54 protein-coding genes and 1 pseudogene (2 of these 55 running past the window's edge) are annotated in these 56,679 nt (G+C 58.8%); 30 read left to right on the top strand and 25 right to left on the bottom strand.

All coding sequences use genetic code 11. From position 1 onward, the window contains the following. From BLV67_RS08315 to BLV67_RS08290, 6 genes are all read left to right on the top strand, one after another. Positions 1-1,087: the 3' end of a bifunctional prephenate dehydrogenase/3-phosphoshikimate 1-carboxyvinyltransferase gene (locus BLV67_RS08315; RefSeq protein WP_065929273.1), read on the top strand. It extends 1,124 nt beyond the left edge of the window; the window shows 1,087 of its 2,211 coding nt (coding positions 1,125-2,211); the start codon falls outside the window, past its left edge; its stop codon occupies positions 1,085-1,087. After that, positions 1,084-1,773 carry a (d)CMP kinase gene (gene cmk / locus BLV67_RS08310; RefSeq protein ID WP_003172653.1) on the top strand — a complete coding sequence of 230 codons (690 nt, stop codon included), beginning with the start codon at positions 1,084-1,086 and terminating at the stop codon, positions 1,771-1,773. The genes BLV67_RS08315 and cmk overlap by 4 nt, the downstream gene beginning before the upstream one ends. A gap of 120 nt (positions 1,774-1,893) precedes the next feature. Continuing rightward, positions 1,894-3,588, top strand: coding sequence for a 30S ribosomal protein S1 (gene rpsA, locus BLV67_RS08305; protein WP_017136102.1), 1,695 nt, complete (start codon positions 1,894-1,896; stop codon positions 3,586-3,588). A gap of 161 nt (positions 3,589-3,749) precedes the next feature. Then, entirely contained in the window at positions 3,750-4,034 is a 285-nt protein-coding gene (locus BLV67_RS08300; protein WP_065911975.1) for a hypothetical protein, read from the top strand. Positions 4,035-4,166: 132 nt separating this feature from the next. After that, entirely contained in the window at positions 4,167-4,460 is a 294-nt protein-coding gene (gene ihfB / locus BLV67_RS08295; RefSeq protein ID WP_003172657.1) for an integration host factor subunit beta, read from the top strand. 19 nt (positions 4,461-4,479) lie between these two features. Further along, positions 4,480-4,707, top strand: a complete 228-nt coding sequence (locus BLV67_RS08290; protein ID WP_065911987.1) for a LapA family protein — start codon at positions 4,480-4,482, stop codon at positions 4,705-4,707. A 59-nt stretch (positions 4,708-4,766) separates the two neighbouring features. Here the strand turns inward: BLV67_RS08290 and BLV67_RS08285 are convergent, their stop codons facing one another. From BLV67_RS08285 to wecB, 10 genes are all read right to left on the bottom strand, one after another. Then, entirely contained in the window at positions 4,767-5,783 is a 1,017-nt protein-coding gene (locus BLV67_RS08285; RefSeq protein WP_065911974.1) for an MraY family glycosyltransferase, read from the bottom strand. Further along, positions 5,780-6,739 (bottom strand): UDP-glucose 4-epimerase family protein, encoded by a 960-nt coding sequence (locus BLV67_RS08280; RefSeq protein WP_069788677.1) that lies wholly within the window; start codon positions 6,737-6,739, stop codon positions 5,780-5,782. The genes BLV67_RS08285 and BLV67_RS08280 overlap by 4 nt, the downstream gene beginning before the upstream one ends. Positions 6,740-6,741: 2 nt before the next feature. Further along, positions 6,742-7,920 (bottom strand): glycosyltransferase family 4 protein, encoded by a 1,179-nt coding sequence (locus BLV67_RS08275; RefSeq protein WP_065911971.1) that lies wholly within the window; start codon positions 7,918-7,920, stop codon positions 6,742-6,744. A 7-nt stretch (positions 7,921-7,927) separates the two neighbouring features. Beyond that, positions 7,928-9,556, bottom strand: coding sequence for a heparinase II/III family protein (locus tag BLV67_RS08270; protein ID WP_069788678.1), 1,629 nt, complete (start codon positions 9,554-9,556; stop codon positions 7,928-7,930). Between the two features lie 60 nt (positions 9,557-9,616). After that, a complete protein-coding gene (gene asnB, locus BLV67_RS08265) occupies positions 9,617-11,458 on the bottom strand; it encodes an asparagine synthase (glutamine-hydrolyzing) (RefSeq protein WP_069788679.1) in 1,842 nt (613 codons plus the stop codon). Further along, a complete protein-coding gene (locus BLV67_RS08260) occupies positions 11,458-13,080 on the bottom strand; it encodes an O-antigen ligase family protein (RefSeq protein ID WP_069788680.1) in 1,623 nt (540 codons plus the stop codon). Before BLV67_RS08260 ends, asnB begins: the two co-directional genes overlap by 1 nt. Before the next feature lie 16 nt (positions 13,081-13,096). After that, on the bottom strand, positions 13,097-13,558 hold the full coding sequence (locus BLV67_RS08255; protein WP_069788681.1) for a serine O-acetyltransferase: 462 nt from the start codon (positions 13,556-13,558) through the stop codon (positions 13,097-13,099). A gap of 2 nt (positions 13,559-13,560) precedes the next feature. Beyond that, positions 13,561-14,805, bottom strand: a complete 1,245-nt coding sequence (locus BLV67_RS08250) for a hypothetical protein (protein WP_069788682.1) — start codon at positions 14,803-14,805, stop codon at positions 13,561-13,563. 135 nt (positions 14,806-14,940) lie between these two features. Further along, positions 14,941-16,206: a UDP-N-acetyl-D-mannosamine dehydrogenase gene (gene wecC / locus BLV67_RS08245; RefSeq protein ID WP_069788683.1), complete on the bottom strand. Its 1,266-nt coding sequence runs from the start codon at positions 16,204-16,206 to the stop codon at positions 14,941-14,943. Next, positions 16,203-17,342 (bottom strand): non-hydrolyzing UDP-N-acetylglucosamine 2-epimerase, encoded by a 1,140-nt coding sequence (gene wecB / locus BLV67_RS08240; protein ID WP_065911949.1) that lies wholly within the window; start codon positions 17,340-17,342, stop codon positions 16,203-16,205. Before wecB ends, wecC begins: the two co-directional genes overlap by 4 nt. A 1,186-nt stretch (positions 17,343-18,528) precedes the next feature. On the opposite strand from wecB, the gene BLV67_RS08235 reads away from it, so the two are divergent. Further along, entirely contained in the window at positions 18,529-20,523 is a 1,995-nt protein-coding gene (locus BLV67_RS08235; RefSeq protein WP_065911985.1) for a polysaccharide biosynthesis protein, read from the top strand. 111 nt (positions 20,524-20,634) lie between these two features. Next, on the top strand, positions 20,635-20,967 hold the full coding sequence (locus BLV67_RS08230) for a ComEA family DNA-binding protein (protein WP_058422818.1): 333 nt from the start codon (positions 20,635-20,637) through the stop codon (positions 20,965-20,967). 27 nt (positions 20,968-20,994) lie between these two features. Here the strand turns inward: BLV67_RS08230 and BLV67_RS08225 are convergent, their stop codons facing one another. After that, on the bottom strand, positions 20,995-21,573 hold the full coding sequence (locus BLV67_RS08225) for a TetR/AcrR family transcriptional regulator (RefSeq protein WP_069788684.1): 579 nt from the start codon (positions 21,571-21,573) through the stop codon (positions 20,995-20,997). 134 nt (positions 21,574-21,707) lie between these two features. Here BLV67_RS08225 and BLV67_RS08220 point away from each other — a divergent pair, with 134 nt between their 5' ends. Then, positions 21,708-22,352 carry a GntR family transcriptional regulator gene (locus BLV67_RS08220; protein ID WP_065911948.1) on the top strand — a complete coding sequence of 215 codons (645 nt, stop codon included), beginning with the start codon at positions 21,708-21,710 and terminating at the stop codon, positions 22,350-22,352. 15 nt (positions 22,353-22,367) lie between these two features. Then, the gene (locus BLV67_RS08215) at positions 22,368-23,216 is read left to right on the top strand and encodes an urea carboxylase-associated family protein (protein ID WP_065911947.1); all 849 of its coding nucleotides are present in this window, start codon (positions 22,368-22,370) and stop codon (positions 23,214-23,216) included. A gap of 6 nt (positions 23,217-23,222) precedes the next feature. Here the strand turns inward: BLV67_RS08215 and BLV67_RS08210 are convergent, their stop codons facing one another. Together BLV67_RS08210 and eat are read right to left on the bottom strand one after the other, a co-directional pair. Further along, on the bottom strand, positions 23,223-23,390 hold the full coding sequence (locus BLV67_RS08210; RefSeq protein ID WP_065911946.1) for a DUF2897 family protein: 168 nt from the start codon (positions 23,388-23,390) through the stop codon (positions 23,223-23,225). A gap of 111 nt (positions 23,391-23,501) precedes the next feature. Further along, positions 23,502-24,866 (bottom strand): ethanolamine permease, encoded by a 1,365-nt coding sequence (gene eat, locus BLV67_RS08205; protein WP_069788685.1) that lies wholly within the window; start codon positions 24,864-24,866, stop codon positions 23,502-23,504. A 413-nt stretch (positions 24,867-25,279) separates the two neighbouring features. On the opposite strand from eat, the gene kdpF reads away from it, so the two are divergent. From kdpF to BLV67_RS08175, 6 genes are all read left to right on the top strand, one after another. Continuing rightward, entirely contained in the window at positions 25,280-25,369 is a 90-nt protein-coding gene (gene kdpF / locus BLV67_RS08200; RefSeq protein WP_003218754.1) for a K(+)-transporting ATPase subunit F, read from the top strand. Between the two features lie 9 nt (positions 25,370-25,378). Further along, positions 25,379-27,079 (top strand): potassium-transporting ATPase subunit KdpA, encoded by a 1,701-nt coding sequence (gene kdpA / locus BLV67_RS08195; RefSeq protein WP_069788686.1) that lies wholly within the window; start codon positions 25,379-25,381, stop codon positions 27,077-27,079. A 21-nt stretch (positions 27,080-27,100) separates the two neighbouring features. Continuing rightward, positions 27,101-29,158, top strand: coding sequence for a potassium-transporting ATPase subunit KdpB (gene kdpB, locus BLV67_RS08190; protein WP_371919100.1), 2,058 nt, complete (start codon positions 27,101-27,103; stop codon positions 29,156-29,158). 96 nt (positions 29,159-29,254) lie between these two features. After that, positions 29,255-29,800, top strand: a complete 546-nt coding sequence (gene kdpC, locus BLV67_RS08185) for a potassium-transporting ATPase subunit KdpC (protein WP_065911940.1) — start codon at positions 29,255-29,257, stop codon at positions 29,798-29,800. Between the two features lie 137 nt (positions 29,801-29,937). Next, complete coding sequence (locus BLV67_RS08180; RefSeq protein ID WP_065911939.1) at positions 29,938-32,589, top strand: sensor histidine kinase; 2,652 nt, start codon at positions 29,938-29,940, stop codon at positions 32,587-32,589. A gap of 37 nt (positions 32,590-32,626) precedes the next feature. Then, positions 32,627-33,316 (top strand): response regulator, encoded by a 690-nt coding sequence (locus tag BLV67_RS08175; protein WP_053255124.1) that lies wholly within the window; start codon positions 32,627-32,629, stop codon positions 33,314-33,316. Positions 33,317-33,438: 122 nt separating this feature from the next. Here BLV67_RS08175 and BLV67_RS08170 read toward each other — a convergent pair whose 3' ends face one another. After that, the gene (locus BLV67_RS08170; protein WP_026013612.1) at positions 33,439-34,476 is read right to left on the bottom strand and encodes a patatin-like phospholipase family protein; all 1,038 of its coding nucleotides are present in this window, start codon (positions 34,474-34,476) and stop codon (positions 33,439-33,441) included. 237 nt (positions 34,477-34,713) lie between these two features. On the opposite strand from BLV67_RS08170, the gene BLV67_RS08165 reads away from it, so the two are divergent. The 3 genes from BLV67_RS08165 (at position 34,714) to BLV67_RS08155 (ending at position 36,684) form a co-directional block, all read left to right on the top strand. Then, a complete protein-coding gene (locus BLV67_RS08165) occupies positions 34,714-34,992 on the top strand; it encodes a hypothetical protein (RefSeq protein ID WP_010176194.1) in 279 nt (92 codons plus the stop codon). A 42-nt stretch (positions 34,993-35,034) separates the two neighbouring features. Next, a complete protein-coding gene (locus BLV67_RS08160; RefSeq protein ID WP_069788687.1) occupies positions 35,035-35,796 on the top strand; it encodes a CHAD domain-containing protein in 762 nt (253 codons plus the stop codon). A gap of 90 nt (positions 35,797-35,886) precedes the next feature. After that, complete coding sequence (locus BLV67_RS08155; protein ID WP_069788688.1) at positions 35,887-36,684, top strand: acyl-CoA thioesterase; 798 nt, start codon at positions 35,887-35,889, stop codon at positions 36,682-36,684. Positions 36,685-36,690: 6 nt separating this feature from the next. Here BLV67_RS08155 and BLV67_RS08150 read toward each other — a convergent pair. From BLV67_RS08150 to BLV67_RS08140, 3 genes and pseudogenes are all read right to left on the bottom strand, one after another. Then, positions 36,691-36,939 (bottom strand): annotated as a pseudogene (locus BLV67_RS08150) (terminase); the annotation flags it as partial. A 109-nt stretch (positions 36,940-37,048) separates the two neighbouring features. After that, positions 37,049-38,530, bottom strand: a complete 1,482-nt coding sequence (locus tag BLV67_RS08145; RefSeq protein WP_069788689.1) for a methyl-accepting chemotaxis protein — start codon at positions 38,528-38,530, stop codon at positions 37,049-37,051. A gap of 96 nt (positions 38,531-38,626) precedes the next feature. Then, complete coding sequence (locus tag BLV67_RS08140; RefSeq protein WP_065911935.1) at positions 38,627-39,433, bottom strand: TatD family hydrolase; 807 nt, start codon at positions 39,431-39,433, stop codon at positions 38,627-38,629. Positions 39,434-39,669: 236 nt separating this feature from the next. On the opposite strand from BLV67_RS08140, the gene BLV67_RS08135 reads away from it, so the two are divergent. From BLV67_RS08135 to BLV67_RS08125, 3 genes are all read left to right on the top strand, one after another. Then, positions 39,670-41,091, top strand: a complete 1,422-nt coding sequence (locus tag BLV67_RS08135) for an MltF family protein (RefSeq protein WP_065911932.1) — start codon at positions 39,670-39,672, stop codon at positions 41,089-41,091. A gap of 103 nt (positions 41,092-41,194) precedes the next feature. Continuing rightward, entirely contained in the window at positions 41,195-41,629 is a 435-nt protein-coding gene (locus tag BLV67_RS08130; protein ID WP_056857202.1) for a DoxX family protein, read from the top strand. Between the two features lie 260 nt (positions 41,630-41,889). Then, positions 41,890-42,198, top strand: coding sequence for a hypothetical protein (locus BLV67_RS08125; RefSeq protein ID WP_065911930.1), 309 nt, complete (start codon positions 41,890-41,892; stop codon positions 42,196-42,198). A gap of 7 nt (positions 42,199-42,205) precedes the next feature. Here the strand turns inward: BLV67_RS08125 and BLV67_RS08120 are convergent, their stop codons facing one another. Genes BLV67_RS08120 through BLV67_RS08110 form a run of 3 tightly spaced genes read right to left on the bottom strand, consistent with a single transcriptional unit; the run spans position 42,206 to position 45,591 of the window. Next, complete coding sequence (locus tag BLV67_RS08120; RefSeq protein ID WP_069788690.1) at positions 42,206-43,927, bottom strand: GldG family protein; 1,722 nt, start codon at positions 43,925-43,927, stop codon at positions 42,206-42,208. Between the two features lie 15 nt (positions 43,928-43,942). Further along, positions 43,943-44,668 carry an ABC-2 transporter permease gene (locus BLV67_RS08115; protein ID WP_065911928.1) on the bottom strand — a complete coding sequence of 242 codons (726 nt, stop codon included), beginning with the start codon at positions 44,666-44,668 and terminating at the stop codon, positions 43,943-43,945. Continuing rightward, a complete protein-coding gene (locus BLV67_RS08110; RefSeq protein WP_065911983.1) occupies positions 44,665-45,591 on the bottom strand; it encodes an ABC transporter ATP-binding protein in 927 nt (308 codons plus the stop codon). Before BLV67_RS08110 ends, BLV67_RS08115 begins: the two co-directional genes overlap by 4 nt. A gap of 238 nt (positions 45,592-45,829) precedes the next feature. On the opposite strand from BLV67_RS08110, the gene BLV67_RS08105 reads away from it, so the two are divergent. Then, on the top strand, positions 45,830-46,900 hold the full coding sequence (locus BLV67_RS08105) for a hypothetical protein (protein WP_069788691.1): 1,071 nt from the start codon (positions 45,830-45,832) through the stop codon (positions 46,898-46,900). A 124-nt stretch (positions 46,901-47,024) separates the two neighbouring features. Further along, the gene (gene greB, locus BLV67_RS08100) at positions 47,025-47,498 is read left to right on the top strand and encodes a transcription elongation factor GreB (RefSeq protein ID WP_056857197.1); all 474 of its coding nucleotides are present in this window, start codon (positions 47,025-47,027) and stop codon (positions 47,496-47,498) included. Positions 47,499-47,541: 43 nt separating this feature from the next. Here greB and BLV67_RS08095 read toward each other — a convergent pair whose 3' ends face one another. Together BLV67_RS08095 and BLV67_RS08090 are read right to left on the bottom strand one after the other, a co-directional pair. Next, positions 47,542-50,052, bottom strand: a complete 2,511-nt coding sequence (locus tag BLV67_RS08095; protein ID WP_069788692.1) for an ABC transporter permease — start codon at positions 50,050-50,052, stop codon at positions 47,542-47,544. Continuing rightward, complete coding sequence (locus BLV67_RS08090; protein ID WP_017136140.1) at positions 50,052-50,735, bottom strand: ABC transporter ATP-binding protein; 684 nt, start codon at positions 50,733-50,735, stop codon at positions 50,052-50,054. The genes BLV67_RS08095 and BLV67_RS08090 overlap by 1 nt, the downstream gene beginning before the upstream one ends. A 10-nt stretch (positions 50,736-50,745) precedes the next feature. Between BLV67_RS08090 and BLV67_RS08085 the strand changes: the two genes are divergently transcribed. The 3 genes from BLV67_RS08085 to BLV67_RS08075 all read left to right on the top strand — a co-directional run bounded on the left by BLV67_RS08085 (position 50,746) and on the right by BLV67_RS08075 (position 52,756). After that, complete coding sequence (locus BLV67_RS08085; protein WP_065929720.1) at positions 50,746-51,351, top strand: arylesterase; 606 nt, start codon at positions 50,746-50,748, stop codon at positions 51,349-51,351. A 58-nt stretch (positions 51,352-51,409) separates the two neighbouring features. Continuing rightward, positions 51,410-51,700 (top strand): hypothetical protein, encoded by a 291-nt coding sequence (locus BLV67_RS08080; protein ID WP_017136142.1) that lies wholly within the window; start codon positions 51,410-51,412, stop codon positions 51,698-51,700. Between the two features lie 84 nt (positions 51,701-51,784). After that, entirely contained in the window at positions 51,785-52,756 is a 972-nt protein-coding gene (locus tag BLV67_RS08075; protein ID WP_065929721.1) for a L,D-transpeptidase family protein, read from the top strand. A gap of 135 nt (positions 52,757-52,891) precedes the next feature. Here BLV67_RS08075 and oprI read toward each other — a convergent pair whose 3' ends face one another. Beyond that, entirely contained in the window at positions 52,892-53,143 is a 252-nt protein-coding gene (gene oprI / locus BLV67_RS08070) for an outer membrane lipoprotei OprI (protein WP_003172710.1), read from the bottom strand. A gap of 622 nt (positions 53,144-53,765) precedes the next feature. On the opposite strand from oprI, the gene BLV67_RS08065 reads away from it, so the two are divergent. Next, positions 53,766-54,047: a GNAT family N-acetyltransferase gene (locus BLV67_RS08065; RefSeq protein WP_003189869.1), complete on the top strand. Its 282-nt coding sequence runs from the start codon at positions 53,766-53,768 to the stop codon at positions 54,045-54,047. 111 nt (positions 54,048-54,158) lie between these two features. Here the strand turns inward: BLV67_RS08065 and BLV67_RS08060 are convergent, their stop codons facing one another. After that, positions 54,159-55,235, bottom strand: coding sequence for a 3-deoxy-7-phosphoheptulonate synthase (locus BLV67_RS08060; protein WP_017136144.1), 1,077 nt, complete (start codon positions 55,233-55,235; stop codon positions 54,159-54,161). A gap of 130 nt (positions 55,236-55,365) precedes the next feature. Next, on the bottom strand, positions 55,366-55,800 hold the full coding sequence (locus BLV67_RS08055) for a PilZ domain-containing protein (protein ID WP_065929722.1): 435 nt from the start codon (positions 55,798-55,800) through the stop codon (positions 55,366-55,368). Between BLV67_RS08055 and BLV67_RS08050 the strand changes: the two genes are divergently transcribed. Together BLV67_RS08050 and BLV67_RS08045 are read left to right on the top strand one after the other, a co-directional pair. Further along, positions 55,799-56,185 (top strand): thioredoxin family protein, encoded by a 387-nt coding sequence (locus tag BLV67_RS08050; protein WP_058422835.1) that lies wholly within the window; start codon positions 55,799-55,801, stop codon positions 56,183-56,185. The genes BLV67_RS08055 and BLV67_RS08050 overlap by 2 nt on opposite strands. Then, on the top strand, positions 56,182-56,679 hold the 5' portion of the coding sequence (locus BLV67_RS08045) for a putative 2-dehydropantoate 2-reductase (RefSeq protein WP_069788693.1). Its footprint extends 456 nt past the window's final position; only the first 498 of its 954 coding nucleotides appear in the window; the start codon lies at positions 56,182-56,184; its stop codon lies off the right edge, out of view. Before BLV67_RS08050 ends, BLV67_RS08045 begins: the two co-directional genes overlap by 4 nt.

The raw sequence follows: 56,679 nt of genomic DNA, 5'->3' as shown, positions 1-56,679 counted from the left end.
TGGTGTGGGTTTGCACGGTTTGCAGCCGGCGCCGGGGCCGATCTACCTGGGGAATTCCGGCACGTCGATGCGGCTGCTGTCCGGGTTGCTCGCGGCGCAGCGCTTTGACAGTGTGTTGACCGGTGATGCGTCGCTGTCCAGGCGCCCAATGAGCCGCGTGGCCAAGCCGCTGCGGGAAATGGGGGCGGTGATCGAGACCGGGCCGGACGGGCATCCGCCGCTGACGATTCGCGGTGGCCAGGCGCTCAAAGGCCTGGACTACTCGATGCCGATGGCCAGTGCGCAGGTGAAGTCCTGCCTGTTGCTGGCCGGGTTGTATGCCGAGGGCAAAACCTCGGTGACCGAGCCTGCGCCGACCCGTGACCATACCGAGCGGATGTTGCGTGGGTTTGGTTACCCGGTGGCGGTGGAGGGCGCTACAGCCTCGGTCGAACCGGGCCATGCATTGACCGCTACACAGATAGAAGTGCCGGGGGATATTTCCTCTTCGGCGTTCTTCCTGGTGGCGGCTTCGATTGCCGAAGGCTCCGAGTTGTTGCTGGAGCACGTTGGTGTCAACCCGACCCGCACCGGCGTGATCGATATCCTGCGCCTGATGGGCGCGGATATCACCCTGGAAAACCCGCGTGAAGTGGGTGGCGAACCGGTTGCCGACCTGCGCGTGCGCGCCGCTGCATTAAAAGGCATCGAGATTCCCGAAGCCCTGGTGCCGCTGGCGATCGACGAATTCCCGGTGTTGTTCGTGGCGGCGGCCTGCGCCGAAGGGCGCACCGTGCTGCGTGGCGCCGAAGAACTGCGGGTCAAGGAGTCCGACCGCATCCAGGTCATGGCCGATGGTCTGTTGGCCCTTGGCGTGAAGTGTGAACCGACACCTGATGGGATTATCATTGACGGTGGCCCAATGGGCGGTGGCGAAGTGCAATCCCATGGTGATCACCGCATTGCCATGGCGTTCAGTGTGGCTTCCCTGCGGGCGGCGGCGCCGATTCGTATCCGTGACTGCGCCAATGTAGCTACGTCTTTTCCGAACTTTCTTACACTGTGTGCCCATGTCGGCATCCGTGTTGCCCAAGAGGCTCAATTGTGAATATCAAAGCACCGGTGATTACCATCGACGGGCCAAGCGGCTCGGGCAAAGGCACGATCGCCGGCATTCTGGCCAAGCGCCTGGGCTGGTGCCTGCTGGATTCCGGCGCGCTGTACCGCCTGCTGGCCTTTGCCGCACGCAACCATGGCGTCGACCTGACCAACGAAGAATCCCTGAAGCTGCTGGCGGCGCACCTTGATGTGCAGTTCGTCGGCGCGACGGAAGGTCATCCGCAACGCATCATCCTCGAAGGTGATGACGTGACCGATGATCTGCGCAACGAACAAGTCGGCTCCTGGGCCTCCCAGGTTGCCGCGCTGCCGGCCGTGCGCGACGCATTGCTGCAGCGCCAGCGGGCGTTTCAGGAGCCGCCGGGCCTGGTGGCTGATGGCCGTGACATGGGCACCGTGGTGTTTCCCGAGGCGCCGCTGAAGATTTTCCTGACCGCCAGCGCCGAGGAGCGTGCTCGCCGCCGTTACTTGCAGTTGAAGGGCAAAGTCGATGGTGTTAGTCTGTCGAGTCTGCTAGATGAGATCCGTGCACGCGATGAGCGTGATACCCAGCGTGCGGTAGCCCCGCTAAAGCCGGCGGCTGACGCCATACAGCTGGATTCCACGGAGTTGTCCATCGAGCAGGTGCTGGAACGCATCTTGAGTGAAATCGCCATTCGCGATATCGCCGGGTGATCAAGAAGGCCGCAGGGGACCAGTCATAGTCCTGCGGTGGCTTCTTTTAACTGAAACTGACCCACACCGTCTGGGGTGTGGAGATGGGCGTATTCTTCGCCCTTATCAACAGGAATTAAAATGAGCGAAAGCTTTGCGGAACTCTTTGAAGAAAGCCTAAAAACCCTGAACCTTCAGGCAGGCTCCATCATCACCGGTGTTATCGTTGATATCGATTACCAAGCTCGCTGGGTAACCGTTCACGCTGGTCTGAAGTCTGAAGCTCTGATCCCGCTGGAACAGTTCTACAACGATGCTGGCGATCTGACTATCAATGTCGGTGACGAAGTTCACGTTGCTCTGGACTCGGTTGAAGACGGTTTCGGTGAAACCAAGCTGTCCCGTGAAAAAGCCAAGCGCGCTGAATGCTGGATTGTTCTCGAAGCAGCCTTCGCAGCTGAAGAAGTGGTCAAGGGCGTTATCAACGGTAAGGTTAAAGGCGGCTTCACTGTCGACGTTAACGGCATCCGTGCGTTCCTGCCAGGTTCTTTGGTCGACGTTCGTCCTGTGCGCGACACCACGCACCTGGAAGGCAAAGAACTCGAATTCAAGGTCATCAAACTCGACCAGAAGCGCAACAACGTTGTCGTTTCCCGTCGCAGCGTCCTGGAAGCAGAGAACTCCGCCGAGCGTGAAGCTCTGCTGGAATCCCTGCAGGAAGGCCAACAAGTCAAAGGTATCGTCAAGAACCTCACCGATTACGGCGCATTCGTCGATCTGGGTGGCGTCGATGGCCTGCTGCACATTACCGACATGGCCTGGAAGCGTATCAAGCATCCTTCCGAAATCGTCAACGTTGGCGACGAGATCGATGTCAAGGTTCTGAAGTACGATCGTGAGCGTAACCGCGTTTCCCTGGGCTTGAAGCAGCTGGGCGAAGATCCATGGGTTGCTATCAAAGCTCGTTACCCGGAAAGCACTCGCGTAACCGCGCGTGTTACCAACCTGACCGACTACGGCTGCTTCGCAGAGCTGGAAGAAGGCGTGGAAGGCCTGGTACACGTTTCCGAAATGGACTGGACCAACAAGAACATCCACCCTTCGAAAGTCGTACAAGTCGGCGACGAAGTGGAAGTTATGGTTCTGGACATCGACGAAGAGCGTCGTCGTATCTCCCTGGGCATCAAGCAGTGCAAATCTAACCCATGGGAAGATTTCTCTGGCCAGTTCAACAAGGGCGATAAAATCTCCGGCACCATCAAGTCGATCACCGATTTCGGTATCTTCATTGGTCTGGACGGCGGCATCGACGGCCTGGTTCACCTGTCCGACATCTCCTGGAACGAAGTGGGCGAAGAAGCTGTTCGTCGTTTCAAGAAGGGCGACGAGCTGGACACCGTTATCCTGTCGGTTGACCCAGAGCGCGAGCGCATCTCCCTGGGTATCAAGCAACTGGAAAGCGATCCGTTCTCCGAGTACGTTCAAGAGAACGACAAAGGCGCAATCGTTAAAGGCACTGTGAAAGAAGTTGACGCCAAAGGCGCCATCATCGTTCTGGCCGACGATATCGAAGCGACTCTGAAAGCCTCCGAAATCAGCCGTGACCGCGTTGAAGACGCGCGCAACGTTCTGAAAGAAGGCCAGGAAGTAGAAGCCAAGATCATCAGCGTTGACCGCAAGAGCCGCGTGATCCAACTCTCCATCAAGTCCAAGGACGAGATCGAAGAGAAAGAAGCAATCCAGAGCCTGCGCGACAAGCCAGCTACCTCTGACATCGCTTCGGGTCCGACCACTCTGGGCGACCTGCTGCGTGCACAAATGGAAAAACAGAACTAAGTTCTGTCAGACCATAGAAAAAGGGCGACTTCGGTCGCCCTTTTTTGTGCCTGAAATTCGTTGAATCAACAAGTTAGAACCAAGGCGTGCAGCCCAGTGTCAGAGCTGACTATAGTTCTTAACAAATGCTCCGCCGTGTTGTTGTTTCAATAAGGATTTGAATGAACAGGCTTATCGTTTTATTCGCAGTGGTGCTGCTGGCCGGCTGCACTGCCACCAATGCCAAAACCCACGCCAAACGCGGCGTCAGCGGCATCGAGATCGATTGCTCGGGCCTAGGCAGCAATTGGGACAAGTGTGAGAAGCGCGCTGCCCGAGAGTGCAAGATGCAGGGCTACAAGGTCATCACCCGATCCAGTGACGCCAAGGACGAAGAGGGTGACTATCTGTTCGGCTGGAACCCTGCCGGCGCTGTCACTCGTACCATGTTGGTGATCTGTAATTGAGGGGGTCAAGCATGAGTTCCGGGTATCCGTTGATGCTGCAGATAAGTTGGCAGGTGGGCTGTTCAAATTCACCAAGTCATGCTAAAACCTTCGAAGCGCTTTTCCTAGCTGCTTGAAAAAGAAGGGAAAAATATGACGAAGTCGGAGTTGATCGAACGAATTGTCACCCATCAAGGGCTGCTTTCATCCAAGGATGTAGAGCTGGCTATCAAGACGATGCTTGAACAGATGTCCCAGTGCCTGGCTACCGGGGACCGCATTGAGATCCGTGGTTTTGGCAGTTTCTCCCTGCACTACCGCGCACCGCGAGTAGGTCGCAACCCGAAAACCGGGCAATCCGTCAGCCTTGACGGCAAGTTTGTGCCTCACTTCAAGCCGGGCAAGGAATTGCGCGATCGAGTTAATGAGGATGAAGACGAGGTTTGATACTCGTGAGGGAGGCGGCATGAGTAGATTCAAGCGTGTTATTGCACTGCTGGTAGTGTTGGTGCTGCTGCTGTGCATCGTGGCATTTGTGCTAGAAAATCAACAGTCGGTTTCCCTGCAGTTCCTGAGTTGGGCAGCCCCGCAGTTGCCAATTTCTGTTTTCGTAGTGCTCGCTTTACTGGTTGGAATGCTTATTGGCCCACTGATGGCGTGGGTTGCCAGGGCGCGGCGCAAGACTCGGGTTTGATCCTGGCCACTGTTCATGTGCGGCAGGAAGGGGAGGCGATCGCCGCCCCTGTGGACGTTTCAATTCGGCTCTTTCTCTCCGGCCCTGAACTTTACGGCCAGCGCGATCAGCGGCAGATAGGCCACCAGCAGTCCCAAAAAGCCATCCACCGTGCCGTTGCCCACGAGCAGCGCCACAGGCAACAGCCATCCAATGTTGATTGCCGCTACCGCCAGGGTGACAGGCGCATGTTTGCCGAACTGGCGAGAAGCAAACTGGTAGGCGTGGCTGCGGTGGGCCTCATAGACTTTGTCGCCTCTGAGCAGGCGGCGCAGCAAGGTCCATGTCGCGTCGGTGATAAACACACCCAGCAGGATCAGCCAGCTCCACAGCAGCTGCGGCGTGACCCAGGCCGCCTGTAGTGACAACACCCCCAGCGTGATGCCCAGGAATCCGCTGCCCGCATCGCCCATGAAAATACGGGCTTTTGGGAAGTTCCAATACAGGAAGCCAACGACTGCAAACGCCAGTAACAACGGCGTAAACGCGATCAGCTCGTGACCTGTAAGCCAATAGAGCAGCGCACTGCCAAGACAGACGCAAATAGCCTCGACGCTGGCTATTCCATCAATTCCATCCATGAAGTTATACAAGTTCAGCAGCCATACCAGGTAGACGGCTGCCAGCATATGGCCGATCCAGCTCAAGTCGACGGCGAATCCCGCCACCACCAGCGGCGGCAGGCCACCGATCCAGAACAGTGCCCATGCCGCGGCTATAAAGTGCCCTAGCAGGCGCCAACGTGCGCTGATATGACCATGGTCGTCTAAAAAGCCCAATACCGCGATGCCGGTACCGGCGCCCAACAATGCGTACGTGAGTGGCCATGCAATCAGGCCAAGGCTGGCGGTCAGCAATAGCGCTAACAAAAAGCTGACGACGATCGAGACACCGCCGCCCCTGGGCGTAGGCACGACGTGCGAGCTGCGCGCATTCGGGATGTCGATCAGGCTTCGCGCCAGGGCGTAATGACGCAAGGCCCCGGTTAAAAGGAGTGCGACAATCGTCACAGCCGGTAATAGCCACCACATATTCATTTAGTTTGCATTTCCAAAAAATGTTTTCCTGTTTGACTCAGTGCCTGATCAACGCTGCTCGGCGGTGTCCAGCCCAGTAGTTCGCGAGTCTTGCCAATATCGACCTGCAGGGAGCCGCATAGCCTTTGAGCGAGTGCCCGGCGACCCAGCGCCGTGGCGCCGGTTTGCAGCAACCAGCTCGGCACAGGTAGCAAGCGTGCGGGCTTGTTCAGTGCCGTTCCCATTCGACGCAAAAGCGCGGTGGTCGAGAGGTCCTCGCCGTCACTGACCAGGAAGGTTTGATTGGCGGCAGCGGGGTGCTCGGTGCACGTCACAATCAAATCAACCAGGTTGTCCAGGGCAACCAGGCTGCGTCGATTGTTCACGGCCCCGAAGGGCAAGGGCAGGCCTTTATGCAACCAGCGCATCATGCTCAGGAAGTTCGCTTGAACGCCGGGTCCGTAAACCAATACGGGACGAATGATCACCACCTCCATGCCGGTTTCAGAAGCCAGTGTTCGCAGGCCTTGTTCTGCTTCCTGTTTGGAGATGCCGTAGGGGTCGGTAGGGGCTGTGGGACCGTCAGCCGTATACGGCGCGCCGGTCGCCGTGCCCTCGCCATTGACCTTGATCGAGCTGATAAATATAAAGCGTTTAACCCCGGCAGCCGCCGCCTGGCGGGCCAGGTTCAGGGTGCCTTCGACGTTGACCCGCCGGTATTCGGCAAGTGGATCGGTGGCTGCGTCACTCATGACATGGACCCGGGCGGCCAGGTGGATCACCGTATCCTGGTGCTTGAGCAACACCTGCCAATCCTGATCGTCGGATAGCCCGCCGATAAGGCGCTGGTTGACGCGCGGATCGAGGTCGGCCTTGAGCCCGCGTACAGCAGCGGTAATCGAGTGCTGGCGTTGTAGCAGTGGCGCGATTAACCCGCTACCGACAAAGCCGCTCGCTCCCGTCAGGAGGATTTGCATAATCAACGAGTTCCTGTGAGTGAAAGAACATCATTCGCCATTTCGCGCATGATGCGCCCGCGTGCGAAACGCTCGACGAAGGCATGGCGCGGGCGCGTCTTAATATTGAGCGTCTCGAAGGACTGGATCCCTGCGGCAGCGTCACACGGCGCAAACACGGCAGCGTTTTCAATATGTTCAGAGACAAAGCCGGCTGCGTAACCCGAGATACCCGCCCAGATCGGTTTGCCCAGTGCCGCGTATTCAAACACTTTCGATGGCAAGACCTTGCGGAAGGCGTCGTGGTCGTTCAAATGCAGAAAAAGCACATCCGCCGCCTGATAAGCCTCGATCAATTGTTCGCGCTTGACCGGTTTCAAGAGTTCAACGTTAGTACAGGCGTGAGTGACAAGGGCTTGTTTTAACAGCCCGATCCGGCCTCCGTCGCCGATCACTCGGAATCGCACCTTCCCCTCAAGCTGTTTGGCCAGTTGGGGGATAATGTTGTGCAGCCCCTGGCCTTCACCGATATTTCCCGCATAGACAATGTCCAGAATCGGGTTGGGCACCTTTTCTTCAGCCACCGGTTGCGCATCCAGAAATTCGCCATCGATGCCATTTGTATAGGTGGAGTAGCGCTGATCGGGATAGCGTGATTTGAAGTAGGGAAGAAAACCTTCAGAGACCAGGTTGACCTTTTGCGCCGAGTGAATGGTAAAGCGTTCAACCAGCGATAATAAGGGTTTAAGCAACCAGACTTTTTCTTTGGACAGCACATCCTTGATGGTGTCGACAAAGATATCGCGTATGTCCAGGTAGAGCGGCGTTCGTTTTGTGCGTGCGATCACCGCTCCCAGCGTAGCGGTCATCAGGCGTGAAGAAGTCGCATAGACAAGATCGTAGTCCTGGTTTCGCACAATCTTGCGTGCAGCGTTGGCATACACCAGAAACGCTCTTGCTTGATCGACCATCCCGCTCTTGTGGCCAGGCAGGGCCACTCGGCGGATGGTGAGCCTGGGGTGCGTTTCCAGTTCCGGGGCTTGACTGCTGAAGGAGCTGTAGCGATTCGGCAGGGTTGTGATCAACTCGATATGGGCGTCTGCGGGCAGTTGTTCCAGAAGTGCATCCACCAGTGCCGTCGTGCGGAATGAACCGGCTGACAGATCAGGCTGGTAGTAAAAGCTCAAAATCAAAAGTTTCACGTAAGCCTCACCAGGTTATGCGGGTGGTCAGTTTGTCTGTCGACATTTCAGCGACGATGCACTGATTGGGAACAGACTTGCCGAATTCCGGATGCCATGTGGAAGACACCACATTGATCCGGGTTGCGCCCTCTAGTGTCGCGACAGCGACCTGACCGCCGGGCAGGGTGATCGTTACCTTGTTGCCATGTTGAGTGGTGCGGATATCAGGGTGTAAAAATAGCCTTGAGACAGCGTGATCGAATGTGCCGGATACGGCATCTATCACCTGTAATTCACCGGCCATCGCAACCCACTCGCGAACGTGCAGGTTTTTCCCCGGTAGGCGCAGGTAGCCGTCATGGCTGCCACTGACCCGTACGGTATCGACTGTTTGTTCCAGCTCACCCACGGTGGTGCGTGCGCGTCGTGCGACCCTGAATCCGGCCCAGACTTCAGATGAGTTTTCACCGTTCACTTCTATTGTGTTGTGCGCTGCCGTGCTGCGTTGACGTTGACGCTCTGGGCCTTCGCCGTATTGAGACGTGCCGGAGTTGACGAACACGCGCTGTCCAAACAGGCTGAGTTCGAAGCTCAGGGTGTCCGCATGGGTGTGACCTGGCTGGTAATCAGGCGCAACCTGCGCAAGGTTCAACAAGGCTTTGCACCGATCGCCAAAATTGATCGCCACGTAGCCACTTTCAGTTTGGTGTACAGCTGCAATCGTAGTGGTGGACGTGTCATTGCGCGCACGGCACCCCAATTCAAACGCGTAGGCCTCTATATCCAGCAGTGTGGGGGCAATGCCGAATGCCGAGTCATTGAAGAATGGAATGCCACCATCCGGGTGCTGGAGGCTGCGCAACCAGACCAGGCCTTGCTCAATCTGCTGCTTCCATTGGTTTTTGCGAGTGTTAAGTTCCGGCAGCTCGGAGTGAGTGGCCAGGTTCAGCAGGTCGCAGATGTCCCAAAGAAGAGACGCGTGGTACATGGGGGACAGTTCGAAGTGCGCACCGTCCGCAAGAAACTGCTCCTCGATTTCCTCATCAAGGATCTTTAACCCCTTGGGCAGCCAGCTGTCTGCCCGATCGCCGTTCAGAAAGCTCCCGGCAAACACCAGCGCCTTGCCATTCACGAACAAATGGTTGGCGAGAATGTGATATTCGATCTGTTCGGACAGCGCGTGGGCCTGTGTCGCCAGGCTGTCCAGCCAGTGAGGTTCCAGGGTCGGTTGTTGTTCAAACCACTTGACCAGATTTACGATGCGCAGAGATAGCGTATACGGTTCCCAGCCGCATCCATGGAAGGGTGGATTGTTTGCTATCCAACTGTTGACCAGGCGCCTGTCGAAGTCTCTTCGGTCCTCGCCTGAAGAGGCCAGGTGATCCAGATAATGCAGGTTGTACTGCCAAATTTTCGGTCGTGTCTGATCGTGCCAGTCAATCGGCGCCGTCAGCCCCATGAATTCAAACTGTTCGTCGGCACCGAAGCGCGAGGCACACCAATGGGGAGCCTTCGCCAGGTCAACTCCAGGGCGCCGGGTAAAGCCTTGCGCCGAAAAAGGCCGGACTTTAGCGAAGCGATAGTAAAGACGGTAAACGATCTGCTTCAATCGCAGCATTTTAACGGTGTGGTAGAGCTTGATTATTCGTTGCATCAACGTCCTGCTTGGGTCAATCACTTGAAAGTTAAAGTAGTGAGTACTGCCTGACGCCCGTTAAGGGAAATTGATTTTCAGCCAACGCTCGAAGTACACCATCTGCCAGAGTTTGTAGGTGTTGTTTGCGCTGCCTGAAAAATGATTGTTCACTAACTTTTCCACTTCCTCTCGGGCTACGTAGGTGTAAATACGCTCGAACTCGGTGAGCAGGCGTTGTTGGCCTATGCGTTGGATAATGCCATCCAGAGGTGGGTTGAAGCCTGTTTTGGGACGATCAACCAATGAGGCGGGAAGCAGACTTTTCAGCAGCTTCTTGAGTGGGGCCTTTGGTGCTCCGCCTTTAAGCAAATCTGCACTTGAGGTTGCAAGACCGCTGGCCACCACGCGCTCGTCCAGCAAGGGGACGCGCAGTTCGATACTGGCCAGCATACTGGCCTTGTCCGAGACACTCAGGTTATGGCTCAAGAAGCCTGTCTGGTCAAAATGCTGTGCACATTTGACTTTGTCTTCAATGGCGCCGGTGTACTGATCCATTACGCCGGACAGGCGTTGCTTGTAGTGTCGTTCAAGCTCGCTGTAATCACGAAAAAAGCCCTGCAACTCTTGGCGGGAGAAGTACCCCAGCATGCGCGAATACGCCAGCGGCCAATAGCTTTCCTGAGCGTAGGACACCAACCGTTCAAACTTTTTATCGAGCCGCTTTGGAAATAACTTGAGCGTTAGCAGTGCACTTAATACGGGATACAGCCACCTGATGAGTGTGTGATGCTTGAGGACTGTGTAGCGTGGGTAACCTGCAAACGCCTCATCTCCACCCATGCCACTGAGCATGACGGTATACCCACTTTTCCTGGCTTCGGTGGACAAGCGGTAGGTTGCCCAGAACGTATAGTCGGATACCAGTTCTTCGGTGTTGGCCGCGACGAAGTCGATGGACTCGAACGGGTCTGTATTTGAGTCGAGAATCTCGGTGACCACCAGCTTTTTGCCAAGGTGTTCGGCGATCCTGGCGGAAAACTTCGTATCCACAGTGGAGTCGTCCGTTGCGTCGTACTGTGCAAAAAATAAGTCGGCATCACCGGTGAAACTTGCCAGGATGCTGGAGTCTGCGCCACCACTGAAAAACACCCCGACCGGTACGTCCGCTTCCAATTGGCGCGTCACGGCAGAGCGCACATCCTGCGCGAGGCTTTGCTCGGTCTTGAAGTTCATCGCGCTCTGGTAACGCTGGGTTGTGGTCTTGCCGGTTGCCAGGTCGAACGCCAGGTAACTGCCGGGCATCAGTTTCTTGATGGATGTGTAGCCGGTGTTGGGTTCGTAAAGAAAGCCGTTGTTGAAAAACTCAAAGACATCATCCGGGTCTATGTCGGTGTTTACCTGCGAGAAACATTTGAGGCCGCGGATTTCCGAGCAGGCGTAGAAGCCGTCGGTGCCGGTGTAGCAATACACCGGCTTGATGCCAACGACGTCCCTGACCAGAAACGTTTTTTTGCGCGGCTCATCCAATATGACAAATGTGAACATGCCTTCAAGCCGTGCAAAGGCCTGCTCTTGATACTCTACGTACAATTGCAGGATAACTTCGGTATCGGAGGTGCCTTTGAAGGTATAGCCTTTTTCGATCAGTTGCCGGCGCAACTCGTGATGGTTAAACACCTCGCCATTGAACACGATGCTTACACCATGATTGTCGGCAAACATCGGCTGGCTGCCAGTGGGTGACAAATCCAGAATGCTCAGCCTGTTGTGTCCCAGGCCTACCTGATAGCCCGCGACACTGGCGAAATAGGTGCCGGATGCATCCGGGCCACGGTGCCGTGTAACCGCCAGGCTTTTTTCCATTTGGGCCTGGGTCTCGGGTACGCCATCTTTGACTGCAAAAAAGCTGAGGCCGCACATTATACCGACGTCTCCCTGGTGTCTTTGACGACCATTACCGGCCGGGTGTTGGAGAGTGACGCTGGATGCCCGTCAGGCAAGGCGGTACCCATGATTTGATTTGAATGCTTATGCGCCAGCATTACGCCCCAAGCTGCTGCGAGCAGTAAGTTGAAGGAAATCAGGCGAAACACCGCGAAGAACAACCCGTAGATCGCCAGCGTTATGACCGCCGTGCGAATCACGGTGAGGTGAACGGGGTCGGATTTCAGAGTGGTGAACCGATACAAAACGGGAGCGCCGAGGACAGTGATGTACATCAGCAGCCCCAGGATGCCGCCGACCATCAGCATGTACAGTGGCCAGTTATGGATATAGCCAACTGACTCCGTGAATGAATCACCGCCGGGTCTCTCCCAGCGCATCTCGTGTTTGATCCCGATACCGTTACCCAGCGCGGGGTGATCCTGAAACATGCGCCAGGCGATTTTATATTCCTGTACTCGGGAAGAGACGTTGAAGTCCTGCTTCTCGTTGGCAGCAGGCTTGGACTCCGAGACTACTGGCGCGGCAGCGTCAGGTTGCGTGCGATTCTCTCCCATGGACGCAATGGAAGAGGTTGCGATAGGCAGTGCCGTATTCGCCAGGGAGTTCATGCGCCCCAGCCATACGTCTTGCATGCCGGTGGCAAAAATAAACACAAGGCTAAACAGCGCTTGAATGACAATGCCGGATACTACTTTCAGCCGTAAATGCTTGTGCGCGAAAAAGGTATAGAGCGCGAACAAGCCAATGACCAGAAGCGCACTGATCAGCATGCTTCGTGTGAATGTGATCAGCACTGCGGCCGTGCAAAGCAGCGATATCAGGCCACTGATCCATGCAACCCTTCGGTCAGGCGTCAACGTGCCGACGACATACCCGAGCACCATGCCCAGCGGCAGGATCGCGTCTGTTGCTTGCGCCAGCACCATGGTGATGCGATCACGCATGGGGCCCTGTGCGTTAACGTTGCGCAGCGCTTCTTCATAAGGGATTTTTACCATCTCCCCGTTGACCTGAAGGGTCCAGTACGGCTGCCACAAGCCGTGATAGAAGTAATAGAAAACGATGTAGCCTGCGGTCAGTAAAATCAGGGTTCCCACCGAAGCGCCGAGCCAACGATTGTTATTTTCTTCGCGGCCTACCAATGCGCAGATCGGGATCAGTGCATAGATAAACAGAAAGGGCATCACCCCTCTGATCCAATCAGCCATCGGAACATGGTGGTACATCGCTACAACCAGGTTCAGCACTAGAAACCCCAGGCCTATTAGCAAGGGGGCGGCGAACAGACGCAGGACCGATCTGAAACCCAGAGTACGGAGCAATTTGATCAACGCGCTGAGAAATACCGCCATCAGCAGGGCGGCAAACGCTATTTCCTGGGCGCCCAACGAAGTGGGCGCGGGGTGAAGAGCAAAGGCCATTGGGAACAGCGCCAATAAACCCAGCCAAGGCGACAGGATGGCCGTCAATACCAGTAAAGCGCTGCCGATAATGGCCGTGTAAAAAAGCACGCCAGGATCCAGCATAAATAAAATGGCAATGAGCGCTGCTGCCGTGATCGCCATAGAATTTTTTACGCAGACAGGTTGACTCATTGCGGTACTCCATTGTTCAAGGGCGTATGGCTTTATAGTCTCTGGCTGTTTGTCCAATCACTTTTGCGGGTATTCCCACAACGATTGAATTATCAGGCACGTCTTTCAATACGACCGCCGAAGCGCCAATTTGACAGTTGTTTCCGATCACGATGTCGCCAATGATCTTTGCCCCGGCCCCTATGTAGCAGTTGTCACCGATGACGGGGCAGCGATTGATCTCGCTGGTGACATAGCCCTCAGCGGCGCCGATGGTGATGCCTTGGCCCAGCACGCAGCCGTCGCCAACCTTGGCATTCGCGTGCAGTACGACGCCGATCGCACCATAGGCGAATATCGTGCCCCTTCCGATCGTCGCGGTGATTGGAATGTAAGAGTTGAACAATAGGAAAATCACATTTCGAACAAGGCCTGGTAATAACGGCACTCGATGCCGGTGCAGCCAGTTTCCAACTCGATAAAGTTTTACTGCATTCACGGTTAAAACCTCAGCGTGCGAAGATCGGCGGGTCGAAGCTGGAGTGCTCCCACTGCGATGATCATGAGCGAGCCCATATACAGCACGGCCCAGACCAAGCTCATGTGTGTCAAAAAGATAGTCAGGGGTGAAAGTAACGCGACCCAAAAAACCACCGGCAAGCGAATGCCAGGACGGCAGCTTATGTGCAGGAACAGCAAATAGGCCGAGAACCCGATAGCGTAGAACAACTGCGCCTGGTTCAAGTCTTTGACAAATAGAATCATGCTGGTTATGGCCAGTGGGGCAATGACCAGGTTTGCCACGATGACTTTGCGGTGCAGGCCGGAGGCGACCAGATAGCGCTCTGTCACCACTGCCCAGTACAGCACTGGCAGGCAGGGCAGCATCACCAGATAGTTCGAGTACTGAGGGAACAGCCAAACCGCCGCGTACCCCGACAAGCCCACCAACGCGAAGTAGAAAATCGCCACTGACGTGATGATTCTATAGTGCGCTTGACGTTGCCCGCCCGAGACGAAGGCGACAAAGACTGCCCTGACGTTGATGGGGAACAGGCTGGTGGCTGATTGAATGATCGAGACGATGACCCTGAACAATCCAAGGTCGCGGACGGGCAGGCTCTTGGAAAGAATGAAGGGCAAGATGTTGGTGAACAGGTTGAACACCAGGGTGATGGATATCATTCTGGGTAATAACAACAGCACACCTTGGCAGGTCTGCAACAGCTGTTTGCCGACCGGCAGTTTCGCACCTTTGAAAAACAGCACCGCTACGGCAAATACGCACGGAATCAAGTTGGTCAGAATCAGTATGTCGACGATAGTCAGCGGCACTAGCTGTTGGTAGCTGATAAACAGGAGCGTGAAAAACACGCCAAGAAATAGCACCAGGTAGGCCACGATCCAGCGTTGCAGGCGCAGCCCGAACAGCGATAACAGGCATGCCGAGCTTAAAAGCATCACCCCAAGCAGGAGGGGGTTGCCGATGTGATCAATCAGGTTCACAGCGCTGAACAGTACAAAAATCAGTACGGCCATAAATAATGAAGTCACCAGAATGTACTCGGCCTCCACGGTGGCAATCAGTTGCTCATTGACGATATCCAAGAGTTTTTGAAATAAAAATACCAGCACGTTGGCCTTGATGAATGCGCCATACGCTTCCAATCCGTAAAGTCCGGGAATCACAAAGTTAACAACCAGGCCACTTATCAGTGTCAGCACCTGGATCAATAGGTTGACCATGCCAGAACCTCTTGAACCTCATCATGACAAATGCAATGGCATGATCATTTAACAAACATGCCCAACGCGGTGCTCGGAAACCGACGCAATACTAACGGCTTGCGTCGGTTTCCAGGCGGGATTTATCAGGCGTTATCAAGCCCACACACCGCGTGTGTCGATGACTTTGAGCGAGGACAGACGTGAGCCCGGGATCTTCTTGAATGCGCTGTGATCGACCAGCAGGACAATCACCTGCGCAGATGACAGCGCCTGATCGATTCCGCTCAGCGTTGCAATACCTTCAAGGCGAGCCGGTAAGTGCGCGATGTTCGGTTCAACCGCCAGCACAGTACCGGGATGGGACTGGGCAATGTGCGCGGTGATCTCCACAGATGGGCTCTCACGCAAGTCGTCGATGTCCGGCTTGAAGGCCAGCCCGAGGCAGGCAACCGTGACGTCCTTGGCCGTTTTCGACGGGTGTTCCTGCAGGAATTGACCGATGGCCAGTTGAACCTGCTCCAATACCCACTTTGGCTTGCTGTCATTGACTTCCCTTGCGGTGCGGATCAGGCGCGCCCGGGCGGGTGTTTTGCTGACAATGAACCAGGGGTCGACAGCGATGCAGTGGCCGCCCACACCGGGGCCAGGTTGCAGGATATTAACGCGAGGGTGGTGATTCGCGAGGCGGATCAGCTCCCATACATTGATGTTGAGTTCGTCGCAGATCATCGACAGTTCATTGGCAAACGCGATATTCACGTCGCGAAAGCTGTTTTCTGTGAGTTTGCACATTTCGGCAGTGCGGGCGTCGGTGATGATGCATTCACCCTCAACGAAGGTTTTATACAGAGACCGCGCAGCCTCTGAACATTTGCTGGTAAGCCCGCCGATGATGCGATCGTTTTCAATCAGCTCGCGCAGTACATGACCCGGCAGCACGCGCTCCGGGCAATGCGCTATGCGGATGTCGGATTCCGCGCCATGGGTTTGCGGGAAGGTCAGGTCCGGACGGGCTTCGGCCAGCCATGCAGATATTTGCTCGGTAGCGCCCACTGGAGAGGTTGATTCCAGCACGACCAAATCCCCTTTTTTCAGGACGGGGGCAATGGCTCGACTGGCTGATTCGATGTAGGAAAGATCAGGTTCGTGATCGCCCTTGAAGGGGGTCGGGACGGCAATCAGGAAGGCGTCGGCCGGCTCTGCGGTTACAGTTGCTCGCAAATACCCTTCGGTGACGGCGGCGCGCACGACGATGTCCAGATCCGGTTCAATAATATGGATTTCGCCGCGGTTGATGGTTGCCACTGTGTTCGGGTTTACGTCGACGCCGATGACTTTTTTCTTGCGTGCAGCGAAAACGGCTGCCGTTGGAAGCCCGATATAGCCGAGGCCGACTACAGAAACAGTTTCAAAGCTCATGAATTGGCCTTTTTAATTCGTGAAAGTGCATCGAGAATTCGTGCGGATGCTTTTCCGTCACCATAGGGGTTGTGAGCGAAGCTCATCTGGCCATAGGCTTCAACATCCGTCAGCAGGACTCTCAAGTTAGAGGTAATGGCCTCAATTTCGGTGCCGACAAGTTTTACTGTGCCTGCGTCGACCGCCTCTGGACGCTCAGTGGTGTCACGCATCACCAGCACAGGTTTGCCTAAAGAAGGGGCTTCTTCCTGAATGCCACCTGAATCACTCAAAATCAGATAAGACCGATCCATCAAATACACGAAGGGCAGATAATCCAGGGGTTCAATCAGATGGATATTCTGGATGTCGCTGAGCAATCGATTGACTGGCTCGCGTACATTCGGATTCAGGTGAACGGGGTACACAATCTCGACATCGGGAAACTCCCTGGCGATAGTGATCAAGGCCTGGCAGATATTCTCAAAGCCGCCGCCGAAACTCTCGCGGCGATGCCCCGTGACCAGGATCACTCGCCGGCAATCACCCAGGAATGAGAACTGCTGGTGAAATTGCTGCTGCAGGGCCGGACGGGTCTTGATTCGGCCCACCACATCCAGCAATGCGTCAATGACAGTGTTGCCGGTCACATGGACGCTTTGGCTTGCGACCCCCTCTCTCAGCAAGTTCTGCCTGGACGTTTCAGTCGGCGCGAAGTGCAATGCCGCAAGAGCGCCAGTCAGCTTGCGGTTTGCCTCTTCAGGCCACGGAGAATAGAGATTTCCGGTGCGCAGGCCGGCTTCGACGTGAGCCACGGGAATTTGGTGATAGTAAGCGGCCAATGTGGTGGCGAACGTCGTCGCTGTGTCGCCATGGACCAGGACGATATCCGGTTTGAATGTTGCGAAGACAGTTTTCATTCCCTGCAAGATGGCACTCGTGACATCGGTCAGATCCTGGCCGGACTTCATGATGTTCAAATCGAAATCAGGCTTGATTTCAAAGAGATTGAGCACCTGGTCGAGCATTTCTCGGTGCTGTCCAGTCACGCAGACCTTGGCATTGAAGCGCTCATCGGCTGCAAGGCTCAACGCCAAGGGAGCCATTTTGATTGCTTCAGGTCGTGTGCCGAATACACACAGGGTTCTTAAAGTCATCGCAACACCGCTACTTAAAGTAAAAATCAATGCACGCTTACGTCATAATCCGCGGATTAGGTGCCGTCAGTTGTGATACGTTTTTGCACACGCTATGCCAGGGCACAGGGCCGCGGGACAGCACAATCAGATAGTGGGAACATGACATCTGAGAGTTGTGCATGCGTTATTTTTTGGAATTCCACTCGCCGGCATTTGCATGCCCGTGTGTTGAGGTTCGTGAGAATTCCAAGCCATATGCCTGGGTCTAGTGACGATTCTCGGGCGGCCTCCTTTCGTCCAGTTTGGCAGTGCGTATGTACACCTGCGATGGTCACTCAGCAAGTAGTGCGCATACTCTAAAGTATCCTTGTCATTCGGCTCCAAGACACAATTTGCTCGCGTTGGGGCTGTTTGGTTTCGTTAAAACATGATGGCTGATTAGCATTTTTATCATTAAGGTCAACCATCAAGTGCTGTTGATCCGGTTATTTTTGTCATGGCGGATTCTTACGGACTTTTCCTACAATGCTTTCCGCTGTAGTGGCACAGGTGAACGCGTTGCCGAGTATAGCCTCTTTAGGCGTTTTTTTTCCAAGACTGGAATGGAACAGCTGTTCGACTTGGCTCTCCAAGGGCCTTTGCCGGACGTTCTAGAGGGCGGGACTTAGAATCCAGCTATGCCTTATGGTGAACATAGACAGTGATATCAGCCGCTCTTGCATTGTTTTAAAGGTGACCACTTTTGTTACATTTTGCTATACGGGACTGTTGCTATGCTAGCTAATGATGCGACTGCAACTCAACGTCTCGGGCCAAGCCTAGCAGCTTGTCAGGTGTTCGCCATTTTTTGTTCGTGAGCGCTCGAACCCCTCGGTTTCGTGGGGGCCAACGCTCACTCGCCTTGGTTTTTTTGGGACGGGCAAAGGATTTCAAAGGATTTCCCACACAACAAGGGTATCATCCGATCTATGGTGTTTACTGTAGGTGTCGGGTAACGCCGTGGTGTTTTCAGTACAGAATAGGGGTTATTAACCCAGGGAAAGGTCGTCAAAGGAGTGCGATTTTTCTGAAGGGAGATTTTGATGCGGTTGCCGTGCTTGTACGATTTTTGTTCAGTGCTGGTTATTCATTATGGATCGCTATTTTCGTCTATTCGCGGGCACGGTTTTGATTCTAGGAGCGTGGAAAAGTGTTGGAGAAGGGCATGGATAAGATGAGAGTTTTTTTATTAAATCTCCCGCGCCGCCACAAGCGCATTCTTCAGGTGCTTGTCGATATTGTACTGGTGTGGATTTCATTATGGATGGCCTTCGTCGTACGACTTGGGATTGCCGAGATGGAACAGCCGATCCAGCGATACTTATGGCTGTTCTTGAGCGCTCCGGTGATCGCCATTCCCCTGTTTGTTCGCTTTGGCATGTACCGCGCCGTCATGCGTTACTTTGGTAACGATGCACTTATTACTATTATCAAAGCGGTGAGCCTTTCTTCACTTGTTCTCGGCTTGGCTGTCTATCTTTACAGCAACCATCAATACGTTGTTCCACGCTCGGTTATTTTCAATTATTGGTGGTTGTGCCTGGTGACCGTGGGCGGATTGAGACTAGCGATGCGCCAGTACTTCATGGGCGATTGGTTCTCTGCAGCGCAGCATGTTCCCTTTACCAATCGTGATGATGGATTAACGAAAGTTGCCATTTACGGAGCCGGCTCGGCGGGTAATCAATTGGTCGCTGCGTTGCGCATGGGGCGTGTCATGCGGCCGGTCGCCTTTATCGATGACGACGGGAGTATCGCAGGTCGTGTCATCTCCGGGCTGCAGGTGTTCAAGCCCAAGCATATTCAGCAGATGATCGACACGACGGGCGCTCAGCAGATATTGCTTGCAGTGCCTTCTGCGGGCCGCGGGCGCAGGCGTGAGATTCTCTCTAACCTTGAGCGTTTTCCGCTGCATGTGCGCAGCGTGCCTGATTTTATGGACCTGGCCAGTGGTCGCGTCAAGGTCGACGATATTCAAGAAGTCGATATTGCCGACTTGTTGGGGCGTGATGCAGTGCCAGCCCAGGAAGACCTGCTTGCACGTTGTATCGTGGGCCAGTCTGTCCTGGTCACTGGAGCAGGGGGATCGATTGGGTCTGAGCTATGCCGGCAGATTTTGACGCAGAAACCCAAGACCTTACTCTTGTTCGAACACAGCGAATTCAACCTCTACAGTATCCTGTCCGAACTTGAGCACCGCGTTGCGCATGAGTCGATGCCCATTAAGTTATTGCCTATCCTGGGGTCGGTACGCGACGAAAATAAATTACTTGATGTCATGAAAAGCTGGCACGTCGACACGGTTTATCATGCGGCTGCCTATAAACATGTGCCGATTGTCGAGCACAACATCGCCGAAGGTGTCCTGAATAACATCATCGGTACTTTGAATACCGCCCAGGCAGCCTTGAAGGCCGGCGTGGTGAACTTTGTGCTGATTTCCACCGACAAGGCTGTTCGACCCACCAATGTGATGGGGAGTACCAAGCGCCTTGCAGAATTAGCCCTGCAAGCCCTGAGCGTTGAAAAAGCGCCGGTGATGTTTGGCGACAAGTCTGGCGTGGCGCGCGTCAACAAAACACGCTTCACGATGGTCAGGTTCGGCAATGTTCTGGGTTCTTCCGGCTCAGTGATTCCGCTGTTTCACCGGCAGATCAAGGCAGGCGGTCCGTTGACCGTCACACACCCAAAAATTACGCGTTATTTCATGACCATACCCGAAGCGGCCCAGCTGGTGATCCAGGCCGGTTCCATGGGGCAAGGCGGGGACGTGTTCGTTCTGGACATGGGTGAACCCGTAAAAATTGTAGAGCTTGCGGAAAAGATGATTCATTTATCCGGGCTGAGCGTGCGCACGGATAAAAACCCTCACGGGGATATCGCGATCGAGTTCACCGGATTGCGCCCAGGCGAAAAGCTTTACGAGGAATTGCTGATCGGCAACAACGTCGTCGCTACCCAGCACCCGATGATTATGAGCGCCAACGAGGACCACCTGGCGTGGGACGTACTCAAAAGCAAACTGAGCGAATTGCTGGGCGCGGTGAGTGAGGACGACTACACCCGCGTGCGTCAGATCCTGCGCGAAACAGTCAGTGGCTACTCGCCCGACGGCGAAATCGTCGATTGGATCTACCAGCAGCGCCGTTTGGAGCCGTGAGTTAACACCCTGTTACTCACCCGTTTTTGACTCTCTCGCCACATCGCCTAAGTTAGAAAAGCAGCTTTTGGAAAGCTGCTTTTCTTCTACCGATGTCATGGAGTGTCACCAATGCAAAATGCCTATATCTCTTCCCTGATCTTTGCCGTCCTCACCAGCCTCTCCGTAGCAACCACCGCAGCCCCTTCCATCAAAGCCGAAGCCCCAGCGCCTATCACGGCTCAAATGGCCAACGTCGAGCAATCCACCAAGGTCAATCTCAACACCGCCGACGCTGAAGTTCTGCGCCGCGACCTGTTCGGGATTGGCGCCGCCAAGGCCAAGGCGATCATCGCCTATCGTGACAGCAATGGGCCTTTCACGGCGGTCGACGAGTTGCTGGAAGTCAAAGGCATCGGCAAGGCGTTGCTTGAGAAAAACCGCGACAGGCTGGCGATCAACTAAGGGTGTGAGCCCTGGACAGAAGGCCGGTCACTGACCGGCCTTCTGTTTGTCCGAGACCTGTTCTTTCAAACACCCGCTTACCACCTCCATGATGCGGGCTGCCATTTCCTGGCTTTCGACGCTTCTGGCCAGCACCAGGGCGCCCACCAACGTCGACATCAGTACCAGGCTCTCGTGGTCACCCTTCGGGTGCTCCAATGCCGAGTCGATCTGGGTCAGCCTGGCTTGAAGTACCGCATCCGTTACCGGGCTATGTTGCCCTCGCAGGCCCAACTCCGACGACATCGTGGGCAGCGGGCAGCCTTCACCCGGCGAGGTCTGGTGCCATGGCGACAGGTAGCTGTCGATAAACGCATCCAGTGGCCGTTCCTGGCTGAACAACGTTGCGCAATGGGCATCGAGTTCCGCAGCGGCGGACAACAGGGCCTTGTCCACCAGCTCATTCTTGGACTTGAAATGCGCATAGAACCCGCCGTGTGTCAGGTTCAACGCTTTCATCAAGGGCTGCAGGCCGGTGGCGCCAATACCGTCGCGGCGAAACCGTACGGAGGCTTCCTTGATGATGCGCTGGTGAGTCTGAGCTTTGTGATCGGTTGAATAACGCATAGGGCGGCCTCTGGAACGAGTGCGCATTTTAACGAAGTTAAATCCTTTTTACCCATAGCGACAGCCTTGAGCGGGCCTGGCATGAAAAGTGATTACATCTGGCTCAGACATTGTTCAACAATCGAGGCGCGGTGATGACGCTCAGTTTGTCTTTAGCCGATCAGATTGCCCTTGAGCTGCGCGCCGACATCATGGGTGGGCGGCTGTTACCGGGGATGGCGCTGGTCGAAGTGGACCTGGTCAAACGCTATAACGCCTCGCGCAATACCATTCGCGAAGCGTTACACCGCTTGGGGCAGGAGGGGCTCACCCGCTATGTGCGCAACAAAGGCGTGATGGTCCGGCGCGTGGCACGCGATGAAGTGCGTGACCTGTTCGTGGTACGCCGTACCCTTGAACTGCAGGCCATCGCCCAGAGCGGCACGCTGGCGGGCGACCATGACGTGCGCATGCAACATGCCATCGAAGCCACCACGCTGGCGCGCGAGCGTGAAGATTGGCGCGCCGTGGCCACTCACAGCCTGGTGTTCCACCAGCACATTGTCGGGTTGATGCGCAGCCCATTATTCGACGAGTTCTTCGCCCAAGTGATCGCTCAATTGCGCCTGGTGTTTTGCGCGGCGCCCGATGAACAACGCTTCCAGTCGCCCTGGCTGGAGCGTGATCGTGAGATCTACACCTTGCTGGCAAACGGCAATAAATCGGCTGCGCAGGAGGCGATGAGCCTTTACCTGCACGATTCCGAACGCCTGTCCCTGGCGCTGTTTGATTACCCTTGATGGAGGATTGCACCCATGTACAAAGACTATCCGGCCGCCTATCAGGTCAGCAAAGGCTCGGCGCTGCAAGTGGACACCGCCTTCTACGCGCGTATTCGCGACCAGGGGGATAAACGTACCTTGATCGAGCAGTTTGAAGTACCGATTCGCACGGGCAGGGCGTGGAAAGTGCCGGCTGGGCATGTGTTTCGCGTGACGACGCCGGTAGGCCCGCAGGTCGGCGATTTTAACGTGTGGAACGCCAATGACCCGCGCGAACGCCTATGGGCGGCACGCACGCGGCAGTTGCAGGGCGCCCATGTCAGCACCCATGACCGGTTGTGGTCGAACCTGCCGTTCCTGCGCCCCCTGGTGACCATCACCGATGACAGCCTGGCGAGCTATGGCATCGATGAACACGGCGGACGCCTGCACGATTTGCTCGGCACCCGCTGTGACCCATATGTGAACCGCATGCTCACCGGCGAAGACTTCCACCACCACTGCCATTCCAACTTGACCCGCGCCGTGCTGCCCCATGGCTTGACTGAATTTGATGTGCACGACGTGCTGAATATTTTCCAGTGCACCGGCCTTAATCATGACGACATGTACTTCATGAAAGCCTGCCCGGCGCAGAAGGGCGATTACCTGGAGTTTTTTGCCGAGATTGATTTGCTCTGCGCCTTGTCGACATGCCCGGGAGGGGACCTGTCGCTACCGATGTGGGGGCCGGACGCACAAGACCCTTTGACCGTGTGCCGCCCGCTGGGCGTAGAGATCTATCGTTTGGAGGAGGCGTTGCTCAACGGCTGGAGCCAGCCTGAGCGTGCTGCCTACAAGGGGCAGCACGGCTTGCATATTGCCAAGGCAGACTGGGAGTAACCCGCTTCAGCGGTCCTGTGCGTCCTTGGCGTCCGCCTGGGCGTTGCGCTCGGCCACGCGTTTGCGTTGGTCGTCGGTGAGTTCCACCTTGTTGGCGCTGTCACGCAGCATCAGCAGCCCACCGACGATCGACCCGATCGCTACCACTAAAATCAACCACGCATACCACGGCATAAGGCTCTCCTTGAGGCGGACCAGCGTCGGAGGATGTTCCCACGCTAATAACGGCTTTGAGTCACAGGCTTTCTGAGTAGTTCATTGTAGGCCTGTTCCGCCTCGTTAACCCTAGAGCCCGGTCAACATCGCGTCGGCCGGTGCATCGGCGCGGTCTTGGGCGGTCAGTTGGAAGTAGATGAACCCCGCCAGCATAAAGCCCAGGAATATCAGGCCGATCAGCGCATTGAACCAGGCCATGGCCACCAGGCACACCAGCGCCAGTACCAGCGCAATAGCGGGCACGATCGGATAACCCGGCGCGCGGAATGTGCGCTCCAGCAGCGGTTCGGTCTTACGCAGCTTGAACAGGCTGAGCATGCTCATGATGTACATCACGATGGCGCCGAACACCGCCATGGTGATCATCGCTGCGGTCAGCGTCATGCCACCCAGGTTGATCAGGCCATCGCTGTAGATCGCAGCGATACCGACCACACCGCCGGCGATGATTGCCCGGTGCGGTGTCTGAAAACGCGAGAGTTTGGCCAGGAACGGCGGCAAGTAACCGGCGCGGGCCAGGGCAAAGAACTGGCGCGAATAGCCAAGGATGATGCCGTGAAAGCTCGCTACCAGGCCAAACAGGCCGATCCACACCAACATGTGCAGCCAGCCGGAGCCGGTGCCCACCACGCTTTTCATCGCCTGCGGCAACGGGTCGTTGATGTTCGACAGGGTGCGCCAGTCGCCCACGCCACCGGCAAAGAACATCACGCCCATGGCCAGGATCACCAAGGTCAGGATGCCGCTGATATAGGCTTTTGGAATGGTGCGCTTGGGGTCTTTCGCTTCTTCAGCCGCCATGGCTGCGCCTTCGATGGCGAGGAAGAACCAGATGGCGAAAGGAATGGCCGCAAACATCCCGGCAATCGCCGGCGCGCCGAAGGTGTCGGAACCCGCCCAGCCGTTCAGGGCGAAGTTGCTGAAGCTGAACGCCGGCGCAACCACGCCCATAAATACCAGCAATTCAGCGACGGCGAGTACGCACACCACCAGCTCAAAGGTCGCGGCGAGCTTCACTCCGAGGATATTCAGGCCCATGAACACGATGTAGGCCCCCACGGCGGCGTGCTTCGGGTCGAGTGCCGGGAACTGCACGTTCAGGTAAGCGCCGATGGCCAAGGCAATCGCGGGCGGTGCGAAGACAAATTCGATCAATGTCGCCAGGCCCGCGATCAAGCCGCCTTTTTCGCCGAAGGCGCGACGGCTGTAGGCAAACGGCCCGCCCGCGTGAGGAATCGCGGTGGTCAGTTCGGTAAAACTGAATATAAAGCAGGTGTACATGGCGGCGACCATCAACGTGGTCACCAGAAAACCCAGCGTACCGGCCACGCCCCAGCCATAGCTCCAGCCGAAGTATTCGCCGGAAATCACCAGCCCGACGGCAATGCCCCATAAATGCAGGGTGCCCAAGGTGGGTTTGAGTTGTGTGTTCATCGTGTGGCGCTCCCTGAACGGTTTGGAATGATTACTGGGTGTTGCAGTGGCCATGCCAGCCCATAGAAGCGTGTCGTAAAGCGCAGACAGTGTCGTGAGGGGAACGGTTTTGCGTTTGAATGCTTCATTTGGTGCACCAGAATAAAGCGGCGGTGCCCGGCCTGACGCTTTCGCGAGCAAGCCCGCTCCCACACTCGACTGCGTTTGAGCAGGAGGTACGCGGTTAAGTGTGGGAGCGGGCTTGCTCGCGAAGAGGCCCGCAAAGCCACCACTAATCCCTCTGTAAACCCCGCATAAAGCCACTCTTTACGCCGTCTTTACGCCCCGCCCATACCCTCGCTCTCGTTCCTTTACGCCACTCCTGCCGACAATTGCTCCACACGCGGCAATCGCCGCAAAACGGAGAAACTTCCATGAGCGTTCTGGACGGGGTGTCACTGCTATTGGCCGTGGCGCTGTTCATTTATCTGCTGGTTGCGCTGTTACGCGCGGATCGGAACTAGGAGCAGGCTATGCACAGTTATGACTATTGGCTGATCATCGCCTTCTTTGCCGTGGTGCTGGTGCCGGCACCGTTCCTGGGGCGGTTCTACTACAAAGTGATGGAAGGTCAGCGCACCTGGCTCTCGCCGGTGCTCGGCCCCGTCGAGCGCGCCTGTTATCGCCTGTCCGGCGTGGACGAGCACCAGGAACAGAGCTGGCAGAAATACACGCTGGCGCTGCTGGCGTTCAACCTGGCCGGTTTTGCGTTGCTGTTTGCTGTGCTGTTGTTCCAGGAATATCTGCCACTCAACCCGCAGAAATTGCCGGGGCAGGAATGGACCCTGGCGTTCAACACGGCGATCAGTTTCATGACCAACACCAACTGGCAGAACTACAGCGGTGAAGCCTCCCTGAGCTACCTCAGCCAGATGATCGGCCTGACCGTGCAGAACTTCGTCAGCGCCGCCACCGGCCTGGCTGTGCTGGTCGCGCTGTGCCGGGGTATCGGGCGCAAGTCCACCAAAACCCTGGGCAACTTCTGGGTCGACATGACCCGCGCCACCCTCTACGGCTTGCTGCCGCTGTGCCTGGTGTTTGCGTTGTTCCTGGTGTGGCAGGGCGTGCCGCAAACCTTCGCGCACTATGTGAATGCCGTGACGATGCAGGGCGTGGACCAAGTGATCCCACTCGGCCCGGCTGCCAGCCAGATTGCGATCAAGCAACTGGGCACCAATGGCGGCGGCTTCTTTGGCGTCAACTCGGCGCACCCGTTTGAAGACCCGACCGCCTGGGCCAACCTGTTCGAGGTGTCGGCAATCATCCTGATTCCGGTGGCGCTGGTGTTCACCTTCGGTCACTACGTGAAGGACCTGCGTCAGAGCCGCGCGATTCTCGGCTGCATGCTGGCGCTGTTCCTGATCGGCGGCGCGACGTCGCTGTGGGCCGAATACCAGCCCAACCCGACCCTGAACAACCCGGCGGTCGAGCAAACCGCACCGCTGGAAGGCAAGGAAGCGCGCTTTGGCACCACCGGCACGGTGTTGTGGTCGGTGACCACCACGGCGGCGTCCAACGGTTCGGTCAATGGCATGCAAGACAGCCTCAACCCGCTGACCGGGATGGTCTCGCTGGTCAACATGATGGTCGGCGAAGTGATCTTCGGCGGCGTCGGCGCCGGTATGTACGGCATGTTGCTCAACGTGTTGATCGCGGTGTTCCTCGCCGGCCTGATGATCGGTCGCACCCCGGAATACCTGGGCAAAAAGCTGCAGGCCAAGGAAGTGCAATTGCTGGTTGTGACGCTCTTGGTGATGCCGGTTGGCGTGCTGGTGCTCGGCGCCATTGCCGCCAGCCTGCCCGGCCCGGCCGGTGCCATCAGTAACCCTGGCCCCCACGGTTTCAGCCAGTTGCTCTACGCCTACACCTCAGCCAGTGCCAACAACGGCTCGGCATTCGGCGGTTTCAGCGCCAACACGCCGTTCCACAACCTGATGCTGGGCCTGGGCATGTTGATCGGCCGCTTCGGCTACATCCTTCCGGTACTGGCCCTGGCCGGCAGCCTGGCGATGAAGAAAACCGCACCCATAGGCCAGAACAGCTTCCCCACCCATGGCCCGCTGTTCGTGACCCTGTTGACCGTGACCATTTTGCTGGTGGGCGGCCTGACGTTCCTGCCGACACTGGCGCTGGGCCCAATTGCTGAACACCTGAGCATGGCTGCTCCTAAATAAAGAGCTAGAGGGGATATGAAAATGAATATGCCTGCAAAAAATGCGGCCCCTGTGACTACTCAGGAACCGGCCAAAACCGCCATCTCCGCTCTTTGGCGCCCGGCGCTGGTCCAGGCGTTCGTCAAGCTCGACCCTCGCCAACTGCAGCGCTCGCCGGTGATGCTGGTGGTCGAGCTGACCGCCATCCTCACCACCGTGCTGTGCCTGGTGCCGGACACTAACGTGCCGACCTTTGTCGCCGTGCAAATCGCCGTGTGGCTGTGGTTCACCGTGCTGTTCGCCAATTTCGCCGAAGCCTTGGCCGAAGGTCGCGGCAAAGCCCGCGCCGACAGCCTCAAAGCTGGCAGCGAAGGCCTCAGTGCACGCCGCAAAGAGGCCGACGGCAGCTTCAAAGTCGTGCCGGCCACCAGCCTGCGTAAAGGTGATGTGGTGCGCGTCGCCGCCGGGGAAATGATCCCCGGTGACGGCGAGGTCATCGAAGGTATTGCGGCGGTCAACGAGGCGGCGATCACTGGCGAATCCGCGCCGGTCATCCGTGAATCCGGCGGCGACCGCTCGGCTGTTACCGGCAACACGCGGCTGGTGTCGGACTGGTTACTGGTGCGCATCACCGTCAACCCCGGTGAGTCCACCCTGGACCGCATGATCGCACTGGTGGAAGGCGCCAAACGCCAGAAAACCCCCAACGAAGTGGCGCTGGATATCCTGCTGATCGGCCTTACGCTGATCTTCCTGCTGGTGGTGGTCACCCTGCAGCCGTTCGCCCATTTCGCCAATGGCAGCTTGCCGCTGGTGTTCCTGGTGGCGCTGCTGGTGACGCTCATCCCGACCACCATCGGCGGCCTGTTGTCGGCCATCGGTATCGCCGGTATGGACCGTCTGGTACGCCTCAACGTCATCGCCAAATCCGGGCGTGCGGTGGAAGCGGCGGGTGACGTGCATGTGTTGCTGCTGGACAAGACCGGCACCATCACCTTCGGCAACCGTCGCTGTGCCGCCGTGATCGCCGCGCCAGGCGTCAGCGGTCGCGACCTGGCCGAAGGCGCGCTGCTGGCGTCCCTGGCGGACGACACGGCGGAAGGCAAATCCATCGTCGAATACCTGCGCACGCTGCACCCTCAGGCCGAGCCAACCCTGGAGGAGCTGACCTCCGTGCCGTTCAGTGCCGAAACGCGCTTGTCCGGTGTCGACTACCAAGGGCGTGTGTTCCGCAAAGGCGCGGTCGATTCACTGCTGGCGTTTATCGGCCAACAACGCGGTGACCTGCAACCGGCACTCTCGCGGGAAATCGACAAGATCGCCCAAAGCGGCGGCACGCCATTGCTGGTATGCGCCGACGGCAAACTGCTCGGCGCGATCCACCTCAAGGACGTGGTCAAGCCCGGCATCCGCGAACGTTTTGCCGAACTGCGCAAGCTCGGGATTCGCACCGTGATGGTCACCGGCGATAACCCGTTGACCGCCGCCGCAATTGCCGCAGAAGCCGGTGTGGACGACGTGCTGGCCGAAGCCACGCCAGAGAAAAAACTCGCCCGCATCCGCCACGAGCAGAACGACGGTCGCCTGGTTGCCATGTGCGGCGACGGCGCCAACGACGCCCCGGCGCTGGCCCAGGCCGATGTCGGCATGGCGATGAACGACGGCACCCAGGCTGCCCGCGAAGCCGCCAATATGGTCGATCTCGACAGCGACCCGACCAAGCTGCTGGACGTGGTGCAGATCGGCAAGGAACTGCTGGTGACACGCGGCGCGTTGACGACCTTTTCCATCGCCAACGACGTGGCCAAATACTTCGCGATTTTGCCGGCCCTGTTCGCCTCGATCTACCCGCAACTGGGCGTGCTCAACGTGATGCACCTGCAGAGCCCGCAGAGCGCGATTCTCTCGGCCATCGTCTTCAACGCGCTGATCATTGTGGTGCTGATTCCCCTGGCACTGCGCGGTGTGCGCGTACAGGCGGCGAGTGCGGCGGCGTTGCTGCGCCGCAACCTGCTGATCTACGGGCTGGGCGGGATTGTGGTGCCGTTCGTGGGCATCAAGGCGATCGACATGCTCCTGACCGCGCTGCACCTGGTGTAACTGGATCGCACTTTTTGGATCGTTCCCATGCTCAGCGTGGGAACGCCGCCCCGGACGCTCCGCGTCCTGCGCTGATAACGAATCGAGGAATTTGAAATGTCCACCCTGATCCGCCCGGCCCTGAGCCTGCTGGTCCTCATGACCCTGATCACCGGCGTCGCCTACCCATTGGTGGTCACCGGCGTCGCCCAGGTTGCGTTCCCCGACCAGGCCAACGGCAGCCTGGTGCGTGACGCCGACGGCAAAGTGCGCGGCTCGCGCCTGATCGCCCAGGATTTTACCGGTGACAGCTGGTTCCACCCACGGCCATCGGCCGGCGCGTTTGCCACGGTCTCCAGCAGTGCCAGCAACCTGGCCCCAAGCAACCCGGCGTTGGCCACACGCATTTTTGACGACGCCAATAAACAGCGGGTGCCAGGCCAGGGGCCGGTGCCGTTGGCCTCCCTGACGACCTCCGGCAGCGGCCTTGATCCACACTTGCCACCGGCGGCGATTGCCTATCAACTGGCGCGAGTGGCGGCGGCGCGAAATGTGCCGGTGTCTACACTGCAGCGCTTGCTCGATGAGCACATCGAAAGCCCGCTGGTGGGGCCGCCGGTGGTGAATGTGATGGCGCTGAACATGGCGCTGGAAAAACTCTGATCCCCTTGTGGGAGCGGGCTTGCTCGCGAATGCGGTCTGTCAGTAACAGATTAGTTGACTGTTACACCGCATTCGCGAGCAAGCCCGCTCCCACATTGGATCTTCAGTGACCTGAATACCTGAAGGAACTCCAAAGCATGAGCGACTCCGGCCGCGCCGATGCCCTGTTAGCCGATCTGCCACGGGACGGCCGTGGCCGGCTCAAAGTCTTCCTCGGTGCGGCGCCCGGCGTGGGCAAGACCTACGCCATGCTCCAGGCCGCCCACACCCAACTGCGCCAGGGCGTGCGCCTGATCGCGGGCGTGGTGGAAACCCACGGCCGCGCCGAGACCGAAGCCTTGCTCAGCGGCCTGCCGCAGCAACCCTTGCTGCGCAGCGAATACCGTGGCGTGATGCTCGAAGAAATGGACCTCGACGGCCTGCTCGCCGCCAAGCCCAAGCTGGTGCTGGTGGATGAGCTGGCCCATAGCAACGCCCCCGGCAGCCGCCATGAAAAACGCTGGCAAGACATCCAGGAACTGCTTGCCGCCGGCATCAACGTGTTCACCACGGTCAACGTCCAGCACCTGGAAAGTTTGAACGATCAGGTGCGCGGTATCACCGGCGTGCACGTGCGTGAAACTCTGCCCGACTGGGTGCTGCAAGAAGCCGACGAACTGCTGCTGATCGACCTGCCGTCCCGCGAGCTGCTGGAGCGCCTGCGCGACGGCAAGGTGTATGTGCCGGAACAGGCCCGCGCCGCCATCGACGCATTCTTCACCCAGACCAACCTGATGGCCCTGCGCGAGCTGGCCATGCAAACCGCCGCTGCCCATGTCGATGACGATTTGGCCCAAGGCTACCGCCAGCTTGGCCAGGCGGCCCCGGCGGTGCGCGGGCGTTTACTGGTGGGTGTGGACGGTGATGCGCAGGCCGAGCGCCTGGTGCGTCACGCCAGCCGCGTGGCCCAGCGCCGGCATTTGCCGTGGAGCCTGGTGCATATCGATAACGGCCGCGCACGCGATGAGCAATCGCGTCTGCGCCTGCAAAATGCCCAGCAACTGGCCGAACGGCTGGGCGGCGAAGTGGTGTTGCTGCGCGCCGGTGAAGTGGCCAAGACGCTGATCCAGCATGCCGCCGAACGTCGCGCCAGCCTGGTATTGGTAGGACAGTCGCGGATGCGCTGGCGGCGCCGGTTGTTCGGGGGTGGCTTGGCGGCACGCTTGCTGCGCAATGCCCGGGGTCTGGAGATCAACGTGCTCGACAGCGACGACATGCCCGCGCCGCCGCGCCTGCCGGATGTACGCGGGCTGGTGTGGTTCGACTATGGCCTGGCGGTGGTGGCGACCATCGTCGCAGCTGCGTTGGCCTGGGCGGTAGCCAGTGTGTTGCCGCTGCCGAATATCTCGTTGGTGTTTCTCGCCGCAGTGCTGCTGGTCGGCGTGCGCAGCAGCCTGGGACCGTCGCTGGTGTGCGCGGCGCTGTCGTTCCTGACTTATGATTTCCTGTTTATCCCGCCGAATTTCTCCTTTTCCATCCAGCGCGAAGAAGACGTGCTGACCCTGTTGTTTTTCTTGCTGATGGCGGCGTTGACCGGCAACCTCGCGGCGCGTCAGCGTCGTCAGTTGCAGGCCTTGCGCGACACCCAGGAAGAAACCAGCGAACTGCTCGACCTGTCGCGCAAGCTCACGGCGGCCACTGATCGCCAGGCGGTGGTCAGTGCGGCGGCCCATCATCTGCAAGGCTGGAGTGATCTGGACCTGTGTCTGCTGAACCGCGACGGCCAGGGCGGCTGGAAAGTTGAAACCGGCGCCGCGCTTAACCTTACCGAAGCCGAACGCGCTGCCGCCGATTGGGCCTGGCAGCATGATCAACCGGCCGGCATGGGCACCGGCACCTTGCCGTTTGGGCGTTGGTGGTGGTGGCCGCTGTCGGGGGAGGAGGGCCCGTTGGGCTTGCTTGGCGTAAGCCCGAAACCCGGCCTGGAACTGAGCGGCCAACGCCGTCGTCTGCTCACCGCATTGAGCCAGCCATTGGCCCAGGCGCTGGCGCGCGCGCAACTGGCGCAGGAGCTGGAATCAGCGCGCCTGCACGGCGAAACCGAACAGCTGCGCAGCGCCTTGCTGGCCTCGGTGTCCCACGATTTGCGCACGCCGTTGACCTCGATGCGCGGCAGCATCGACAGCCTGCTGGCGCTCGGCGAAGCCATCCCGCTGGAAGACCGCCGCGAATTGCTGGAAGGCACCCGCGATGAAGCCGAGCGCCTGGACCGCTATATCCAGAACCTGCTGGACATGACACGCCTGGGCCACGGCGCGCTGAAACTGGCGCGTGACTGGGTGTCGCCGGGTGATATCGTCGGCAGCGCCCTGGGCCGCTTGCGCGCAGTGCTGGCGCCGTTGCAGGTACACACCGACGTGCCGGCGCAGCTGCCGCTGCTTTATGTACACGCGGCGTTGATCGAGCAGGCCTTGGTCAATGTGCTGGAAAACGCCGCGCGGTTTTCACCGCCCCACGGCCGTTTGCAGGTGAGTGCCGGCGTGGCGGATGAGCAGCTGTTTTTTGCAGTGGCCGACGAGGGGCCGGGGATCCCCGAGGACGAGCGTGCGAAGATTTTCGATATGTTCTACACCGCCGCCCGTGGTGATCGCGGCGGGCAGGGCACAGGCCTTGGCCTGGCGATCTGCCAGGGCATGGTGGGCGCTCACGGCGGGCATATCCGCGTCGAGGATGGTATAGAAGGGCGCGGCACCTGCATCAGCTTGTTCCTGCCGTTACCGACGCAACCTGGCCCGGAGCGCGAGCCTTGAGCTACCCTCTTTTCTCCACGGATTTTGATTGGACACCATGAGCCAGACCGCGACGATTCTAGTCATTGATGACGAACCGCAGATCCGCAAATTCCTGCGTATCAGCCTGGCCTCCCAGGGCTACAAGGTGATCGAGGCCGGCACCGGCAACGAAGGCCTGGCCCAAGCGGCATTGAGCAAACCGGACTTGCTGGTGCTCGACCTTGGCTTGCCTGACATGGACGGCCAGCAAGTGTTGCGTGAGTTTCGCGAGTGGTCGACGGTGCCGGTATTGGTGCTGTCGGTGCGCGCCAGTGAAGTGCAAAAAGTCGAAGCCCTGGACAGCGGCGCCAATGACTACGTGACCAAGCCCTTTGGCATCCAGGAATTTCTTGCCCGCGTACGCGCCTTGCTGCGCCAGGCGCCAGCCGGAGAGGCTCAGGAAGCGGCGCTGAGTTTCGGCCCGTTGACGGTGGACCTGGCCTATCGCCGGGTACTGCTGGACGGTGTCGAGGTGGCCTTGACCCGCAAGGAATACGCGGTGCTGGCGCAACTGGCGCGGCATCCTGGGCGGGTGATCACCCAGCAGCAATTGCTCAAGGATATCTGGGGGCCGACCCATACCGAAGACAGCCACTACCTGCGCATCGTGGTGGGCCATCTGCGTCAGAAACTGGCGGATGATCCGACGCAGCCACGGTTTATCGTGACGGAGGCGGGTGTGGGGTATCGGTTGTTGAATGCCTGAATGTTGCGGTGCCTGAACGGGCTTTATCGCAGGCAAGCCAGCTCCCACCTTTGAATGTATTCACAAATCAAAAGGTGGGAGCTGGCTTGCCTGCGATAGGGCCATCAACCACACCGCCTATCTCAGTGTTGCTCACTCTCATACCGATCCAACGTATCACTGGCAATTTCCCGCCCCAACGCGATCAACTCCGGCGCCTTGTAGAACTCGAAAAACCGACACACCCGCTTCGGCACGTTGATCAGTACGTCCGGCGGGTAACCGGCAATCTTGTATTGCGCCAGCGAGGTCTGCATCACTTCGAAACTCTGGTTGATCAGGTCCAGCAGTGACGCCGGGCCGACGTTATCGATGATGAACGAACCGGTCGCAGACTTCGGCGCACCTTGTTTTTCCGGGGCCGCCGCAGGTTGCTGGGCTTCGGGTTCGGCCGACTCCAGCCACGGGTTGATTTCGGCGGCCTGGGACTGCAAGGCTTCCTGCTCCAGCTTCATCAGTTGCTCGGCCTGCTTGCGCCGAAACGGCAGGTGCGAACCCAGTGATTTGGCCAGGCTGTTGAAGCGGCTTTTGAACGCCGGCGGGCGCTGGATCACCGGCAGGTGGTAGTGCTTCTGGTTGGTGGCGTTGAGGTTGACCGCGATGATCAAGTCGCAATGGCTCGACACCACCGGCACGATCGGCAGCGGGTTGAGCAGGCCGCCGTCCACCAGCATGCGGTTGCCTTGCATCACCGGCGTGAACAGGCTGGGAATCGCCGCCGAAGCGCGCATGGCCTGGTGCAGGCAGCCTTCCTGGAACCAGATTTCCTGTTGGTTGGTCAGGTCGGTGGCCACGGCGGTGTAGGGAATACGCAGCTCTTCGATATTGATCTCACCGACGATTTTGCGGATTTGCCCGAAGACTTTTTCGCCACGTATCGCCCCCAGGCGAAAGCTCACGTCCACCAGGCGCAGCACGTCCAGGTAGTCGAGGCTCTCGATCCAGTTGCGGTATTCGTCGAGCTTGCCGGCGGCGTAGATCCCGCCGACCACTGCGCCCATGGAGCAGCCGGCGATACAGGCGATGTCGTAGCCGCGCCGTTCGATTTCCTCGATCACGCCGATGTGGGCGTAACCGCGGGCGCCGCCGGAACCGAGCACCAAGGCAACACGTTTTTTCATGAGCAGATCCTTCGTAAAACAGTGGCCCACAATGCGCTTACCGGCCGAGGGCATCAAAATATTTTTCCAGAATAGCCATAACGCTCGGGTATGCTCTGGCGGTAGGCATTTCTGAGCAGGCACTTCTGAAAGCACGTTTGAATGGACACTTCTGATTTCAGGCGGCCCACAAGGCACTTTTCCTTGGAGGCAACGTCTACAGCCTACGACTGTTTTTCTATATTTGAGGTGTCATTGATGAAAGCCTGGATGTGTGTGCCTGTGATCGTGTTGGCCCTGGCCGGTTGTGCCGGCAAAACCGCATACCGCGACAGCTGTGGCACGCAATTGGATGCGGCCTGGCACGAGTTGGATTTGGCCAAGGCCGAAGGCTTTGCCGGCACCGTGAGCTACTCTAAGGCTTTGTCGCTGTTGACCGGCGCCAAGACCCAGCAGCAATTCGAAGCGTTTGAAGGCTGTTCCAACAAGGCCGAGAAAGCGCGCTTCTACATTCGTGAGTCGCGCGCCGGGCGTTGATCGGTGAGCGGTGCCTAGGGTTTCATGGTTAAGGGGGAAGGGATGTCAGCGCTGCTTGATCAGTTAGTCGCTCAGGTCATTGGCCTGGAAGTAGGGTTACTGAGCTGCCAGGCTCGCCTTGCCGCCGTCACCGACGATGAAGCCTTGCACGACCTGCGCACTACCGTGCGACGCCTGCGCAGTTTGTTGCGCCCCTTGCGCGGGCTGCCGGGTGTCGAGCAGCTTGAACTGGCCGCCAGCACGGTCGGCCAATTGACCACGCCGCTGCGCGACCGCGAGGTGCTGGCGGCCTACCTGCACCAGCACGGCCATCACGCGGCGGCCGATCGGCGCCTGCGCTTGCAGGCCGATGCTTATCGCCAGGTGGCGCAAAGCCCGGAACTCGCGCATTTGCTGCTGATCCTGGATGCCTTCCCGCGGTTTATCCGCGCCTCCCAACACCAGAAACTGCTCAAAGGCCTGCGCCCGCGCATCGAAAAGCGCTTGGCCAAGCAATGGCAGAAGCTCGATGACGCCCTCAAAGACCCGGATCATGACCGCCACCGTCTGCGCCTTCTGATCAAGCGCGTGCGTTACGCGGCCGAAGCCTACCCCGAACTGGACAAACTGCCTGCCAAGGCGATGCAGCGCCTCAAGCAAGCGCAAGGCGCCCTCGGCGATTGGCACGATTGCTGGCAATGGCTGGCCCAGGCTGAACATCAACCCGACCTGCAGCCGTGTGTTGCGGTTTGGCAGCGCACCATGGCCAAGGCTGAAGGCCAGGCGGATCGGGTGCTGGACAAGCTCGGCGCGGATTGTTTCTGAACCGGTCCGGCTTTTGGCCGGAATAGGCGCTGTGCCTGGCCAGCCTGCTGGTTAAGATCCCGGCATCGGTTTTCTGGATGTGAGGTTGTCATGCGCTTTAGTGATTTGCTCGATGCCGCCCGTAACAACCCGCTGGAAGTGACCATCCCCGCCGAATGGGCCCAGGGCCGCGCGACGTTTGGTGGCCTGGTGGCTGCCTTGCAATACGAAGCCTTGCGCGCCAAAGTGCCGTCGGATCGCCCTTTGCGTTCACTGGCTATCACCTTTGTCGGCCCGGTCGCCCCGGATGTACCCGCCAGTTACCAGGTCGAAGTGCTGCGCGAAGGCAAAGCGGTCAGCCAGTTACTCGGCCGTGTGGTGCAGAACGGCGAAGTGGCGACCTTGGTACAAGCCAGCTTTGGCGCAGCCCGCGAGTCGGTGATTGACGTGGCAAGCGAGGCGCCGCCGCTGTTCAAACACTGGGATGAGTGCCAGGAGCTGCCCTATATCAAGGGCGTTACCCCAGAATTCATGCGCCACTTGGCGATGCGCTGGAGTGTCGGCGGCCTGCCGTTTACCGGTACTAAATCCCGCGACATGGGCGGTTGGGTGCGTTTGCGTGGGGACGTGAAGGAAGAACCGCTGACCGAGTCGCATATTCTTGCTCTGGTCGACGCCTGGCCACCGGCCTTGCTGCCGCACCTGACCAAGCCCGCGCCGGGCAGCACCCTGACCTGGACCATCGAGTTTATCCAGCCGCTGCAAAACCTGACCACCCTCGACTGGTGCCAGTACTACGTCAACATCGAGCACGCCCGCGACGGCTACGGCCATGCCGCTGCCGCGCTGTGGAGCCCGAGCGGCGAGTTGATCGCCATCAGCCGCCAGACGGTAGTGGTCTTCGCCTGAGCCTCAGAAGTGCTGGCTGCCCTGGGCTTCCAGCGTGCGGCCGTGGCGTTGCAGCGCCACGCCTGCCAACAAACCGACGACGCCGATGGCAACACTGGCCAGGCTGAAGCTGAACACGCCTGACACCAACAACAGAAAACCAATGATCAGCAAAGGTACCGCAATCAATTGCAGGCCCAGGTTGGTGGGGTGCTGATGAGCCTGTGGCTGAGTACGCCATTGCCAGGCGGGGAAGTTGGGGTGACGTTTGCCCATGATGATCAATCCTCTGTCCGTTGAAACAACATGGACAAAGTTTAGGTCGCAGGCAGGTGCGGCGGCGAATCAAGGCTCGCTATGGAGGCCATAGCCAGCCTTGTTTGGCTTATAGCTTCAACTGCCCGATCGCCTTGCTCAATTCCCCGGCCAAGGTCGCCAGCTGATTGCTGGTGGTGGCCGACTCCACCGTCTGCTGCACGGTGTTCTCGGTCACATCGCGAATGCTCACCACCGCGCGGTTCATCTCCTCGGCAACATGGCTCTGCTGTTCGGCGGCCACGGCAATCTGGGTGTTGCTCTCGCGCATCTGTGCCACGGCACTGGTGATTTCGGCCAGTGCGGCACCGGCATCCTGGGCCTGTTGCACACAGTCGTCGGCCTTGAACGAGCTTTCCTGCATAAAGTCCACCGCGTCGCGGGTGCCGGCTTGCAGCGCCGAGACCATACGGGTGATTTCATCGGTGGAGCTTTGCACACGCTTGGCCAGGTTGCGTACCTCGTCGGCCACCACGGCAAAACCACGGCCCATTTCGCCGGCGCGGGCGGCCTCGATGGCGGCGTTGAGGGCAAGCAGGTTGGTTTGTTCGGCGATGCTGTGGATCACGCCGACCACCCCGTTGATTTTCTGACTGTCTTCAGCGAGTTTCTGGATCATTTCGGCCGTCTGCTGCACGCCGGTGGACAGGCCTGCGATCGAACGCTGTACCCGGGTGACCACTTCCTGGCCGCTGCCGGCGAGGGTGTCGGCGGTCTGGGACAGGTCGCGGGTTGCGCCGGCATGCTGGGCGATATGGTAGACGGTGGCGGTCATTTCATTGATGGCGGTGGCGGCCTGGTCGGTTTCGCTTTGCTGGCCGAGCATGCCGTGCTGCACCTCGTTCATGCTGCTGGCCAGGCGTGCGGCGCCATCGTCGAGTTGCTGGGCGGTGCGCGCCACGGTGCTGACCACGCGCTGATAACCGGCTTGCATGGCGTTGAAGGCGCTGGCCATCTGGCCCACCTCGTCCTTGCACGCCAGGGGCACGCGAGCCGACAGGTCGCCGGTCTTCTCCACGTGCAGCATCACGTCCTTGAGGGTGTTGAGTTGGCTGAGCAGGAAGCGGATCAGCAACTGCGAGGCCCCGAGCATCGCTAGCATGAGGATCAACACGGCCACGGCATAGTTGGCAAAGCGTTCGCCGAAGACTTGGCTGAGGCTGCGGCCGTAGGCCAGCACGGCAATCTGTTGGCCATCGGCCCGTGTGAGGACTTCGGCGCCGATCAGTGGGTTTTCCCCGAACAAGGGCATGTGATTGAGTTCAACCCAACCGCTGGCAGTGCTCAAGGCGGACAGATCCTGATCAGCCAACGATGGGGTTTGGCCGCGGGTAAAGGTCAGCCAATGTTCATCTTTGGGTAATGGGGTGTCGGCCGGCCAGGCACCGAGTAGTCGCGCCTGGGCCTGCGCCGAGTCCCGGGACGCCTCGCTGCGGGCCTGTTGCTCAAGCTGCACGGCGTACAGCACCAGCAGCAGGGTGGTGACGAAAGCGACCGCATTCACGGCCCAGAATTTGTATTTCAGCGAGATATTGCTAAGCCAGGCACCCATGGAAGGTTTTCTCTGATAGCGGAAACAGCATTGGCAAGGTGCCATTATTGTGCCGCTACTCAGGAAAGTGTTTTTGACATGGGTCAATGCGCCGCATCAATCCACTGGGGGCAGCCCAAAAAACCCACGGGCGCAGGCGGTGCTGTGTTCGGCCAGGTCCTCCAGCGTTTCATTGCGATGCAGGGCCACTTCACGCAGCACTTCCGGCAAATAAGCCGGTTCATTACGGCCATTTTTCGGCTTGGGCCGCAAGGTGCGCGGTAGCAAGTACGGCGCATCGCTTTCCAGCATCAGGCGGCCACGGGGAATTTCCCTGACCAGCGGATGCAGGTGCGTCCCACGGCGCTCGTCGCAGATCCAGCCAGTGATGCCGATGTGCAAGTCGAGGTCGAGGTAGCTGAACAGCGCCTGTTGTTCGCCGGTAAAGCAATGCACCACGGCGGCGGTCAGGTGATCGCGGTAATCCTTGAGAATCTCCAGCAGGCGCTGGTTGGCGTCACGTTCGTGCAGGAACACCGGCAGTTTCAGCTCGACCGCCAGTGCCAGGTGCGCTTCGAGGACTTTTTCCTGCTGCGGGCGCGGGGAAAAGTCCCGGTTGAAGTCCAGCCCGCATTCGCCCACCGCACGCACGCGGCTTTCGCTGAGCAACCCGCGCAAACGCTGGGCGCTGTCGCCGTTCCAGTCACTGGCCGAGTGCGGGTGAATGCCGGCGGTGCTGAACAGGCGTTGGCCGCTTTCATCGAGTTTTACGCACAATTCCAGAGCCTGTTCGCTGCCGTCGACGCTGGTGCCGGTGAGCACCAATTGTTGCACGCCGGCGGCATAGGCTCGGTCGAGAACGGCCTGGTGCCTCTCGTCGAAACTGGGGTTGGTCAGGTTGACGCCGATATCAATGAGTTGCATGGTGCTAGCTCCGCCTGCGGCCGGAAAGCATATCAGAGCTGTAGATTTATAAGAAAAACTAAGAACTACAACGCGTTATAGCTGTCTTTGAACGTCGCAAGTGACATTGTGGCTGGCCCATCGCCTGCCCCGACGCCACCGTTGCGTGCCTTGCCAGCGCTTGAAGCGCTCTGTTTCTGACCTCCAGCTTCTCGTCTTTCACGAGATGGCTGGCCAGTATTCTTTCCGGAGAGCGGATGATCCGACCCTCGGCGTTGCTTATGTTGTGCCTCACGTTACTGCTGCCCACGGCGGCGGTCGCGCGTCTCGACGGGCCGCTGGAGGTGACCAAGCCCGGCAAGGTCCGTGATTTGGCGCAGATCCGTTCCAGCCGCACCCTGCGTGTGCTGGTCAACCAGAGCCGTAACAGTTCCGGTGAGGTCCAGGGCCAGGCCATCGGCGTCGAATATCATCGTCTGCGCGCCTTCGAGCAATACCTGAACGGCCACGCCCGGGATGGAGAAGCCATCAACCTCAAGATCATTCCCAAGGCCAAGGACCAATTGCTTGGCGCGTTGGCCCGTGGCGAAGGCGACTTGGTGGCGCCGGGTGAACTGCTCGATGTAAAGGCCACGCACAAGATCAGCACCAGCGACCCGATTGCCAGTGGTGTGCCGCTGTGGCTGGTGGGCGTGAAGGGGGAGCGACGGTTTACCAGGCTGGAGCAATTGTCCGGGCGCACCCTGGCGTTGACCACCGGCAGTGCGGCGGCGGATGCGATCAGTCAGGTCAACCAGCAACTGGCGCTGCACAAGCGTGCGCCCGTGAAGGTGGAGTGGGTGGACCCGACGCTGGCCGTGGAGGACGTATTGGAGATGGTCCAGGCCGGGATCTTCCACCTCACCATTGTCGAAAAGCCGATTGCCGAGCGCTGGTCGAAAATCCTGCCCAAGTTACGTTTTGATCGGCAGGTGGTCATCAGCGCACCGGGTGATGAATACTGGTTTGTGCGCCAGGATGCCTCGATGCTGCGGGCCAGTATCGATCGCTTTCTCAAGACTTATCGCACGCCGTCCGACCAGGACGTGGCGTTCCAGCGTATTTATCGACGTCTTTACCAGGTGCGTAATCCGCTGGCCCGCGCCGACCGTCAGCGTCTGGAGAAATTGCGTCCGGTGCTGCAAAAGCACGCCCGTGAGCAGGGCATGGACTGGCTGAACCTGGCCGCGCTGGCGTTCAAGGAATCCGCTCTGGACCCTGGCGCGCGTAACAGCGGCGGGCCTACCGGCCTGATGCAGATCACGCCATCGGCGGCGCAGCGGGTGGGGGTGAACAATATCGAGAGCCTGGACAGCAATGTGCAGGCCGGTGCGCGCTACCTGGCGATGATCCGTCGCAAGTTCTTCGCCAGCCCCAAACTCAACGAGCGCGAGCGCATGGCCTTTGTGCTGGCGGCTTACAACATGGGGCCGGAGCGGGTCCAGGGTATGCGTGCAGAGGCTCGCCGGCGGGGCTTGAACCCCAATCAGTGGTTTTTCCAGGTCGAGCGTATTGCCATGGAGCAGGTGGGAATGGGCGGCGTCAGCTATGTTAATAGCGTGAACAAGTATTACTTGGCGTTTGATCGGGAGCGTGAATCCCTGGAGCCGTCGGCGCCGAAAATTGCCTCACGAAAATAATCGGTTTTATCGATAAGTATTAGGCGATTTTTGCGCTTTTATCATTGCATGATCCGATTAATATAGCGGCCAACCAACCCCTACTTTGAAAAGGATTATCACCATGAGCCCACTGATCACTCGCATTCTGTCCACTCGCGCCGGTTACGGCCTGACCATCCTGCGAATCTTTGTCGGCATCGTTTTCGCCGCCCACGGTTCGCAAAAGCTGTTTGGCTGGTTTGGCGGCGGCGGTTTGGCCGGTACTGCGCAGTACATGGAAAGCCTCGGCCTGACCCCAGGCACGCTGATGGCGGTGTTGTCCGGCGGTACGGAGTTCTTCGCCGGGCTGGCCTTGATCATCGGCTTGCTGGCGCGCCCGGCGGCGTTGGGCCTGGCCTTCCTGTCGCTGGTGGCGATCTTCTCGGTGCATATCCATAACGGCCTGTTCATGGCCAACAACGGTTATGAGTTCGCCTTGGCCTTGCTTGGCGGTGCGCTGGCGGTGTTGTTCGAAGGCGCCGGCAAACTGTCCGTCGACCGTGCCATCGCCCACTGATCGGTCGCGTAACGTCCTGAAAAAGCCCGCCATGAGCGGGCTTTTTCATTGCTCGGGATTCTTGACATCGCCCCACCGGCTTCTCTAGGATGCTGCTCATGCGCCGATTTAAACAGCTAATTGCGGGGCGCCACTGGGACTCAATGCAGCCCGACAGAAGCATGCACTCATCATGAGTCAGGTTTCGAAATACCGCTAAAGCGCTGGTTCGGTGTTGCCTCTCACCTGCCCGCAGACTTTTGAGGCAGAGACACGACACGATGAATGCACTACGCCCCCTCATACGCCTGGCCCCGATCACTGCGGACCTGACTCAACGCAACCCCAAGATCCTGCTGGGTGGCAAACATCAGCCGACCTTGTTGCGTTACCTGGACGGCTGGCCGCGCCGCACAGGGCGCCCTTCAGCGTTTCTGATCCAGTTTGTGGAAGATGGCGATTCCCTGAGACGTTTTGCCAGCAACAGTTTTGATCTTGCCGTTATCCAGGCGCCCAGTGCCGGCGATGCCGAGGAAGTGATCCGCCAACTGACGCGCATCGCCCGGCAAGGGCTGATTGCGCGTCGTTGACGGCTGATCAGTGAACGACAGCCGCCGATCGACGACGCCGGTGGTAGAGGAACACTGCACAGGCGATCAGGCATAACGGCAACGGCACCGCGCCGATCATCAACAACTTGAGATTGCGCTCCACTTGATTCACAGATGCATACGCCTGGTCCTTGAGTGCCTGCAACTCCATGGGCAGGCGCAGGCGTTCCTTGTTGAGCGCCTGCAATTGGATAGTCGTATCCACCGCGCGGGTGCCGAAGCCGATACTCGGTGGATTCAAGCGCTGCCATTCCTGCTCGGTGTGCTCAAGCCGCCTTTGCAGTTCGCCGGCCTTTTGCGCATAAGCCCGCTCTGCAGCCTCGCGCAGTTGCTCCAGTGCGTGGGGAGAATGGCTGACCTTTGTACGCGGTTGAATGTTTGCGAGCACGTCGGGAGCCGCAAGGTTATCCAGGGTATTCAAGACAAACATCACGTTGCTATTGGGCGCAGAGTCGATCACAGCGTCCATCAGCAAATCGGTATCGGCGACTACCACCACCTCGATATGCGCAGCCTTTTGCAGACCGGCACGTTGTTCGCCAACGCCATCCGGAAAGGCCGAGTAGGCGGGGCCTTCAAGGCGCGCCGCGATCATGTGGGGTTGCGTGGCAGCCGGTATCCCTTCAGCCAGTAAGTCGGCTGCAGACGTTGCTGCAAAGCGGCCTGAGTCCAGCAGGGTGGAGCGCCGGGAACTCTGCAACAGGGGCGTGAGCGTGGTGCGGCTTTTTCTCACGCGCGACAGCGCACCGCTGCTCGATACGATGACCGTATCCAGTTTCCAGACACTCACGTCGTTGGCGGCCATCGCGTGCCGAGGCAGGTTCAGCCTGGCCGGGTGCCGTACCGCCGGCGCGCCTGAACCAAAAGCGTGATCGATCAACAGTTTGTCCGCCGGCATCTGAATGCCCCAAGCCGCCAATAGCCCGTCCAGCCTTGTGTCGGTGGGCTTGGCGTTTGTCTCGGCCTCGCTCACCGGGTCAATAAAGAGCATCAGTTTGCCACCCCTCAATACAAACTGGTCAATCGCATACAGGGTTTGTTCCGGCAGGGCGCGCGGGTGTACAACCATCAGGGTTTGGATCGATTCGGGCACGGTCGGGGTGCTTGATGCCAGGCCGACCAAATTGAAATGCCGATGCATCTGGGCCAGCACTTGTTCCCCAGACGCGTTCAATGCCAACCCCGTCAATACGCCGACGGTGGGGAGCTCGGGGTGCATCAGTTGGTGGATCAGATGGCTGATTTCGTACTCAAGCAAGGGCTCGTCAGCCGGGCGCAGTACTTTGATACGTTGTGCGGGCTGGCCTGCGCGGGTGCCGATGAGGCCAAGAAAGCCTTGCTTGTCATCCAATCCGAACAGGCCGGCCTTGTAGGCATCCTCTGAATAAGGTGTCGGATCTATAACATGTAGGTTAATCATGCCCTTTGACGCTTTTTCGAACTCTTTGAGTAAATCTTCCACTCGTTCGCCATAGCGGTTTATTGCCTGGCTTCTTCTCGGGTCATTACTTGAGTTGAAGTAATACAGATCCAGTGGGTGTTCCAGAGTGGCAAGCAGTTGTCGCGCAGGGGACGATAAAGTGTGGATTTTCTGCTGTGAGAAGTCCCAGCGGATATTCGGTAGTTTGCCGACCCAGGCGAGATTAAATGCAAGGAAAAGCAGCAATATGACCAGCAGCGTCATACCTGTACTCAGAGTGGAACGCATCGTTTGCTTTCCTTCTCAACGGGTTTTGTAATTGAGCATGACTGTGGATGCCGAGAGAAAGGCAAGGATCATGCTGATGTAGTACAAGCCGTCATGCAGTGTCAGTTTGCCGTTGTCGATAGCACCGAAGCGCGAGATAGGATTAATCGAGACCAGGCTGTCTATGACCCAGATCGGCGCCTGATGCTCAAGTGCGTCGAGAACCGATGAAAGTCCGCTGGCAGCCAGTAACATCACCACCGTTATAAGGAACACAGCCAAACGTTGATGGGTCAGGGTAGAAGTAAAACATCCGACAGAAAGATAGGCGCCGGCCAGCAACCAACTGGCTAGAAACTGTGAAGAGATAACACGGTTATCGGCGGTGCCGAGGTAGTTGGCGAGGATCACCAGTGGGAACGTCAGCAACAATGCGATACCGCACACGACCCACGCAGCCAGAAACTTTCCGATAACCCGCTCTGCGCCGGTGATAGGCAGAGTCTTCAGCGTGTCGCGCATGCCGGCGTGGTGTTCGTCCGACCATAGTTGTGTCGACAACATGGGAATCAGCAGCAGGTAGAGCCAAGGGTGCAATTGGAAAAATACCTGCAGGTCGCCGCTGTCCTGTTCCAGCCACTTGCTTGTATACAACCCCAGGGTGGCGCACGAAACCAGAAACGCGGCAATACCCAGGTACGTGCTGGGTGTACAGGCATAACTGGCGAGTTGGCGTTTGAAAATGACAGGCAGCAGTTTCAAAGGGTGACCTCGTGGCTCAGATGCTGAACGACTTCGTTCAGGCGACCTGGCTCCAGATTCAGTGACGTTATGTTCCAGCCGCGGCTGGCGATAAGTGCGTTGATATGGGGGTAGATGGCGTGCCCGGGCATGGCCAGAACGGTCACGGTGCCGGGTGCATGCCGGTCCTCTTCTATACCTGCCACGCCGGGTAATACGGCAAGGGCTAGTAAATCCAGGGGTGTTTCTGCGGCCAGCGTGACGGCTCGGTAATGCCGCGAGTTGCGCTGCAAGTCGGGCAGTGGGGTATCTGCCACAAGGTGCCCGCCGGCGATAACCAGGGCGCGCGTGCAAAGCCCGGACAGGTGGTCGCAGTGCCGGGAGGCAATGATGACGGCCATGTCTTCGGTCAGCGCCTGGATAAGTGTCTTGAACCTGAGCAGTTGATCCGGTGTGAGCCCCTCGGTCGGCTCATCCAGCAACAGCAGGCCGGGGCCGTGCAGGATCGCCTGGGCGATTGCTACTCTGCGTTTCAAACCGATCGAAAGCGCCGCAATCGGTGTATCGAGCACCCGTGACAGCTCCAGGCGCATGGCGGCCCGATCGACACGGCTACGTTTTTCGGCACCGCTGAAGCCGCGAACGGCGGCAATGAAATTGAGCACGCCTTTGACCGACAGTGTCTGATGGCTGAGGCCGCCCTGGAGCTGATAACCGAGGTTTTTTTGCGCCTGCACTGGCTGCGTCTGAGTGTCGAAGCCCTGGACAGTCACATGCCCCGCAGAAGGTTTGGCGAACCCGGCTATCACGTTCAGTAGAGTGGTCTTGCCTGCGCCATTCTCCCCGAACAGGCCTATGCATTCCTGGCGTTGGGCACAAAATGAGACATTAGTGATGATGTTTCTTTTGCCCAAACGCTTTGTCAGGCTGCTTATCTCGAGCATCTTTTTACCGAATAAGTTTTGCGAGGCGTAGGAACATGTACCGTCATGCACGGTAAGCGCCGAGAAAGATACGTTTAATCATTGGACTTGGGAACAAGGGGACATGTTTATCAGATAAGTCCTACGCCGAATCAGATAACTTGCTGAAACAATTGCGTTGTTCCGAGGCTTGTTAACGGCCAGGTGTTTATCTGGCGTTCAAATAAGTTTTACTCTTTCGCAATAAGGCCTGAATATCATGATGCTTCTTCGCACGCTTGTTCTTGAACGCAGCGGTCAGGACACACCGATCAACGGTGCATTACTTTGCGGATTTGCCGTTGCACAGACCGATTCAAACTTTCTGGTCTATAGCCTGGATGAAGAGACCGAACCTGGTAACTCCAGGGTCTACATCGCGGCGCTCCGCAAGAAACTCGATCGGTATTTTCTGGGTGGGGTCGAGTCCAAGGAAGATCTGCAAGTTGCCATGCAAGTGTTCAAGCAAATCCTCGTGGCAGCGGCAGCATCCGGATCCAAGACCGGCACTGTTAGCGAGTCCTCGATCCCTTTCCATTTTATTGATTTGAAAGGCTGCAAGTTGCCGCCTGCCAGACCGGAAGATCATCATTCAATGATCATCAAGAAGGCCCTGGTCATGAAGGTTATTACTCTGGGCATGTCCGCGCCCGCACTGCCGGCCATCGAAAGTGCTTCGTTGATCGTGCCTTCGATTCGCTTCTCATCGCAGATGATTTCCCCGCCCAGGCCCACGAACCCAGCCAACTCCGCTGAGCCTCCGGTTTCCGAGCCGCTCAAGGCACAACCGCTGGAGGCACCCGTCGCGATAGCTCAGGAGCAGGCATTGGAGCCAGAACCAAAGCCGGAACCAGAACCGGAACCAGAACCACAACCAAAGACGGAACCGGAACCGGTCGAGCTCAGTGTGCCCCCGGTTCAGGTTGAGCCGGCCGCGCCTGCAGCGCGCCCACCTGCCCCCCAGATGGAGCATGCCTCGTTGCTCGAGGTCGACAGCACGCTGACCCGCCTGGCCAAGGTCGCCCAAGAGCTGTCGCAGCAACAGCAAGCGACAATCGAGCGAGAGCAGATGCTTGAGCAGTGGCAAACCCGACTCGAACAGGAGCAATCTGAGCTGGAGGACAAGAGCCGAGAGTTGCAGCAGCAAACAATGCAGTTGCAGGCGCGAAACCTTGAAGTTGGCCAGAAGGCTGAGAAGTTGACGCTGGCGCTGTCGCAGGTGGCCGGAATACGCCAGCGCCTGCAGAGTGTGCTTCTGGAACTGGATCAAACCCTGGATGGCCAGGCTTGAAGCTGATGTGTTCTGCGGTCTGGCTACTTTTCAGGGTTCATTTATCATCAACCCCAGCCGGCCGGCGCCAGGGCATGCTGCCTTGGCATCGGCACCATTGGACATTGTCTGGGGATGCACGCGTTTGAGTACCAAGCTGATTACCAAAGAAGGTCATGAGGCGCTGAAAAAAGAGCTGGATTACCTGTGGCGTGAAAAACGCCCGGATACCACGCGCAAGGTGACCTGGGCGGCGTCTCTCGGAGATCGCAGCGAGAACGCGGATTACCAGTACAACAAGAAACTGCTGCGTGAGATTGATCGGCGGGTGCGTTACCTGCGCAAGCGCCTGGAAGATATGCGGGTGGTGGAGTACATGCCCGAGCAGGAGGGCAAGGTGTTTTTCGGCGCCTGGGTCGATATCGAAAATGAGCAGGGCGAGACCAAGCGGTTTCGTATCGTCGGCTATGACGAAATTTATGAGCGCATGGATTACATCTCCATCGACTCACCCATGGCCCGGGCGCTGCTGCGCAAGGAGGTCGACGATGAGGCTATGGTGCAGACGCCGACCGGCGAGGTGTGCTGGTGGATTACCGGTATCGAGTATGTGAAATAAACGCTGGCCGGCACGCCGTCGGGCGTGCAGGCCATCGCTGGTTTCAACCTTCGCGCAACACCGTCAATGGGCTGGCATTCAACGCCCGACGCGTACCGAAGACACCGGCGCCGCCGATGAGCACGGCGCCGATCACCGGCAGTAGCAGCAGCCACGCATGCGGATGCCAGGCCAGGTCGAAGGCGTAGCGGTACAGCACCCAGGTCACCAACTCGGTGCCCAGGGCCGCCAGCAGGCCACTGACCGCGCCGAGCAAGCCGAACTCGATGCGCCGCGCCTTGACCAGCAACTTGCGCTCGGCCCCCAGGGCACGCAATAGCGCGCCCTGACGAATCCGCTCATCCAGGGTGGCTTGCAGGCCCGAAAACAACACCGCCATGCCCGCCGCCAGCACAAACAGCAACACGTACTCCACCGCCAGGGTCACTTGGGCGAGAATGCTGCGCAACTGCTCCAGCAAGGCTTCGACCTGCAGGATGGTGACGGCCGGGAAGGCCCGGGACAGGTCGACGATCTGCTGGTCATGCCCTGACGCCAGGTAGAAGCTGGTCAGGTAAGTGGCGGGCAGGTCCTTCAAGGTGCCGGGCTGGAAAATCATGAAAAAGTTGGGCTGGAAGTTGTCCCAGTTGATGGTCCGCAGGCTCGTCACCCGTGCTTCACGGTTCTCGCCACCGACGGTGAACACCAGATGATCATTGAGCTTGAGCTTCAGGCTTTCAGCGACCTTGGCTTCTACCGATACGCCTGGGATGCCATCGCCCGGTTGCTGTGACCACCAAGCGCCTGCGGTGAGGACGTTGCCCGGTGGCAGGTCGGCTGCCCAGGTCAGGCTCAGGTCGCGCTGCACAGCGCGGTCACCACTGGAATCTTTGCTGACAATCTCCTGCACCGGCTCGCCGTTGATGCTGATCAAGCGGCCCGGCACCACCGGGTACAGCGGCGCCGCTTGCGCTTGCAATTCCAGCAGGCGGGCGCCAAAGGCGTCTTTGTCGGCCGGCAGGATGTTCAGGGCGAAATAGTTGGGGGCGTCCTTGGGTAGCTGGTTTTGCCAGGTGTCGAGCAATTCGCCGCGCAGCAGGGCGATCAAGCCCATGGACAACAGGATCAAGCCAAACGCCAGGGACTGCCCGGCCGCCGCCAATGGATGGCGCAGCAACTGGCCCAGGCCCAGGCGCCAGGGCAGGGAAGCGCGGGCCAATAAACGACGCAGGCTTTGCAATAACAACAGCAGTAAACCACCCAGAATCAGTGCCGCCATCACGCCACCGCCGAGCAACGCGAAGGTCAGCACCAGGTCGAGGCTCAGGCGCCACATGATCAGGCCAAGGGCGAACAACGCAGCGCCATAGACCATCCAGGTGCTGGAAGGGATCGGCAGCATGTCGCGTCGCAATACCCGCAGCGGCGGCACCCGGCCCAAGGCTGCCAGTGGCGGCAACGCGAAGCCGGCGAGGGCGACCAGCCCGGTGCCGATGCCCGCCACTGCCGGCAACAGCCCGCCGGGCGGCACGTCGGCCGGCAGCAGGTCATGCAGGAAATAGAACAGGCCAAATTGCGCCAGCCAGCCGAGCACGGCGCCGGTGAGGCTGGCCAACAGGCCCAGTACGCTCAATTGCAGGCTGAACAGCAGCATCGTTTCGCGGCGTGACAAGCCAAGGCAGCGCAACAGCGCGCTGGCGTCGAAACGGCGGCTGGCGAAGCGGTTGGCCGACAGCGCCACGGCCACGCCGGCCAGCAGCACTGCCACCAGGCTGGCCATGTTCAGGTAACGCTCGGCCTTGCCCAGGGCGCCGCCGATCTGCTGGTTGCCGTCACGCGAATCCTGCAGGCGCTGGTTGGCGGCAAGGCCCGGCTTGACCAGGTCGCGATAGGTTTGCAGCGCCGTGCTGCCCTGGGGCGCACGCCACAGTTCGCGATAGCTCACGCGGCTGCCGGGTTGCACCACGCCGGTGGCATCCAGGTCGGCGAGGTTGATCATCACGCGCGGCGTGAGGCTGTAGAAGTTACCGGCGCGGTCGGGCTCGTAGGTCAGGATATGCGTCAGTCGCAGGGTTTTCATGCCCACGTCGATGCTGTCGCCGACTTTGAGGTCCAGCGCGGTCAGCAGCCGGGCCTCTACCCAGGCTTCGCCTGGTTTGGGGCCGCCTCCCGCCGTTTCTGCGCCGAATGGCTGTGTGGCGCTTTTGAGTTCGCCGCGCAACGGGTACTGCTCGTTGACCGCCTTGATGCTGGAGAGCTGGATGCCATTATCGGTAGCGATAACGCTGGAGAACTCAACAATGCGCGCGTGATCCAGGCCCAGCTCCGTCCCTGATCTGATTTGCTCGGGGCGGGCCGGCGAGCTGCCTTCGAGCACCAGGTCGGCACCGAGGAATTCGGTGGCCCGCAACAGCATGGCGCCGTTCAGGCGTGCACCGAAGTAGCCGATGGCGGTGCTGGCCGTGACCGCCACCAGCAGGGCGAAAAACAACACGCGCAATTCGCCTGCGCGGGCGTCGCGCAACAATTGACGCATGGCAAGGCTGAACAGGCGCAACAGCGGCAAACGTGCCATCAAGGCTCCAGGGGCGCGACCATCAGGCCGGCTTCAAGGCGGATCAGGCGTCGGCAACGATGGGCCAGGCGCTCGTCGTGGGTGACCAGCACCAGGGTCGTGCCGCTTTCCTTGTTGAGTTCGAACAGCAGGTCGCTGATGCGCTCGCCGGTGTGGCTGTCGAGGTTGCCGGTGGGTTCATCGGCAAACAGCACATCCGGTTCGGCGGCAAAGGCCCGGGCGATGGCGACGCGTTGCTGTTCGCCGCCGGATAGCTGGCGCGGCGAGTGGGTCAGGCGTTGGCCCAGGCCCACACGTTCCAGCAAGTGGGTGGCGCGCTCGCGGGCATCTTTGCGGCCGTCCAGTTCCAGCGGCAACATGACGTTTTCCAGCGCGTTGAGGCTGTCGAGCAGTTGGAATGACTGGAAGACGAACCCCACGTGCTCGGCGCGTATGCGCGCGCGCTGGTCTTCGTCGAGGGTGCTCAAGGCTTGCCCGGCCAGTGTGACTTCACCGCTGCTGGGCAGATCGAGGCCGGCCAGCAGGCCGAGGAGGGTGGATTTGCCGGAACCGGAGCTGCCGACGATAGCCAGGCTATCGCCCTTGTTCAGTTCCAGGCTCAGTTCGTGCAGGATGGTCAGTTCACCTTCCGCGCTGGGAACCACTTTGCTAAGGTTCCGCGCGGTGAGAATGCTTGCGCCCATGGAGAATCCGATGCGAATGTGGTTTTTGAGTGCTGGCCTGGCCTTGATGTGCATGGCCCAGAACGCAGCGGCGGGTACAGTCCTGATCGTTGGCGATAGTATCAGTGCCGGTTTCGGGCTGGATACCAGCAAAGGGTGGGTAGCGTTGCTGGGACAACGGCTCAAGAGCGAAGGTTTCGACGATAAAGTGGTCAACGCCTCCATCAGTGGTGACACCAGTGCCGGAGGCCTGGCGCGGCTGCCGGCGGCGCTTGCAGAGCATAAACCGGATGTGGTGATTCTCGAGTTGGGCGGCAATGACGGCCTGCGTGGGCAGCCGCCAGCGCAATTGAAACAAAATCTTGCGTCGATGATTGACCAGTCCAGGGCCGGTGGTGCCAAGGTGCTGTTGCTGGGGATGCAGTTACCGCCTAACTACGGCCCGAAATACACCACGGCGTTTGCTGAGGTCTACGGTGCGTTGGCCAAGGAAAAAAACATCCCGTTGGTGCCGTTTTTCCTTGAAGGCGTGGGCGGTCATCCCGAATTGATGCAAGCCGACCTGGTTCACCCGGCAGTCGGTGCACAGGGCAAGTTGCTGGAAAATGTCTGGCCGACGCTAAAACCGCTGCTATGACGCTTTTCTACCGGCAGGCTTTCGGCTAAGGTGGCGCCCCCCCGATCTGGAGCCCCCGATGTCGCGCCCTGCCTGGTCCCTGTTCAACTACCAACTGATCGAGCCTGACGAGCAGCTGGATCTGTTCGCCTGCCAGGAAGTCCGGGTGCATCTGGTTGCGCGTCAACTGGAGTTGGGTGGCTCGATCGACCGCACGCTTTGCGGCACGTTATTGCCGGCGCAACCACGCTGGTCGTCAGTGGATCGTGCTATTTTTCAGGACCAGCGCCTGTGCCCGCTGTGCCGGGCGATTCTCGAATCGCAAAAGCGTGGCACGCCGCTGATCTGGCCCGAGCTGCGCTTCGAGTAGCAGCGGGGCAGGGTGATGCCTGGATCGCGCTTCACGTATACAATCAGTGTTTTCCTACCCGTCGTTCTGCGAAGGATTTTCCGGATGTTGTCGCGCCTTTCCGTCGTTACCTGCTGCCTGTCTCTTGCTGCCCTGTGTGCAGCCGGTTCGGCCTCAGCCTTGCAGTTGCCCTTGCCGCCGCCGGGTGAAGACATCGTCGGTCAGGTCCAGGTGATCAAGGCCAAGTACGAAGACACCTTCGCCGACCTGGGCACCACCTATGACCTGGGCTATTCGGAAATGGTCGCGGCCAACCCCGGCGTGGATGCCTGGTTGCCGGGTGCGGGCACCGAGATCGTGCTGCCCACGCGGTTCATTCTGCCGCCCGGCCCGCGCGAAGGCATCGTGATCAACCTGGCGGAATACCGGCTCTATTACTATCCAAAGGGCCAGAACGTGGTGTACACCTTCCCGTTGGGCATTGGCCGTGAGGGCTGGGGTTCGCCGGTCGCGCACACCACCATCACCGGCAAGATCCCCAACCCGACCTGGACCCCGCCAGCGTCCATCAAAGCCGAGCACGCCGCCAATGGCGACCCGCTGCCCAACGTAGTGCCGGCCGGGCCGGATAACCCGCTGGGGCCATTCAAGTTCACCTTGGGCACGCCGGGTTACCTGATCCACGGTTCGAACATGAAATTTGGTATCGGCACGCGTACAAGCCACGGCTGCTTCCGCATGTTCAATAACAACGTGCTGGAGATGGCCGACATGGTGCCGGTCGGTACATCGGTGCGCATCATCAACGATGCCTACAAGTTCGGCAGCAGTGGCGGCAAGGTCTATCTTGAGGCGCATACGCCGTTGAACGACGATGGCACGCCTTCGGTGGTCGACAAGCACACCGCCGTCATCAATGCCCTGCTCAAGCGCGAAGACCTGGCCAACAATTTGCGCGTCAATTGGGATCAGGTGCGTGACGTGGTGGCCGCCGAAGATGGCCTGCCCACCGAGATTGGTGTACCGGGTGCCGGCACACCGGTGGTGTCGAGCACGCCAGTCGATCTGCAGCAATAAGCCTGTTCGATCACAAGCCCGCCCAGGCCTTGCGCTGCGGCGGGCTTTTTATTGCGCCGGATTCAGGGCTGAATGCCGGGCAATAAAAAAGCCGATCCAAGAATGGATCGGCTTGATAACAACCCCGAAGGATTATTACTTGCGGCTTGCTTTTTCAAGCATGCGCAGAGCGCGCTCGTTAGCTTCGTCAGCAGTCTGTTGTGCTTTTTGAGCAGCAGCCAGCGCTTCATCAGCTTTACGGTAGGCTTCGTCTGCACGAGCCTGGGAGCGAGCTGCTGCGTCTTCAGTTGCAGTCAGACGAGCTTCGGTTTCTTTGGAGACGCTGCTGCAACCGGTAGCCAGAACTGCGGCCAGAGCCAGAGCAGAGAATTTCAGAACGTTGTTCATCGTGTTCCCCTTCAAGGACTTTCTATTAAATGGCTACTTTCTCAGGGTGAGCTGATAGCCGGCGTACATACTACTCATTACTTGTAGTAAGTAAACTGACGTAGCGCAAGAAGCAAAAAAAATTCTTGTGCCGTATCTATTTTGGCTAATCTTTTGGAGGTTTGTATAAAAACTGTCCAGAAATTTTCATTTCGGCGGGAACTGGATCCGACCTGAGAGGTCCGGCCAGACTGTATCCGGCTGGGTAAGCAGGTGTAAATTTATATATCTACGATGACACTTTTTTTCGGTGGGTCTTTGCCTGGCCCGGCATCTTTTGCGCATGTAGGCGCATCTAGAGGTGACTTTAAGAGCGGCAGTTCGTCTCAAGCTTCAACTGCCGGCAATGTTCAGGCTATCGATCATTGATTGATCGAAGCCCTTTCTGTAACCGCCAGCGGCAAGGGATGACGAGTGCGCCTTGAGCTATTGCAGCATTGGTGCCTACTATTCTCTACGTGCTGGTTGTGAGCGCTATAGGTTTTCTCGTTGTCGAAACCGGCACGGGGTGGCGTAGATGTTCCTTCGCCGGAAAAACATCGGTAAGGTAGGGGTCGAAATCCAAGACCCGCGAGGAGTAGTGATGAGCGAGGCGTTGTCCATCCACCATGACCAGGCTGGTCATCAGTTCGAGACCAATGTGGACGGTCATCGTGCCTATCTGACCTATATGGACCTGGGCAAACAGACCCTGGACATCTATCGCACCTTCGTGCCCAACGCATTGCGCGGGCGCGGCATTGCTGCTGCGTTGACCGAGGAAGCGTTGAAGTTCGCCGAAGAGGCTGGGTACACCGTGATCCCTTCGTGCTCTTACGTAGAGCGCTACATGGAGCGCCATCAGCGCCATGCCGCGAAGCTCTGAATAGTGAGTGAGGCGGGACGCGGAGTGTCCATGGCTGCATTCCCACGCAGAGCGTGGGAACGATCAAAAACGCCGGGCTAAGCCCGGCGTTTTTGTGTGTGCAGTTTAAGGTCAGGTGCGTTTGCGCTTGGGCAACACGTCCTTGAGCTTGGCATGCATGCTGCGCAGGGTGGTCTCGGTGGCGGACCAATCGATGCAGGCATCGGTGATCGACACGCCGTACTGCAAGTCGGCCAGGTCTTTTGGAATCGACTGGCAACCCCAGTTCAGGTGGCTTTCGACCATCAAACCGATAATCGACTGGTTGCCTTCGAGAATCTGGTTGGCGACGTTTTCCATCACCAGCGGTTGCAGGGCCGGGTCCTTATTGGAGTTGGCGTGGCTGCAGTCGACCATGATGTTCGGCTTGATCCTGGCCTTGTTCAGCGCCTGTTCGCACAGCGCCACGCTGACCGAATCATAGTTGGGCTTGCCGTTGCCGCCGCGCAGTACCACGTGGCCATAGGCGTTGCCCTTGGTGGTGACGATGGACACGCCACCTTCCTGGTTGATACCCAGGAAGCGGTGCGGGCTGGACACCGATTGCAGGGCGTTGATCGCAACCGTCAGGCCGCCATCGGTGCCGTTCTTGAAGCCCACGGCCGACGACAGGCCGGACGCCATTTCGCGGTGGGTCTGGGACTCGGTGGTGCGTGCGCCGATGGCCGACCAGCTGATCAGGTCCTGCAGGTACTGCGGGGAGATCGGGTCCAGCGCTTCGGTCGCGGTCGGCAGGCCCATTTCGGCCAGGTCCAGCAGCAATTGACGACCGATATGCAAGCCGTCCTGAATCTTGAACGAGTCGTCCAGGTACGGGTCGTTGATCAAACCTTTCCAGCCGACGGTGGTGCGTGGTTTCTCGAAATAGACGCGCATCACCAGGTACAAAGTGTCGGACACTTCAGCCGCCAGCACTTTAAGGCGCTCGGCGTATTCGTGGGCGGCCTTGAGGTCATGGATCGAGCAGGGGCCGATCACTACGAAAAGGCGGTGGTCGGTGCCGTCGAGAATGTCACGAATGACTTCGCGGCCCTTGGTCACGGTCTGCAGGGCAGCATCGCTCAAAGGGATTTCGCGCTTGAGCTGATCAGGGGTGATCAGGGTCTCGTTGGATTCGACGTTAAGGTCATTGATCGGTAAATCAGCCATCGTGTTACTCGCCAGGGTCACGGGTGCCGGCCGCCAGCTATCCCCGTGCGGCGGGCACAGCATGATTTGAATGCAGGGGGGAGGAACCTTAGCGCGTAACACGGGGCCGCGACAATGGGCAAAGCCGGCTTTAATCCAGCACCGGCGCCACAAAGGTGTCGTGGGCGAACTCACCGGCATGACGCGAAACCCACTCACGGGCCATGGTCTCGAGCTGGGCAGGGGTTGGCTCGGCGTCTTCGTGCAGGCGGCAGTAGCGTTCGATCTGGCACACTTGCTCGCCCATGCGCGCACCGAACAAGGCATGTTCATCGGTAAAGGAAATGCCGATACGGTAGCCATTTTCGACTTTGCGACACCAGGCTACATAGCCCGGATAACGGGCGCTGGCGCCCAGGGACGGGATACGCAGATCAACCGCCGTGCCCTGGCGCCAGGCACGCGGGCAATTGCAGGCGACGCCGCCCAGGCCGATAGTGTGCAGGCGTTGGCGGGGAATAGCGGGGGCGGGACGTTGGATTAACTCGACAGCGACATCATCAGGGTGAGGTAAAAAACGACCCATGTACACGGACTCCGAGCACCGTCCAATTGACGGCAGTGGCAGCAGTATAGTGAAGGAACTGGAATTGACCGACCTGGATATTGACCAGCAATTGCTGGGATTGCCAGGTATTTCGCTGCTGGTGTTTACCAGCGCAGGCTGTTCCAGTTGCCGTTGGGCACGCCAGCAACTGCCCGGCTGGACGTTGCCGGTTGAGCGCGTGTGCTGGGTGGATGCCGGGCACAACGGCGGTGCGGTCGAACGCTACCAGATCTTTCATTTGCCTGCGTTGTTCCTCGTGTGCGAGGGTCAATTCCTTGGGCAATTACACACGCGTCTTACCCAGCCCGAGCTTGCGGACGCGATTAATCAAGCACTTACCCGTACTCCAGAGGATCTGCCATGACCCCCCAGTCGCCCCGCATCGGCATTATCGGCACCGGTGCCATCGGTGGTTTCTACGGCCTGATGCTGGCGCGTGCCGGGTTCGATGTGCACTTTCTGTTGCGCAGCGAATACGCGGCGGTCGCCGAGCACGGCCTGCACCTCAACAGTACCTTGCACGGCAAGCTGCACCTGCACCCGGTGCAGGCCTATGCCCAGGCGGCCGATATGCCGGCCTGCGATTGGCTGCTGGTCGGCACCAAATCCACCGGCAACGTGGAGCTGGCCCCGACCCTTGCCCAGGTTGCCGCACCGGGCGCCAAGGTGGTACTCCTGCAAAACGGCCTCGACGTCGAAGACAGCCTGCGCGAACACCTGCCAGCGTCGCTGCACCTGTTGGGCGGCCTGTGTTACATCGGCGTGCATCGTTCCGGGCCGGGTGTCGTCGAGCATCAGGCGCTGGGCCGCGTGAATCTTGGCTACCACAGTGGCACGGCGGCCGATGATGAGGCGCAG

It is taken from the genome of Pseudomonas salomonii (assembly GCF_900107155.1).
GTDB lineage: Bacteria > Pseudomonadota > Gammaproteobacteria > Pseudomonadales > Pseudomonadaceae > Aquipseudomonas > Aquipseudomonas salomonii.
The sequence above is the reverse complement of the archived record's forward strand: the minus strand, read 5'-3'. Positions and strand labels throughout refer to the sequence as shown.

Coding starts and splice junctions, on each gene's coding strand:
- rpsA (WP_017136102.1), top strand. CDS start 1,894: ATGAGCGAAAGCTTTGCGGAACTCTTTGAAGAAAGCCTAAAAACCCTG.
- BLV67_RS08300 (WP_065911975.1), top strand. CDS start 3,750: ATGAACAGGCTTATCGTTTTATTCGCAGTGGTGCTGCTGGCCGGCTGC.
- ihfB (WP_003172657.1), top strand. CDS start 4,167: ATGACGAAGTCGGAGTTGATCGAACGAATTGTCACCCATCAAGGGCTG.
- BLV67_RS08290 (WP_065911987.1), top strand. CDS start 4,480: ATGAGTAGATTCAAGCGTGTTATTGCACTGCTGGTAGTGTTGGTGCTG.
- BLV67_RS08285 (WP_065911974.1), bottom strand. CDS start 5,783: ATGAATATGTGGTGGCTATTACCGGCTGTGACGATTGTCGCACTCCTT.
- BLV67_RS08280 (WP_069788677.1), bottom strand. CDS start 6,739: ATGCAAATCCTCCTGACGGGAGCGAGCGGCTTTGTCGGTAGCGGGTTA.
- BLV67_RS08270 (WP_069788678.1), bottom strand. CDS start 9,556: ATGCAACGAATAATCAAGCTCTACCACACCGTTAAAATGCTGCGATTG.
- asnB (WP_069788679.1), bottom strand. CDS start 11,458: ATGTGCGGCCTCAGCTTTTTTGCAGTCAAAGATGGCGTACCCGAGACC.
- BLV67_RS08260 (WP_069788680.1), bottom strand. CDS start 13,080: ATGAGTCAACCTGTCTGCGTAAAAAATTCTATGGCGATCACGGCAGCA.
- BLV67_RS08250 (WP_069788682.1), bottom strand. CDS start 14,805: ATGGTCAACCTATTGATCCAGGTGCTGACACTGATAAGTGGCCTGGTT.
- wecC (WP_069788683.1), bottom strand. CDS start 16,206: ATGAGCTTTGAAACTGTTTCTGTAGTCGGCCTCGGCTATATCGGGCTT.
- wecB (WP_065911949.1), bottom strand. CDS start 17,342: ATGACTTTAAGAACCCTGTGTGTATTCGGCACACGACCTGAAGCAATC.
- BLV67_RS08235 (WP_065911985.1), top strand. CDS start 18,529: ATGGATAAGATGAGAGTTTTTTTATTAAATCTCCCGCGCCGCCACAAG.
- BLV67_RS08230 (WP_058422818.1), top strand. CDS start 20,635: ATGCAAAATGCCTATATCTCTTCCCTGATCTTTGCCGTCCTCACCAGC.
- BLV67_RS08225 (WP_069788684.1), bottom strand. CDS start 21,573: ATGCGTTATTCAACCGATCACAAAGCTCAGACTCACCAGCGCATCATC.
- BLV67_RS08220 (WP_065911948.1), top strand. CDS start 21,708: ATGACGCTCAGTTTGTCTTTAGCCGATCAGATTGCCCTTGAGCTGCGC.
- BLV67_RS08215 (WP_065911947.1), top strand. CDS start 22,368: ATGTACAAAGACTATCCGGCCGCCTATCAGGTCAGCAAAGGCTCGGCG.
- BLV67_RS08210 (WP_065911946.1), bottom strand. CDS start 23,390: ATGCCGTGGTATGCGTGGTTGATTTTAGTGGTAGCGATCGGGTCGATC.
- eat (WP_069788685.1), bottom strand. CDS start 24,866: ATGAACACACAACTCAAACCCACCTTGGGCACCCTGCATTTATGGGGC.
- kdpF (WP_003218754.1), top strand. CDS start 25,280: ATGAGCGTTCTGGACGGGGTGTCACTGCTATTGGCCGTGGCGCTGTTC.
- kdpA (WP_069788686.1), top strand. CDS start 25,379: ATGCACAGTTATGACTATTGGCTGATCATCGCCTTCTTTGCCGTGGTG.
- kdpB (WP_371919100.1), top strand. CDS start 27,101: ATGAATATGCCTGCAAAAAATGCGGCCCCTGTGACTACTCAGGAACCG.
- kdpC (WP_065911940.1), top strand. CDS start 29,255: ATGTCCACCCTGATCCGCCCGGCCCTGAGCCTGCTGGTCCTCATGACC.
- BLV67_RS08180 (WP_065911939.1), top strand. CDS start 29,938: ATGAGCGACTCCGGCCGCGCCGATGCCCTGTTAGCCGATCTGCCACGG.
- BLV67_RS08175 (WP_053255124.1), top strand. CDS start 32,627: ATGAGCCAGACCGCGACGATTCTAGTCATTGATGACGAACCGCAGATC.
- BLV67_RS08170 (WP_026013612.1), bottom strand. CDS start 34,476: ATGAAAAAACGTGTTGCCTTGGTGCTCGGTTCCGGCGGCGCCCGCGGT.
- BLV67_RS08165 (WP_010176194.1), top strand. CDS start 34,714: ATGAAAGCCTGGATGTGTGTGCCTGTGATCGTGTTGGCCCTGGCCGGT.
- BLV67_RS08160 (WP_069788687.1), top strand. CDS start 35,035: ATGTCAGCGCTGCTTGATCAGTTAGTCGCTCAGGTCATTGGCCTGGAA.
- BLV67_RS08155 (WP_069788688.1), top strand. CDS start 35,887: ATGCGCTTTAGTGATTTGCTCGATGCCGCCCGTAACAACCCGCTGGAA.
- BLV67_RS08145 (WP_069788689.1), bottom strand. CDS start 38,530: ATGGGTGCCTGGCTTAGCAATATCTCGCTGAAATACAAATTCTGGGCC.
- BLV67_RS08140 (WP_065911935.1), bottom strand. CDS start 39,433: ATGCAACTCATTGATATCGGCGTCAACCTGACCAACCCCAGTTTCGAC.
- BLV67_RS08135 (WP_065911932.1), top strand. CDS start 39,670: ATGATCCGACCCTCGGCGTTGCTTATGTTGTGCCTCACGTTACTGCTG.
- BLV67_RS08130 (WP_056857202.1), top strand. CDS start 41,195: ATGAGCCCACTGATCACTCGCATTCTGTCCACTCGCGCCGGTTACGGC.
- BLV67_RS08125 (WP_065911930.1), top strand. CDS start 41,890: ATGAATGCACTACGCCCCCTCATACGCCTGGCCCCGATCACTGCGGAC.
- BLV67_RS08120 (WP_069788690.1), bottom strand. CDS start 43,927: ATGCGTTCCACTCTGAGTACAGGTATGACGCTGCTGGTCATATTGCTG.
- BLV67_RS08110 (WP_065911983.1), bottom strand. CDS start 45,591: ATGCTCGAGATAAGCAGCCTGACAAAGCGTTTGGGCAAAAGAAACATC.
- BLV67_RS08105 (WP_069788691.1), top strand. CDS start 45,830: ATGATGCTTCTTCGCACGCTTGTTCTTGAACGCAGCGGTCAGGACACA.
- BLV67_RS08095 (WP_069788692.1), bottom strand. CDS start 50,052: ATGGCACGTTTGCCGCTGTTGCGCCTGTTCAGCCTTGCCATGCGTCAA.
- BLV67_RS08090 (WP_017136140.1), bottom strand. CDS start 50,735: ATGGGCGCAAGCATTCTCACCGCGCGGAACCTTAGCAAAGTGGTTCCC.
- BLV67_RS08085 (WP_065929720.1), top strand. CDS start 50,746: ATGCGAATGTGGTTTTTGAGTGCTGGCCTGGCCTTGATGTGCATGGCC.
- BLV67_RS08080 (WP_017136142.1), top strand. CDS start 51,410: ATGTCGCGCCCTGCCTGGTCCCTGTTCAACTACCAACTGATCGAGCCT.
- BLV67_RS08075 (WP_065929721.1), top strand. CDS start 51,785: ATGTTGTCGCGCCTTTCCGTCGTTACCTGCTGCCTGTCTCTTGCTGCC.
- oprI (WP_003172710.1), bottom strand. CDS start 53,143: ATGAACAACGTTCTGAAATTCTCTGCTCTGGCTCTGGCCGCAGTTCTG.
- BLV67_RS08065 (WP_003189869.1), top strand. CDS start 53,766: ATGAGCGAGGCGTTGTCCATCCACCATGACCAGGCTGGTCATCAGTTC.
- BLV67_RS08060 (WP_017136144.1), bottom strand. CDS start 55,235: ATGGCTGATTTACCGATCAATGACCTTAACGTCGAATCCAACGAGACC.
- BLV67_RS08050 (WP_058422835.1), top strand. CDS start 55,799: ATGTACACGGACTCCGAGCACCGTCCAATTGACGGCAGTGGCAGCAGT.
- BLV67_RS08055 (WP_065929722.1), bottom strand. CDS start 55,800: ATGGGTCGTTTTTTACCTCACCCTGATGATGTCGCTGTCGAGTTAATC.